This window comes from Mycobacterium sp. NGS27, assembly GCF_059813005.1.
The window spans coordinates 276,877-332,199 of sequence record NZ_JCALDT010000005.1 but is presented as its reverse complement, the minus strand read 5'-3'; the positions used below and the strand labels follow the sequence as shown (position 1 = coordinate 332,199).

At 68.4% G+C, this 55,323-nt stretch carries 59 protein-coding genes and 1 pseudogene (2 of these 60 cut by a window edge); 22 read left to right on the top strand and 38 right to left on the bottom strand.

Annotated features, from left to right (window positions below; genetic code table 11):
* A protein-coding gene (locus AC5Y30_RS16125; protein WP_499919614.1) for an MmcQ/YjbR family DNA-binding protein crosses the window boundary here: on the top strand, window positions 1-355 show its 3' portion. Its footprint begins 35 nt before the window's first position; only the last 355 of its 390 coding nucleotides appear in the window; its start codon lies off the left edge, out of view; the stop codon is at window positions 353-355.
* Between the two features lie 5 nt (window positions 356-360).
* Here the strand turns inward: AC5Y30_RS16125 and AC5Y30_RS16120 are convergent, their stop codons facing one another.
* Both AC5Y30_RS16120 and AC5Y30_RS16115 read right to left on the bottom strand, forming a co-directional pair.
* The gene (locus AC5Y30_RS16120) at window positions 361-1,413 is read right to left on the bottom strand and encodes an FUSC family protein (RefSeq protein ID WP_499919613.1); all 1,053 of its coding nucleotides are present in this window, start codon (window positions 1,411-1,413) and stop codon (window positions 361-363) included.
* A 24-nt stretch (window positions 1,414-1,437) separates the two neighbouring features.
* Window positions 1,438-1,869 (bottom strand): nitroreductase family deazaflavin-dependent oxidoreductase, encoded by a 432-nt coding sequence (locus tag AC5Y30_RS16115; RefSeq protein WP_499919611.1) that lies wholly within the window; start codon window positions 1,867-1,869, stop codon window positions 1,438-1,440.
* Window positions 1,870-2,076: 207 nt separating this feature from the next.
* Between AC5Y30_RS16115 and AC5Y30_RS16110 the strand changes: the two genes are divergently transcribed.
* Window positions 2,077-2,214, top strand: a complete 138-nt coding sequence (locus tag AC5Y30_RS16110; protein ID WP_499919610.1) for a hypothetical protein — start codon at window positions 2,077-2,079, stop codon at window positions 2,212-2,214.
* A 21-nt stretch (window positions 2,215-2,235) separates the two neighbouring features.
* Here AC5Y30_RS16110 and aspS read toward each other — a convergent pair whose 3' ends face one another.
* Window positions 2,236-4,008: an aspartate--tRNA ligase gene (aspS, locus tag AC5Y30_RS16105; protein ID WP_499919609.1), complete on the bottom strand. Its 1,773-nt coding sequence runs from the start codon at window positions 4,006-4,008 to the stop codon at window positions 2,236-2,238.
* Between the two features lie 62 nt (window positions 4,009-4,070).
* On the opposite strand from aspS, the gene AC5Y30_RS16100 reads away from it, so the two are divergent.
* The 3 genes from AC5Y30_RS16100 to ypfJ are packed head-to-tail and all read left to right on the top strand — an operon-like array spanning window position 4,071 to window position 6,377.
* Window positions 4,071-4,970: an oxidoreductase gene (locus AC5Y30_RS16100; protein WP_499919836.1), complete on the top strand. Its 900-nt coding sequence runs from the start codon at window positions 4,071-4,073 to the stop codon at window positions 4,968-4,970.
* Window positions 4,971-4,979: 9 nt separating this feature from the next.
* A complete protein-coding gene (locus AC5Y30_RS16095) occupies window positions 4,980-5,489 on the top strand; it encodes an SRPBCC family protein (RefSeq protein WP_499919608.1) in 510 nt (169 codons plus the stop codon).
* Between the two features lie 9 nt (window positions 5,490-5,498).
* Entirely contained in the window at window positions 5,499-6,377 is an 879-nt protein-coding gene (gene ypfJ, locus AC5Y30_RS16090; protein WP_499919607.1) for a KPN_02809 family neutral zinc metallopeptidase, read from the top strand.
* Here ypfJ and AC5Y30_RS16085 read toward each other — a convergent pair.
* Entirely contained in the window at window positions 6,374-7,252 is an 879-nt protein-coding gene (locus AC5Y30_RS16085) for a dihydrodipicolinate synthase family protein (protein WP_499919606.1), read from the bottom strand. The genes ypfJ and AC5Y30_RS16085 overlap by 4 nt on opposite strands.
* A gap of 11 nt (window positions 7,253-7,263) precedes the next feature.
* On the bottom strand, window positions 7,264-8,049 hold the full coding sequence (locus AC5Y30_RS16080; RefSeq protein ID WP_499919605.1) for an aldolase: 786 nt from the start codon (window positions 8,047-8,049) through the stop codon (window positions 7,264-7,266).
* 70 nt (window positions 8,050-8,119) lie between these two features.
* Between AC5Y30_RS16080 and AC5Y30_RS16075 the strand changes: the two genes are divergently transcribed.
* The gene (locus AC5Y30_RS16075) at window positions 8,120-8,653 is read left to right on the top strand and encodes a helix-turn-helix domain-containing protein (protein ID WP_499919604.1); all 534 of its coding nucleotides are present in this window, start codon (window positions 8,120-8,122) and stop codon (window positions 8,651-8,653) included.
* A 75-nt stretch (window positions 8,654-8,728) separates the two neighbouring features.
* On the opposite strand, the gene AC5Y30_RS16070 is transcribed toward AC5Y30_RS16075, so the two are convergent.
* Window positions 8,729-9,154, bottom strand: a complete 426-nt coding sequence (locus AC5Y30_RS16070) for an Rv2576c family protein (RefSeq protein ID WP_499919603.1) — start codon at window positions 9,152-9,154, stop codon at window positions 8,729-8,731.
* Between the two features lie 88 nt (window positions 9,155-9,242).
* On the opposite strand from AC5Y30_RS16070, the gene AC5Y30_RS16065 reads away from it, so the two are divergent.
* A complete protein-coding gene (locus AC5Y30_RS16065; protein WP_499919602.1) occupies window positions 9,243-10,844 on the top strand; it encodes a purple acid phosphatase family protein in 1,602 nt (533 codons plus the stop codon).
* 11 nt (window positions 10,845-10,855) lie between these two features.
* Here the strand turns inward: AC5Y30_RS16065 and AC5Y30_RS16060 are convergent, their stop codons facing one another.
* Window positions 10,856-11,884: an Rv2578c family radical SAM protein gene (locus AC5Y30_RS16060; RefSeq protein WP_499919601.1), complete on the bottom strand. Its 1,029-nt coding sequence runs from the start codon at window positions 11,882-11,884 to the stop codon at window positions 10,856-10,858.
* Between the two features lie 68 nt (window positions 11,885-11,952).
* Window positions 11,953-13,449 (bottom strand): HNH endonuclease signature motif containing protein, encoded by a 1,497-nt coding sequence (locus tag AC5Y30_RS16055; protein ID WP_499919600.1) that lies wholly within the window; start codon window positions 13,447-13,449, stop codon window positions 11,953-11,955.
* A gap of 309 nt (window positions 13,450-13,758) precedes the next feature.
* Here AC5Y30_RS16055 and AC5Y30_RS16050 point away from each other — a divergent pair, with 309 nt between their 5' ends.
* From AC5Y30_RS16050 to AC5Y30_RS16040, 3 genes are all read left to right on the top strand, one after another.
* Window positions 13,759-14,244 carry an SRPBCC family protein gene (locus AC5Y30_RS16050; RefSeq protein ID WP_499919599.1) on the top strand — a complete coding sequence of 162 codons (486 nt, stop codon included), beginning with the start codon at window positions 13,759-13,761 and terminating at the stop codon, window positions 14,242-14,244.
* Window positions 14,245-14,372: 128 nt separating this feature from the next.
* Window positions 14,373-14,600: a deoxyribodipyrimidine photolyase gene (locus AC5Y30_RS16045; protein WP_499919598.1), complete on the top strand. Its 228-nt coding sequence runs from the start codon at window positions 14,373-14,375 to the stop codon at window positions 14,598-14,600.
* A 93-nt stretch (window positions 14,601-14,693) separates the two neighbouring features.
* The gene (locus AC5Y30_RS16040) at window positions 14,694-14,993 is read left to right on the top strand and encodes a hypothetical protein (RefSeq protein WP_499919597.1); all 300 of its coding nucleotides are present in this window, start codon (window positions 14,694-14,696) and stop codon (window positions 14,991-14,993) included.
* A gap of 9 nt (window positions 14,994-15,002) precedes the next feature.
* On the opposite strand, the gene hisS is transcribed toward AC5Y30_RS16040, so the two are convergent.
* Together hisS and AC5Y30_RS16030 are read right to left on the bottom strand one after the other, a co-directional pair.
* On the bottom strand, window positions 15,003-16,274 hold the full coding sequence (gene hisS, locus AC5Y30_RS16035; RefSeq protein ID WP_499919596.1) for a histidine--tRNA ligase: 1,272 nt from the start codon (window positions 16,272-16,274) through the stop codon (window positions 15,003-15,005).
* Window positions 16,275-16,278: 4 nt separating this feature from the next.
* The gene (locus AC5Y30_RS16030; RefSeq protein ID WP_499919595.1) at window positions 16,279-16,947 is read right to left on the bottom strand and encodes an MBL fold metallo-hydrolase; all 669 of its coding nucleotides are present in this window, start codon (window positions 16,945-16,947) and stop codon (window positions 16,279-16,281) included.
* 117 nt (window positions 16,948-17,064) lie between these two features.
* On the opposite strand from AC5Y30_RS16030, the gene AC5Y30_RS16025 reads away from it, so the two are divergent.
* Together AC5Y30_RS16025 and AC5Y30_RS16020 are read left to right on the top strand one after the other, a co-directional pair.
* Window positions 17,065-17,961 (top strand): peptidylprolyl isomerase, encoded by an 897-nt coding sequence (locus AC5Y30_RS16025; RefSeq protein ID WP_499919594.1) that lies wholly within the window; start codon window positions 17,065-17,067, stop codon window positions 17,959-17,961.
* Window positions 17,962-18,094: 133 nt separating this feature from the next.
* Window positions 18,095-18,742: pseudogene (locus AC5Y30_RS16020) on the top strand (serine/threonine-protein kinase); the annotation flags it as partial.
* A gap of 59 nt (window positions 18,743-18,801) precedes the next feature.
* On the opposite strand, the gene AC5Y30_RS16015 reads toward AC5Y30_RS16020, so the two are convergent.
* Together AC5Y30_RS16015 and AC5Y30_RS16010 are read right to left on the bottom strand one after the other, a co-directional pair.
* Window positions 18,802-19,101, bottom strand: coding sequence for a hypothetical protein (locus AC5Y30_RS16015; RefSeq protein WP_499919854.1), 300 nt, complete (start codon window positions 19,099-19,101; stop codon window positions 18,802-18,804).
* A complete protein-coding gene (locus AC5Y30_RS16010) occupies window positions 19,102-19,332 on the bottom strand; it encodes a hypothetical protein (RefSeq protein WP_499919853.1) in 231 nt (76 codons plus the stop codon). It abuts the gene before it with no gap.
* Window positions 19,333-19,349: 17 nt separating this feature from the next.
* Here AC5Y30_RS16010 and AC5Y30_RS16005 point away from each other — a divergent pair, with 17 nt between their 5' ends.
* Entirely contained in the window at window positions 19,350-19,802 is a 453-nt protein-coding gene (locus AC5Y30_RS16005; RefSeq protein ID WP_499919835.1) for a peptidylprolyl isomerase, read from the top strand.
* A gap of 13 nt (window positions 19,803-19,815) precedes the next feature.
* Here the strand turns inward: AC5Y30_RS16005 and AC5Y30_RS16000 are convergent, their stop codons facing one another.
* The 6 genes from AC5Y30_RS16000 to yajC all read right to left on the bottom strand — a co-directional run bounded on the left by AC5Y30_RS16000 (window position 19,816) and on the right by yajC (window position 27,998).
* Entirely contained in the window at window positions 19,816-22,194 is a 2,379-nt protein-coding gene (locus tag AC5Y30_RS16000) for a RelA/SpoT family protein (protein ID WP_499919592.1), read from the bottom strand.
* 43 nt (window positions 22,195-22,237) lie between these two features.
* Complete coding sequence (locus tag AC5Y30_RS15995; protein ID WP_499919591.1) at window positions 22,238-22,771, bottom strand: adenine phosphoribosyltransferase; 534 nt, start codon at window positions 22,769-22,771, stop codon at window positions 22,238-22,240.
* 7 nt (window positions 22,772-22,778) lie between these two features.
* Window positions 22,779-24,473: an ABC transporter substrate-binding protein gene (locus AC5Y30_RS15990; RefSeq protein ID WP_499919590.1), complete on the bottom strand. Its 1,695-nt coding sequence runs from the start codon at window positions 24,471-24,473 to the stop codon at window positions 22,779-22,781.
* A 4-nt stretch (window positions 24,474-24,477) separates the two neighbouring features.
* Window positions 24,478-25,755, bottom strand: coding sequence for a protein translocase subunit SecF (gene secF, locus AC5Y30_RS15985; RefSeq protein ID WP_499919589.1), 1,278 nt, complete (start codon window positions 25,753-25,755; stop codon window positions 24,478-24,480).
* 3 nt (window positions 25,756-25,758) lie between these two features.
* Window positions 25,759-27,555: a protein translocase subunit SecD gene (secD, locus tag AC5Y30_RS15980; RefSeq protein ID WP_499919587.1), complete on the bottom strand. Its 1,797-nt coding sequence runs from the start codon at window positions 27,553-27,555 to the stop codon at window positions 25,759-25,761.
* A gap of 116 nt (window positions 27,556-27,671) precedes the next feature.
* On the bottom strand, window positions 27,672-27,998 hold the full coding sequence (gene yajC, locus AC5Y30_RS15975; protein WP_499919585.1) for a preprotein translocase subunit YajC: 327 nt from the start codon (window positions 27,996-27,998) through the stop codon (window positions 27,672-27,674).
* Between the two features lie 201 nt (window positions 27,999-28,199).
* Here yajC and gabT point away from each other — a divergent pair, with 201 nt between their 5' ends.
* Both gabT and car read left to right on the top strand, forming a co-directional pair.
* Entirely contained in the window at window positions 28,200-29,540 is a 1,341-nt protein-coding gene (gene gabT, locus AC5Y30_RS15970; protein ID WP_499919834.1) for a 4-aminobutyrate--2-oxoglutarate transaminase, read from the top strand.
* 145 nt (window positions 29,541-29,685) lie between these two features.
* Window positions 29,686-33,198 carry a carboxylic acid reductase gene (car, locus tag AC5Y30_RS15965; RefSeq protein WP_499919584.1) on the top strand — a complete coding sequence of 1,171 codons (3,513 nt, stop codon included), beginning with the start codon at window positions 29,686-29,688 and terminating at the stop codon, window positions 33,196-33,198.
* Window positions 33,199-33,261: 63 nt separating this feature from the next.
* Here car and AC5Y30_RS15960 read toward each other — a convergent pair whose 3' ends face one another.
* The 6 genes from AC5Y30_RS15960 to ruvC form a co-directional block, all read right to left on the bottom strand.
* Window positions 33,262-33,954 (bottom strand): hypothetical protein, encoded by a 693-nt coding sequence (locus tag AC5Y30_RS15960; RefSeq protein ID WP_499919582.1) that lies wholly within the window; start codon window positions 33,952-33,954, stop codon window positions 33,262-33,264.
* Between the two features lie 131 nt (window positions 33,955-34,085).
* On the bottom strand, window positions 34,086-34,469 hold the full coding sequence (locus AC5Y30_RS15955) for a DUF1304 domain-containing protein (protein WP_499919580.1): 384 nt from the start codon (window positions 34,467-34,469) through the stop codon (window positions 34,086-34,088).
* Between the two features lie 153 nt (window positions 34,470-34,622).
* Window positions 34,623-35,345: a hypothetical protein gene (locus tag AC5Y30_RS15950; protein ID WP_499919579.1), complete on the bottom strand. Its 723-nt coding sequence runs from the start codon at window positions 35,343-35,345 to the stop codon at window positions 34,623-34,625.
* A 242-nt stretch (window positions 35,346-35,587) separates the two neighbouring features.
* Window positions 35,588-36,634 carry a Holliday junction branch migration DNA helicase RuvB gene (gene ruvB, locus AC5Y30_RS15945; protein WP_499919578.1) on the bottom strand — a complete coding sequence of 349 codons (1,047 nt, stop codon included), beginning with the start codon at window positions 36,632-36,634 and terminating at the stop codon, window positions 35,588-35,590.
* Entirely contained in the window at window positions 36,631-37,233 is a 603-nt protein-coding gene (ruvA, locus tag AC5Y30_RS15940) for a Holliday junction branch migration protein RuvA (RefSeq protein ID WP_499919577.1), read from the bottom strand. The genes ruvB and ruvA overlap by 4 nt, the downstream gene beginning before the upstream one ends.
* Window positions 37,230-37,796, bottom strand: a complete 567-nt coding sequence (gene ruvC, locus AC5Y30_RS15935; protein WP_499919576.1) for a crossover junction endodeoxyribonuclease RuvC — start codon at window positions 37,794-37,796, stop codon at window positions 37,230-37,232. The genes ruvA and ruvC overlap by 4 nt, the downstream gene beginning before the upstream one ends.
* A gap of 168 nt (window positions 37,797-37,964) precedes the next feature.
* On the opposite strand from ruvC, the gene AC5Y30_RS15930 reads away from it, so the two are divergent.
* From AC5Y30_RS15930 to AC5Y30_RS15910, 5 genes are read left to right on the top strand one after another with little or no spacing between them, the layout of a single operon-like run.
* Window positions 37,965-38,576, top strand: coding sequence for a DUF4178 domain-containing protein (locus tag AC5Y30_RS15930; RefSeq protein ID WP_499919575.1), 612 nt, complete (start codon window positions 37,965-37,967; stop codon window positions 38,574-38,576).
* A 17-nt stretch (window positions 38,577-38,593) separates the two neighbouring features.
* Entirely contained in the window at window positions 38,594-39,100 is a 507-nt protein-coding gene (locus AC5Y30_RS15925) for a DUF2617 family protein (protein WP_499919574.1), read from the top strand.
* Window positions 39,097-39,528, top strand: a complete 432-nt coding sequence (locus AC5Y30_RS15920) for a DUF4247 domain-containing protein (protein WP_499919573.1) — start codon at window positions 39,097-39,099, stop codon at window positions 39,526-39,528. Before AC5Y30_RS15925 ends, AC5Y30_RS15920 begins: the two co-directional genes overlap by 4 nt.
* A gap of 17 nt (window positions 39,529-39,545) precedes the next feature.
* On the top strand, window positions 39,546-40,001 hold the full coding sequence (locus AC5Y30_RS15915) for a DUF350 domain-containing protein (protein ID WP_499919572.1): 456 nt from the start codon (window positions 39,546-39,548) through the stop codon (window positions 39,999-40,001).
* Complete coding sequence (locus AC5Y30_RS15910; protein ID WP_499919571.1) at window positions 39,998-41,575, top strand: polyamine aminopropyltransferase; 1,578 nt, start codon at window positions 39,998-40,000, stop codon at window positions 41,573-41,575. The genes AC5Y30_RS15915 and AC5Y30_RS15910 overlap by 4 nt, the downstream gene beginning before the upstream one ends.
* A gap of 93 nt (window positions 41,576-41,668) precedes the next feature.
* On the opposite strand, the gene AC5Y30_RS15905 is transcribed toward AC5Y30_RS15910, so the two are convergent.
* The 12 genes from AC5Y30_RS15905 to AC5Y30_RS15850 all read right to left on the bottom strand — a co-directional run bounded on the left by AC5Y30_RS15905 (window position 41,669) and on the right by AC5Y30_RS15850 (window position 53,132).
* Entirely contained in the window at window positions 41,669-42,424 is a 756-nt protein-coding gene (locus tag AC5Y30_RS15905) for a YebC/PmpR family DNA-binding transcriptional regulator (RefSeq protein WP_463833598.1), read from the bottom strand.
* 103 nt (window positions 42,425-42,527) lie between these two features.
* Window positions 42,528-43,145 carry a pyridoxal 5'-phosphate synthase glutaminase subunit PdxT gene (gene pdxT / locus AC5Y30_RS15900; protein ID WP_499919570.1) on the bottom strand — a complete coding sequence of 206 codons (618 nt, stop codon included), beginning with the start codon at window positions 43,143-43,145 and terminating at the stop codon, window positions 42,528-42,530.
* A complete protein-coding gene (tesB, locus tag AC5Y30_RS15895; protein WP_499919569.1) occupies window positions 43,142-43,987 on the bottom strand; it encodes an acyl-CoA thioesterase II in 846 nt (281 codons plus the stop codon). Before tesB ends, pdxT begins: the two co-directional genes overlap by 4 nt.
* A 10-nt stretch (window positions 43,988-43,997) precedes the next feature.
* Window positions 43,998-44,903 (bottom strand): pyridoxal 5'-phosphate synthase lyase subunit PdxS, encoded by a 906-nt coding sequence (pdxS, locus tag AC5Y30_RS15890; RefSeq protein ID WP_499919568.1) that lies wholly within the window; start codon window positions 44,901-44,903, stop codon window positions 43,998-44,000.
* 71 nt (window positions 44,904-44,974) lie between these two features.
* Window positions 44,975-46,000, bottom strand: a complete 1,026-nt coding sequence (locus tag AC5Y30_RS15885; protein ID WP_499919567.1) for an NUDIX hydrolase — start codon at window positions 45,998-46,000, stop codon at window positions 44,975-44,977.
* Window positions 46,000-47,124, bottom strand: a complete 1,125-nt coding sequence (locus AC5Y30_RS15880) for a glycosyltransferase family 4 protein (RefSeq protein ID WP_499919566.1) — start codon at window positions 47,122-47,124, stop codon at window positions 46,000-46,002. Before AC5Y30_RS15880 ends, AC5Y30_RS15885 begins: the two co-directional genes overlap by 1 nt.
* Complete coding sequence (locus tag AC5Y30_RS15875; RefSeq protein WP_499919565.1) at window positions 47,124-48,098, bottom strand: phosphatidylinositol mannoside acyltransferase; 975 nt, start codon at window positions 48,096-48,098, stop codon at window positions 47,124-47,126. The genes AC5Y30_RS15880 and AC5Y30_RS15875 overlap by 1 nt, the downstream gene beginning before the upstream one ends.
* Entirely contained in the window at window positions 48,095-48,736 is a 642-nt protein-coding gene (gene pgsA, locus AC5Y30_RS15870) for a phosphatidylinositol phosphate synthase (RefSeq protein WP_499919564.1), read from the bottom strand. Before pgsA ends, AC5Y30_RS15875 begins: the two co-directional genes overlap by 4 nt.
* A complete protein-coding gene (locus tag AC5Y30_RS15865; RefSeq protein ID WP_499919563.1) occupies window positions 48,733-49,308 on the bottom strand; it encodes an ATP adenylyltransferase in 576 nt (191 codons plus the stop codon). The genes pgsA and AC5Y30_RS15865 overlap by 4 nt, the downstream gene beginning before the upstream one ends.
* Window positions 49,301-51,364, bottom strand: coding sequence for a threonine--tRNA ligase (gene thrS, locus AC5Y30_RS15860; RefSeq protein ID WP_499919562.1), 2,064 nt, complete (start codon window positions 51,362-51,364; stop codon window positions 49,301-49,303). The genes AC5Y30_RS15865 and thrS overlap by 8 nt, the downstream gene beginning before the upstream one ends.
* Window positions 51,365-51,548: 184 nt before the next feature.
* A complete protein-coding gene (locus tag AC5Y30_RS15855; RefSeq protein WP_499919561.1) occupies window positions 51,549-52,175 on the bottom strand; it encodes a PaaI family thioesterase in 627 nt (208 codons plus the stop codon).
* Between the two features lie 36 nt (window positions 52,176-52,211).
* Window positions 52,212-53,132 (bottom strand): aldo/keto reductase, encoded by a 921-nt coding sequence (locus tag AC5Y30_RS15850; RefSeq protein ID WP_499919560.1) that lies wholly within the window; start codon window positions 53,130-53,132, stop codon window positions 52,212-52,214.
* 22 nt (window positions 53,133-53,154) lie between these two features.
* Here AC5Y30_RS15850 and AC5Y30_RS15845 point away from each other — a divergent pair, with 22 nt between their 5' ends.
* Window positions 53,155-53,655 (top strand): DUF1990 domain-containing protein, encoded by a 501-nt coding sequence (locus AC5Y30_RS15845; protein ID WP_499919559.1) that lies wholly within the window; start codon window positions 53,155-53,157, stop codon window positions 53,653-53,655.
* Between the two features lie 3 nt (window positions 53,656-53,658).
* Here AC5Y30_RS15845 and AC5Y30_RS15840 read toward each other — a convergent pair whose 3' ends face one another.
* On the bottom strand, window positions 53,659-54,108 hold the full coding sequence (locus tag AC5Y30_RS15840) for an Rv2617c family stress response/phage resistance protein (protein ID WP_499919558.1): 450 nt from the start codon (window positions 54,106-54,108) through the stop codon (window positions 53,659-53,661).
* Window positions 54,109-54,204: 96 nt separating this feature from the next.
* Between AC5Y30_RS15840 and AC5Y30_RS15835 the strand changes: the two genes are divergently transcribed.
* Window positions 54,205-54,909, top strand: coding sequence for a helix-turn-helix transcriptional regulator (locus AC5Y30_RS15835; protein WP_499919833.1), 705 nt, complete (start codon window positions 54,205-54,207; stop codon window positions 54,907-54,909).
* Here the strand turns inward: AC5Y30_RS15835 and AC5Y30_RS15830 are convergent.
* A protein-coding gene (locus tag AC5Y30_RS15830; protein WP_499919557.1) for an NAD(P)H-dependent flavin oxidoreductase crosses the window boundary here: on the bottom strand, window positions 54,890-55,323 show its 3' portion. Its footprint extends 523 nt past the window's final position; only the last 434 of its 957 coding nucleotides appear in the window; the start codon falls outside the window, past its right edge; the stop codon is at window positions 54,890-54,892. The genes AC5Y30_RS15835 and AC5Y30_RS15830 overlap by 20 nt on opposite strands.

Here is a 55,323-nt window from a genome sequence, read left to right as displayed (position 1 = left end):
TGAGCTGGCACTCACCTCCGAGCCGTCGCCGCACGACTGGCGGGTCGGCAAGAAACTGCTGGCCTGGGAGCGGCCGCTGCGGCCCTCCGAGCGCGAGGCGCTGGAACGCACCGGGCCCCAGCCGCCGCGGGGCGACATCCTCGGGGTCCGGGTGTCGGACGAGGGCGTCAAGTTCGCGTTGATCGACGACGAGCCGAGGGTCTACTTCACCACCCCGCATTTCGATGGCTATCCCGCGGTGTTGGTCAACCTCGCCGAGATCTCGGTGCGCGACCTCGAGGACCTGATCACCGAGGCGTGGCTGACCCAGGCGCCGCGGAAACTGGTTCAGGAGTTCCTGGCCGACTCGCGCTGAAACGCTCAGACGTGCCGAAGGTCGATGACGCGCTGCAAATCGTCGATGCAGGCGCTGACGACGTCGGCGAGCAGCAGGTGCGTCTTCTGATGCGCCCCGGCCTGTAATTCCGCGGCGTGATGACGCGCCGACGCCGTGTAGGCGCAGGCGCCGGCGGGATCGGAGTCGGCCAGCGCGGTCGCGGCCGCCAGCACGACCAGCACGGTGGGCACCGGCTGCGGAAGGCGTTCGCCGGCCGGGATGGGATCGGGGCCGGGCGAGACGGCGCGGGCCAGTTGCAGCACCGAGCCGGCCAGCAGGGCCACGTGCACCGCCTGGTGATCGGCGGCTTCGATCGTGGTGCGCAGTACCCAGCGTCGCGGCGCGATGGCGACGACGTGGCGGGCCGTGGTGCGCGCCTCGAGCAGCCCGCTGAGCTGTTCGTGCACTCGATCCACCGCCGTCAGCGGCCAGTCCGGCGGCGGGTCTTTGCGTCCGGCCGCGACGTCCGCGGCGCGCGCCAATACGTCGTGCAGCGTCCCGAGCACGCCCACCCGGGCATTGCGCAGCACCGTCAGCGGGTCGGCGGGAAACAGCAAGACGGCGAACACGATGGCCACCGCACCGCCGACCAGCGCGTCGAAGATGCGCTCAAGTCCGACGCCGCCGTGGTACAGGGCCAGCACCAGGATCGCCGACACCACGGTCTGATTGGCGAACATCATCCCGTGTCCGATGAAGCCGCCCCCGATGAACACCGCGGCGGCCAGCGCCACCAGCGCGGCGACCGCGATGGGTAGTTCGCCCGGCCCGAGCAGGCCCTGCACCAGCGAGCCCACTCCGATTCCCAGCGTCACCCCGATCATCATCTGGACGGCGCGTTGCGCGCGCAGCACGTTGCTGGTCGACAACGACACCGCGGCGGCGATCGGCGCGAAGAACGGCTGCGGGTGCTCCAGGACGTCGTGGGCCAGGTACCAGGACAGGCCCGCGGCCAGCGCGGTCTGGAGCAGGTTGAACCACACCACCCGCAGCCGCTTGCCGCCCGCGCGCGCGGCGGCGAGAACCAGAGATGGCATCGCTCGCCGCGTACCGCCCACCGGCTAGGTCCGGTTTAACTCGAACAGCGGAATCACCCGGGTGGTCTTGGCCTGGTATTCCGCGAAGCCCGGCGCGACGGCGGTGATCTTGTCGAAGAGCGCTGCCCGCTCGTCGGCGGGAAGCTCGCGGGCGGCGACGTCGAACGCGTCCGTGCCGATCTCCACGCGCGCCTGCGGATTGGCCCGCAGGTTGTGCACCCAGGCGGGGCTGACCGGGGCGCCGGCGAAGGAGCCGATGATGATGAGCTTGCCGTCGACGCGGAAGTAGGCCAGCGGCGACACCCGCGGCTGACCGGACTTGGCGCCGGTCGTGTGGAGCAACAGCAGGTTGGCGCCCTCGAACTGGCCACCGACCACGCCGTCGTTGGCGCGGAATTCGTCGATGATGCTCTTGTTGAACGCGTTGACGGTCTCGGCGTCAGGGGTTTCGGTCATTTCCTGTGAACCTTGTCGGGCTTGGCGTCTATTCCGGACTTCGTCTCTCAGCAGCGCCGTCAACGCTAGCCGCTCGACGATTCGCGTAGTCCGCGACGCCCGGCAGTTCCCGAAATATTGCACATGTGTCTAAAGACACGCGGTAGCATCAGCTAGCCCGCGGTAGTTGACCTACGCGGCCACCTCACCAGCAGAAAGGTGTGACTCATGAAGACGAAGATCACCAAGAGAACGCTGCGCGCCGCTGCCCTGGCCGTGATGCTGATCGGTGTGATGCTGGGATCGTCGAGCTGCATCATGATCGAAGGCGGTACGGTCTGCGCCGCACTTCGCGCCGGCTGCTAGTGGGCCTGGCCACTAGCTAGGTCAAGACGTCTTAAGCTGCGGCTTGGCGTCTATTCCGGACTCCTTGCGCTGCTGGGCGGTGATCGGCGCCGGTGCTTCGGTGAGCGGGTCCACGCCGCCGCCGGTCTTCGGGAAGGCGATGACCTCGCGGATGGAGTCGACCCGGGACAGCAGCGCGTTGATCCGGTCCCAACCGAACGCGATGCCGCCGTGCGGCGGTGCGCCAAAGGTGAAGGCCTCCAGCAGGAATCCGAACTTCTCCTGGGCCTCGGCCGCATCCAGCCCCATCACCGCGAACACCCGCTCCTGGATGTCGCGGCGGTGGATACGGATCGATCCGCCGCCGATCTCGTTGCCGTTGCAGACGATGTCGTAGGCGTCGGCGAGCACCGCGCCGGTATCGGTCTCGATGGCGTCCTCATGCCCGGGCTTGGGTGAGGTGAACGCGTGGTGCACGGCGGTCCACGCCCCCGACCCGACGGCGACGTCGCCGGCGGCGGTCGCGTCATCGGCGGGCTCGAACAGCGGCGGGTCCACCACCCAGACGAACGCCCAGGCGTCCGGATCGATCAGGTCCAGCCGGTGGGCGATCTCGCCGCGGGCGGCGCCCAGCAGCGCACGCGAGGGCTTGGCCGGGCCCGCGGAGAAGAAGACGCAGTCGCCCGGCTTCGCCCCGACGTGCGCGGCCAGGCCGTCACGTTCGGCGTCGGACAGGTTCTTGGCGACCGGCCCCCCCAGCGTGCCGTCGTCGGCGATCAGGACGTAGGCCAGCCCGCGGTGGCCCCGCTGTTTGGCCCACTCCTGCCAGCCGTCCAGCGTGCGCCGCGGCTGTGACGCCCCGCCCGGCATCACCACGGCACCGACGTAAGGCGCCTGGAAGACGCGAAATGTGGTGTCCTTGAAGAACTCTGTGCAGTCGACCAGCTCGAGCCCGAAGCGCATGTCCGGCTTGTCGGAACCGAATCGCCGCATCGCGTCGGCGTAGCTGATCCGCGGGATCGGCGTCGGAATCTGGTAGCCGATCAACGCCCACAACGCGACCAGGATCTCTTCGGAGATGGCGATGATGTCCTCGGCGTCGACGAAGCTCATCTCCATGTCCAGCTGGGTGAACTCCGGCTGACGGTCGGCGCGGAAATCCTCGTCGCGATAGCAGCGGGCGATCTGGTAGTAGCGCTCCATGCCGGCCACCATGAGCAGCTGCTTGAACAGCTGCGGGCTCTGCGGCAGGGCGTAGAACGAGCCGGGGTGCAGCCGGGCCGGCACCAGGAAGTCGCGGGCCCCTTCCGGGGTCGAGCGGGTGATGGTCGGGGTTTCGATCTCGACGAAGTCATGCTGGGAAAGCACCGACCGCGCCGCGGCATTCACCTTGGAGCGCAACCGGATTGCCTCGGCCGGCCCGTCGCGGCGCAGGTCCAGGTAACGGTACTTCAGCCGCAGCTCCTCGCCGGCGGGCTCGTCGAGCTGGAACGGCAGCGGGGCGCTCTCCCCTAGCACCGTCAGCGACGTGGCGTTGACCTCGATGTCGCCGGTGGCGATCTCCGGGTTGGCGTTGCCCTCGGGGCGGATCTCGACGACACCGGTGACGGCGACACAGAATTCGGCGCGCAGCCGGTGCGCCTGCGCCAGCACGTCCTCGGCGCGGAACACCACCTGGGCGATGCCCGAGACGTCGCGCAGGTCGATGAAGATGACGCCGCCGTGGTCGCGGCGGCGGGCCACCCAGCCCGTCAGCGTCACCTGCTGCCCGGCGTCGCCACTGTCCAGCGAACCCGCGGCATGACTGCGCAGCACAAAACACTCCTCTTCACCTGGCCAGAACGAGTGCCCAGTCTAAAGGAGGTAATTTCGATGCCATCGCCACAGACGCTGCTACCAACATCGCCCTGGTCGGTCCCGGCGCCGTCGGCACGACGGCCGCCGCCCTGCTGTACCGGGCGGGCCATTCGGTCATGGTGTGCGGTCGCACCCCGCGCGACGCCATCGAGCTGCGGCCCGACGGATCGGATCCGATCGTCGTTCCCGGGCCGGTGCGCACCGACCCCGCCGAGGTGACCGAGCCGGTGGACGTCGTGCTGCTGGCCGTCAAGGCCACCCAGAACGACGCCGCGGCCGACTGGCTGGCCAGGCTGTGCGATGTCCACACCATCGTCGTGGTGCTGCAAAACGGCGTGGAGCAGGTCGAGCAGGTGCAGCCGCACTGCCCGTCCTCGCCCGTCATTCCCGGGATCGTGTGGTACTCGGCCGAGACCCAGCCCGACGGCTGGGTGCGATTGCGCACCGAGGCGGCCCTGGTCCTGCCCAGCGGCCCGTCCGGGGAGACCGTCGCCGAACTGCTGCGCGGCGCCGGTTGCCGGGCGGACTGCGACCCCGACATCATCACCGCGGCCTGGCACAAGCTGCTGACCAACGCACTGGCCGGGTTCATGGCGCTGGCGCGGAGGCGGTCGGGCATGTTCCGCCGCGACGACGTCGCCGCGCTGTCGCGGCGGTATGTGACCGAGTGCCTGGCCGTCGCGCGGGCCGAGGGCGCCCGGCTGGCCGACGGGGTGGTCGACGAGTTGGTCGACATGTTCCGCAACGTGGCCGAAGACCTGAGCACGTCGATCCTCACCGACGCCGAACATCAACGGCGGATGGAATGGGATGTCCGCAACGGCGTGATCATTCGCAAAGGCCGGGCCCACGGGCTGGCCACGCCGATCAGCGACGTCGTAGTGCCCTTACTGGCCGCGGCCAGCGACGGCCCCGGCTAAGTTGTTGTCATGTTCCCCTGCGAACGCGTCGATACGAGCTTCACCGACGCTGATTCCGTTGAGGCCCGTTTCCGGTTCCGCAACAGCGTCGACCTGGCCATCACGCCCGAGCAGCTGTTCGAGGTGCTTTCCGATGCCGAGTCGTGGCCGCGGTGGGCGAAGGTGATCACCAAGGTGACCTGGACCAGCCCCGAGCCGCGCGGCATCGGGACCACCCGCGTCGTCGAGATGCGCGGCGGCCTCGTCGGCAACGAAGAATTCCTCGCCTGGGAGCCGTTCACACACATGGCATTTCGGTTCAACGAATGCTCGACCCGATCCGTGGCGGCGTTCGCCGAGGATTACCGGGTCGAGGCCATCCCGGGTGGCTGCCGGCTGACGTGGACGATGGCCCAGAAACCGGCCGGCCCGGCGAAGCTGGCGATGGCCGTGGTGGGCCCACTGCTGAACCTGGCCCTGCGCCGCTATCTGCGCAACCTGCGCAGCTATACCGACTCCCTTGCGACCCGGCAACGTTAGGAGCGTGTCATGACCTTCAACGAGGGCATGCAGATCGACACCAGCACTGCGTCCTCGTCCGGTGGGGGCGGGATGGGAATGGCCGTCGGGGGTGGTGGCCTCGGCCTGCTGATCCTCATCGGCGCGCTGTTCTTCGGCGTCGACCCCGGTCGCGTCATGAACTCGCAGCAGACCAACACCGGCGGGTACTCGGCGCCCGGCTTCGACCTGAGCCAGTGCAAGACCGGCGCAGACGCCAACAAGTACGTGCAATGCCGCGTGGTCGCCACCGGCAACTCGGTGGATGCGGTGTGGCATCAGCTGTTGCCGGGTTACACCCGGCCCCACGTCCGGCTCTTCACCGGTCGGGTGAACACCGGCTGCGGGGCGGCCACCACAGCGGTCGGGCCGTTCTACTGCCCGGTCGATCAGACGGCGTACTTCGACACCGACTTCTTCCAGGAGCTGGTCGATCGATTCGGTTCCAGCGGTGGGCCGTTCGCGCAAGAATATGTGGTCGCCCACGAATACGGTCACCACGTGCAGAACTTGCAGGGTCTGCTGGGCCGCTCGCAGCAGGGTGCCCAGGGCGCCGGCGGCAACGGCGTGCGCACCGAACTCCAGGCCGACTGCTACGCCGGGATCTGGGCGCACTACGCCTCCACGGTCAAGCAGGAGAGCACGGGCGTGCCCTACCTGGAACCGTTGAGCGACAAGGACATTTCCGATGCCCTCTCCGCCGCGGCGTCGGTGGGCGATGACCGCATCCAGAAGGAATCCACCGGGCGGGTCAATCCCGAGTCCTGGACGCACGGTTCGTCCGAACAGCGGCAGAAGTGGTTCACCACCGGCTACCAGACCGGTGACCCGAAGAAGTGTGACACCTTCTCCGCGCCCGACTTGGGTTAGGCGTTAGTCAGCAAGCCCCGCAACTCGCCGCGGCCCCGCTCGTCCAGTGGCAACAGCGGCGCGCGCGGGTCGCCGACCGGGAAATCGAGCAGCTCCAGGCCGGCCTTGACCGTGGTCGCCAGCCCGCCGGCGACGATGAAGGTGAGCAACGGCTTGAGGTCGTCGTAGAGCTTCTGCGCGGTGTCGAGGTCTTGCGCGCGCACCGCCTCGTACAGGTCGATGCAGGGCTGTGGCCGCAAATTGGGTGCGGCCGTGCACCATCCGGACGCCCCGGCCTTCAGCGCGTCGAGTACCAGCGGGTTACTGCCGTTGTAGAAGGGCAGCCGGTTGCCGGATAGTTCGGCGATGCGCTGCATGCGGGCCAGGTCGCCGGTGGATTCCTTGACCATGGTGACGTTGTCGATGTTTTCGAACATGCGCACCAGCAATTCCGGAGGCATGTCGACACCACTGGTGGCCGGGTTGTTGTAGGCCATGATCGGGATCGAGATGGCGTCACCGATGCTGCGGTAATGCTGGAAGATCTCGCGCTCGGTGAGTTTCCAGTAGGACACCGGCAGGATCATCACCGCGTCGGCCCCGGCCTGCTGCGCGTACTGGGCGCGCCGAATGGTCTTGGCGGTGGTCACATCCGACACCCCGACGATCACCGGGACGCGGCCGGCGACCGTGGCGATGGTGGTGTCGACGACGGTGTCGAATTCGGGTTCCTCGAGGTACGCCAGTTCACCCGTGCTGCCCAGCGGCGCGATCGCGTGAACGTCGGCGGACACCAACCGCTCCACCAGCGCGGCCAGCCGTTCGGTGTCAATCCCGTTATCGGAGAACGGGGTCACCGGGTAAGCGATGATGCCGTGGATCTTGGGCTCGGTCACTGCTCGGCTCCTCAGCTGGTCAACACGTCGGGATGCCGGGCCAGCGCCCGGCGGGCGTAGTAGGCGAAGTTGGCGCGGCTGCGTTGCGGTGACAACGTCCAGTCATGGGCTTCGCGGGCAAGTTCTTCGGGCAGTTCCTTGACGGTGCCGGCGGCCATGGCGGCCAGCTGCAGCTTGGCGGCGCGCTCGATGAGGATTCCCAACGAGCACGCCTCCTCGACGCTGGCGCCGGCGATGACGTGGCCGTGATGCGCCAGCAGCACAGCCTTCTTGTCGCCGAGCGCGGCGGTGATGATCTCGCCCTCTTCGTTGCCGACGGGCACGCCCGGCCATTTCGGCAAGAATGCGCAGTCGCCGTAGAGCGGCGTGGTGTCCATGTGGGAGACGATCAACGGGACTTCCAGCATCGATAGCGCCGCCACGTGAAACGCGTGGGTGTGCACGATGCACTGGACGTCGGGCCGGGCGCGATAGATCCAGCTGTGAAACCGGTTGGCGGGGTTGGCAATTCCGTCCCCGTCGAGGACGTTGAGGTCCTCGTCGACCAAAAGCAGGTTGTCGTCGGTGATCTCGTCGAACCCCAGGCCCAGCCGCTGGGTGTAGTAGGTGCCGTCGGCCTCGGCGCGAGCGGTGATCTGGCCGGCCAGCCCCGAGTCATGCCCGGCGTCGAACAACGCCCGGCAGGTCAAGGCCAGCTTCTGGCGCGTGGTGAATTGCGCGTCGGCGACGTTCGCGGTCAACTGCTCCGCTGCCCGGCGCATCAAATCGGACTTCGAATCGGTGAACGTGCTGGCCATATCGGCTCCCTCGGCGGTATGACACGATAGTATCACTGTAGGAAACCTTGTGTCATGAGAGGGGTCGCCCATGACCGCACTGTTGCGCGCGGTCCGCAGGCAACGCGGCCTCACGCTCGAGGCGCTGGCCCAGCAGACCGGACTGACCAAGAGCTATCTGTCCAAGATCGAACGCCGACGCAGTACACCGTCGATCGCGGTGGCCCTCAAGGTGGCCAAGGCCCTCGAGGTCGACGTCGGGCGGCTGTTCGCCGAGGACGCGGCGCAGGAGAAGATCACCGTCGAACGTGCCACCGGCAGCGCCGACGGTGAGCGCTATCGGGTGCTCGCCTCGTCACTGCTGGGAAAGACGATGTCGCCGTTCGTGGTTCGCCCGACGGAGCAGCTGGCCGACGATCCTCATCCCACGCATGCCGGGCAGGAATTCATGTTCGTGCACGCCGGAACCATCGAATTCGACTATGGCGACCAGACATTCACACTCGAGGCCGGCGACAGCGCGTATTTCGACGCCTCGGTCAGCCATAAGATACGGGCCGTCGGCGTCGCACACGCCGAAGTCGTCGTCGTCGCGCATGCCGAACCCGGGAGCAGACCGGCGTGAGCATCGTCCATGTGGACGACGACGGTGTTCGCCATCAGCGAACGCGCGTCGATTACCCGGACTAGGTGTTCTTCCCTAGGCCGCGCAGGTGACGGTGGTGGTGGCGTCCTGCTGCGCGATCACCTGGCCGTCCACGGCGATCTCGCAGTGGAACGAGGCCGGACCGTTGCCCGAATCCGGCCAGTGCAGCATGCCGCTGGCGCTGATCCTCGCCGACTGGTTCGGGTTGGCCAAGGTGGCGGTGTAGGTGACCGGGGTTCCCGCGCTGAGCGGGGCCTGGACGCTGGTCATGAACTTCGACGGGTCCGCGTTGTAGGCCGCCTGGCTGGGGGGATCGGCATTCACGTAGTTGACGGTGGCGGTCACATTGTTGGGGCTCGTCACCGTGTAGGTCACCTGGTGGCCTTCCGCATGGGCCGTCCCCGCCGTCAGCACCGCCCCCGTGGCCGCTGCCAGCATCACCGCTGAGATCGCGCTCGCTGTCTTATGCACGTTCGTCATATCGAAAACGCTACCGGATTCGTTAGCGGCGGTTCGCTGTTTACCGGCAGCCGTGCCCGTGGTCGCGCGGCTGCGGTATGAAGCAAGCATGAGCGATGAGCCGCAGGCGGCACCGACACCGGCCGCTATCGCCGCAGCGCCGGTGACCCGCCGCCGGTTGCTGACGACCGGGGCGGTGTCGGCAGCCCTCGGGGTGAGCCTCGGGGGCGGCGTCGTGCTGCTGGGGTCCCGCCCGAGGAGCCCGATGGCCTGGCTGCAGCCCGATCGCCACGGCGCGCCACCGGTCGGCGGGCTGCACCTACAGTTCGGGAGGAACGCCGGCACCGAGGTGGTGGTCTCCTGGCACACCACCGACGCGGTCCGCAATCCGCGGGTCATGGTCGGGACGCCGACATCCGGCTTCGGCCGCACCGTTGCCGCGGAAACCCGCACCTACCGGGACGCGAAGTCGGGCACCGAGGTTCGCGTCAACCATGCACGGCTGACCAACCTGACCCCGGACACCGACTACGTGTATGCGGCGGTGCACGACGGCGCACAACCCGAGCCGGGCACGGTGCGCACCGCCCCGGTCGGCCGAAAGCGACTGCTGTTCACCAGCTTCGGCGACCAGTCCACACCGGCGCTGGCCAGGATGCCCGACGGCAGGTACGCCACCGACAACATCGGCTCGCCGGCCGCCGCCGACACCACGATGGCGATCGAACGGATGGGGCCGCTGTTCAACCTGATCAATGGCGACCTGTGCTACGCCAACCTGGCCCAAGACCGGGTGCGCACCTGGTCGAACTGGTTCGAGAACAACACCCGCTCGGCGCGACACCGGCCCTGGATGCCGGCCGCGGGCAATCACGAGAACGAGTTGGGTAACGGGCCAATCGGTTTCGGCGCTTACCAGGCCTTCTTCGCGGTTCCCGATTCCGGGTCGAGCCCGGAGACCCGCGGCATGTGGTACTCGTTCACGGCCGGCTCGGTGCGGGTGATCAGCCTGAGCAACGACGACGTCGCCTTCCAGGATGGCGGCAACTTCTATGTGCACGGCTACTCCGGCGGTGAGCAAAAGCGCTGGCTTGCAAAGGAACTCGCTGCGGCCCGGCGAGACCCTGACATCGACTGGGTCGTGGTGTGCATGCACCAGACGGCGATCTCCACCGCCGACAAGACCAACGGGGCCGACCTGGGCATCCGCGAGGAATGGCTGCCGCTGTTCGACCAATACCAGGTCGATCTGGTGGTGTGCGGCCACGAACACCACTACGAACGATCGCATCCGCTGCGCGGCACGCTGGGGACCGACACCCGCACGCCGATACCGGTCGACACGCGCAGCGATCTCATCGACGCCACGCGGGGAACGGTGCACCTCGTCATCGGCGGTGGTGGCACGTCGGCGCCGAGCAACGCGATGTTCTTCCCCGAGCCACGGTGCCGGGTGGTGACCGGTGTGGGTGCTTTCGATCCAGGGCTCAGACGCAAGGCCCCGCGATACGTCCTCGAGGACGCACCATGGTCGGCATTCCGCGACCGCGAAAACCCGTACGGCTTCGCGGCTTTCGACGTCGACCCGGGCCAGTCCGGCGGTAGCACCACGATCAAGGCGACGCACTACACGCTGCGTGGTCCGTTCGGTGAAGTCGCCGTCATCGACGAGTTCACGCTCACCAAGCCGCGCGCGGACGGGGCCGGCTAGCGCGGTTCAGGTCAAAACAACGTCGGCTGAACGGGTTCCGGCGCCGGCGCGACCGAGGCCGCCTGCGAGAACGGGCGGTGGTCGCCCGCCAGTCGATGCTTGGCGATCAGCGGTGCGGCCCGCTCCCGCAACGCGGCCCGATAATCCGGCGGCAAGTAGGCCCCGCGGCGGTACAGCTCGCGATAGCGGCCGACCAGCTCGGGATGCGAGCGCGCCAGCCATCCCATGAACCAGCCGCGGGTCGAACCGCGCAGATGCAGGCCGAAAACCGTGACGCCGCTGGCGCCGGCCGCCGCGATCTGGCCGAGCAGCCCGTCGAGGTGCTCCACGGAATCGGTGAGATGCGGCAGCACCGGCGCGACCATCACGTGACAGTCCAGCCCCGCGGCCCGGATGGCGCTGATCAGATTCAACCGGGCCTGCGGTGTGGGCGTGCCCGGCTCGACGTCCTGGTGCAGCTCTGGATCGCCGACGGCGAGTGACACCGCGACCGAGACCGCAACCTGCGCCGCGGCACTCGTGAGCAGCGGCAAATCGCGACGCAGCAACGTGCCCTTGGTCAGGATCGACAGTGGCGTGCCCGATTCGGCCAGGGCGCCGATGATGCCGGGCATCAGCGCGTAGCGTCCCTCCGCCCGCTGGTACGGGTCGGTGTTGGTGCCCAGCGCGACGGTCTCGCGCTGCCAGGAGGGCCGCCGCAGCTCGCGGCGCAGCACCTCGGCGACGTTGGTCTTGACGACAACCTGAGTGTCAAAGTCGTTGCCGCAGTTCAACTCCAGGTATTCGTGGGTGGGCCGCGCGAAGCAGTATCGGCACGCGTGCGAGCAGCCGCGGTAGCCGTTGACGGTGTAGCGGAACGGCAGCGCCGACGCGTTCGGCACCTTGTTCAGCGCGGACTTGCACACCACCTCGTGGAAGGTGATTCCGTCGAACTGCGGCGAGCGCACGCTGCGCAGGAAACCGATGCGTTGCAGCCCCGGCAACGACCCGTCCTCGACGGGCTTCCCGTTGACCGCGACGGCCTGGTTTGCCCACCGCATGCCCGCTATTCGAACATTAGTTCGAGTCTGAGTCAAGCACCGCGGCCGGTCAAACCATTGGCCGCCGATCAGAATGGCGGTGGATCGTCGTCGCCGTCGGCCGGTGGCGCGGGACCAACGTAGGCGGCCTCGCGTTCTCGGCGTTTCGCTTGCCGCGCTTGGTGGTTCTGCCTGCGTTCGGTGGCGATGCGTGCGGCGCGGTTTTGCGCGCGGGTGGTGCGACGTTTGGGCATCATCGCGGTGCGGTCGGCGCAGTAATCGGGTGGTGGCGCTACCGTCGTCGGTAGCTCGCCGGTGGGGGCGCACAAATTGGGAAACAGCAACGCGCTGCCGGGGGTGGTGATATAGATCTGCCCTGCCGGCGAGGTGAGGATCAGCGACCCGTCAGGAAGTTGCTTCTCGCGCCAGCCCCAAAAAGTTTTGACCAAATGATGAATGCGGCAGTAGCACTTGAGGTTTGACGCATGCGTGGGCCCGCCCTCGCTGTAGGGAATCGTATGGTCCACATCGCATTCGGTGGCCGGACAGTCGCACCCGGGCCAGCGGCAGGTCAAATCCCGGCACCGCACGAAATCGGCCAACGCCTTCGACGGCGCATAGCGCGACTCGGGCATCGAGTCGACCGGATGAATTAGCGGCACCAGCTTGGCCGAGGCGGCCAGTTCGGCTATCAGCTCCGGCGCGATCAACCCTTCGGCACCCATCTCGACGCCCGGCGCCTGGCCGCCATTCAACGTGGAATGCTCTGCGATGACATGGATTACCACCGGCCCGGTGGCGCGCCGTGTTGCCGCGGTGCAACCCGGGGACCCGCAGCGACAGCCCAACCGATCCGCCCCGGCAGCCAACGCGCCCACCGCATCGGCGCGGCGCTGCTCGCGGGTACGCGGATCATGCTCACACACCGTGCTTGCCAACGCATCCAACCGCTTGTCCAGCGCGTGCGCGTCCGGGCCGAGCAAGGTGCCCTCCAGATGCGCCAACCCCTCCCCCATGTCGGCGACCCACACCTCGCGCCCGGCCGCACGTTCCTTGCGGCGCCGCACCGCATCCGCATCGGCGCGAGCGACCACTTTATCCACCTGCGCGGCCAGCCAGCCCCGGGTCATCGATGGCCACCGCGCCACGTTGACCGCCAACTCGGCGTCCACCGCCGCCAACACGTCGGGCTCGGTGATCAAATCGGTGCGGAACACGATCGTTTGGAATGTCAGGTAGCCGATATCCCCGGCCGCGAACACCGCGCCCACTTTCGGTAACCGTTCGCGCATCGCGCGGGCGTACCGCACGCGGCTGGCGGCCAGGCCCTGACTGATCCGCAACGCCGCGGCCACTGCAGCGCTCACCGCCGCCTCGGTGTCGACCGCCCAGTCCTCGCACTCCGAACAGCGCGAGAGCCGGTACGCGAACAACTCTCCGATCGCCGTCAACTGCTCGGCCGCCGCGCGGTTCTCGACCCGCGAAAACGCGCCGATCCGCTCCAGCAGCGCCGCGGACGCCGGCGTCGACGACCGATGGTGCCGCTCGACCAACTCATCGAACCGGGCGATCACATCTTCGAACATGTGTTCGATACTACTACCGTCTACTGACTCAAACTATTTGGCAGGGTCGCGGCTTGTGGATAAATGCCGCCAAGGCTGGAAGCAGCGGCGATCCGCTACCAGCAGGCCCGTCAGCGCGGAAAGAGCCGGTTCTCAACGAGTTGTGCGCAAACTGACATCGCAGCCGCGCCCGTAGGCGCTGAGCCGACGAACCATCGTTCACGCGCATCTTGATGTGAGGCCCTTCGGCGACAACGTTTCGGTCGCCGCGAACCGGCGCCAGAGGGCTAAGCTGCGGAACGTATCGCCCCCACCCGGCTACGAGGACATATGACCGACCGCATCGAGACTTCCCGCACCATCGCCGCCGCTGCGCCGGCCATCTTCGCCGTGCTGTGTGACCCCCAGGGCCACGTCGCAATCGACTCGTCGGGGATGCTGCAGGCGGCCGACGGTGATCCGGTGCGGGGCGTGGGTGATCAGTTCGTCGTTCACATGGACCGCGAATCTTTGAACGATTTCCCAGAATTGGGCAAATACGACGTCACCGTCGACATCAGGGAGTTCGAGCAGGATCGCCTGATCGCGTGGACGGTTCTGGGCCAGATCAAGCCGCCGCTCGGCCACGTCTACGGCTATGCGCTGGCGCCGTCCGAAGACGGTTCGGCCACCGTGGTCACGTCGTTCTACGACTGGTCGAACATCGACCCGCAGTGGCGGGAAGCCGGAATTTTCCCCATTTTGTCCGAGGGCGCCCTGCGGGCGACTCTGGGAATTCTGGACCGTACGGTGCGCCGCGGTTATCCCGCCGGATAAGTTCAACGCCACCATCCCCACACGCGGTGTCGTTCATTGAGTTTCGGGCGACCGGGTCTATAGGGGATGCGGTTTCACGCCGCATTTGTCCGGGTATAACGACCAGGCCCCTCACGAAAGGACTGGTCATGTTGCACTCGGTGATTTTGGCGAGTTCGGACCCCGTCGCCGCAGGCTTTATCCTGCGCGGCATCAAGGGAATTTTCGTCGCCATCGGCAGCATTATCGCGGCAATAATCTGCGGAGTGATCGCAATGATGAAGGGCCGCAACCCGCTGGGATGGGGAATTCTAGGGCTGTTTTTCTCAATCCTGACATTGATCGTCGTCATCATTATCCCCAGCAAGAAAAGCTGAAAGGCGCTTCCCGGGCGATGACGTAGGCGCGCGCACCGGGCATCGCCGAATTTCGAGCTTGGTCAAACAATGTGGACGCGGGATAATGCCCGCATGCGTTTCATCTGTGTCGCTGCGGCGGCGGCCATGCCCGTCGCCATGCTGATCGGGATCTCGTCAGCTCATGCCGAAACGGGCGTCCCTGGTTACGTTCAATGCCTAGGAGGCGACGCGAAGCCACCGCCGCCGGGGGTGAGCGCGGAAAATTGGTTTCCCAGCCTGCATGTGATCGATACCGACATCGGTTCTGGTGTACCCGCGGACCAGGTGGTTCAGAGATTAGTGACCATGGGAGTCAGCCCGAGCGACGCCGCCACCCGAGTGCGGTGCTACCTGGCCAACCTGCCGCATTAGGGCGACAGGCTAGCGAGCTACGCGCGAAAGCACTTCGGCGACAACCGAGTCCAGCGCGACGGGGACCTGCTCCCCCGTCATCAGATCCTTCACACCGACCGTGCCGGACTCGATGTCGCGGTCGCCGAGGACCAGCGCAAGCCGGGCTCCGGAACGGTCGGCCGCGCGCATCGCACCCTTGAGACCACGGTCGCCGTAGGCCATGTCGACGCGAACACCGCCGGCCCGCAGCTGTGCGGACAGCACCGCCAGCCGCAATTTGGCCTGCTCGCTCAGCGGCACGCCGAACACCTCGCAGCGCGCCGTCTCCCCCACGCTCTTGCCCTCGGCGCGCAGCGCCAGCAGCGTGCGGTCCACGCCGAGCCCAAAACCGATGCCGGACAAGTCTTGTCCGCCGAGCTGGCGCATCAGGCCGTCGTAGCGGCCGCCGCCGCCGATGCCGGACTGCGCGCCCAGGCCGTCGTGCACGAATTCGAACGTGGTCTTGGTGTAGTAATCCAGCCCGCGCACCATGCGGGGGTTCAGCACGTAGGGCACTGCCATCGCATCCAGGTGGGCCAGCACGGTATCGAAGTGCTGCTTGGCCGCATCGGACAGATGATCGAGCAGCACCGGAGCGTCGGCCGTCATCGCACGCACCTCCGGCCGCTTGTCGTCGAGCACCCGCAGCGGATTGATCTGCGCCCGCCGTCGCGTTTCCTCGTCGAGGTCGAGCGCAAAAAGGAAGTCTTGCAACAGTTCCCGGTACTGCGGCCGGCAGCTGTCGTCACCGAGCGAGGTGATCTCCAGGCGAAAGCCGTCGAGCCCGAGCGAGCGAAAGCCGGCGTCGGCGATCGCGATCACCTCGGCGTCCAGCGCGGGGTCGTCGACGCCGATCGCCTCCACGCCGACCTGCTGCAGCTGGCGATAACGGCCGGCCTGCGGACGCTCGTAGCGGAAAAACGGCCCCGCGTAGCAGAGTTTGACCGGCAAGGCGCCGCGATCCAGGCCGTGTTCGATCACCGCGCGCACCACGCCGGCGGTCCCCTCGGGCCGCAGCGTCACCGAGCGATCGCCCCGGTCGGCGAACGTGTACATCTCCTTGGAGACCACGTCGGTGGATTCGCCGACGCCGCGGGCGAACAGGGCGGTGTCTTCGAAGATCGGCAGCTCGATATCGCCGTAGCCGGCCCGGCGGGCGGCCCCGAGCAGGCCGTCGCGCACCGCGACGAACTGTGCCGAGTCCGGCGGGACGTAGTCCGGCACGCCTTTGGGCGCCGAAAAAGCAGAAAATTCCGGCACGGGCTTACAGGCCTTCGAGGAACGGGTTGAGGCGCCGCTCGGCGCCGATGGTGGTGGCATTGCCGTGCCCGGGCAGCACCACGGTCGCGTCGTCGAGGACCAAGAGTTTGTCCACGATCGAGGTCAGCAGGTCGCGGCCGCTGCCACCGAACAGGTCCGTGCGGCCGATGGAGCGTTCGAACAGCGTGTCGCCGGTGAACACCACGTCCGTTCCCTCCTTGCTTGCCGCGAGGACCCGGAACAGCACCGACCCCCGAGTGTGCCCGGGGCTGTGATCGACGTTCACGGTCACGCTGCCCAGGTCCAGCTTGTCGCCGTCGCGGTCCAGCTCGACGACCTGCTTGGGCTCCCGCCAGAATGCGCCCGCGACCATTTGCGCCAGGCGCGGGCCCAAGCCGTAGATCGGGTCCGTGAGCATGAACCTGTCCTCGGGGTGGATGTAGGTCGGGCAGCCGTAGGCGTCGGAGACCTTCTGCGCCGACCACATGTGGTCGATGTGCCCGTGGGTCAGCAGCACCGCAGCCGGCGTCAGCCTGTGCTTGTCCAGGAGGTTTCGCAACGGACCCATCGCCCGCTGCCCCGGATCCACGATGACGGCGTCCGTTCCCGGCCGCTGCGCCAGCACGTAGCAGTTGCACTGCAACAAGCCGGCGGGAAATCCGGTGATCAACACGATGCCCAGTTTCCCACGGCCCCACTTGACACGAGTCGCGGCGCCCACATTAGCCTGAGCTGGCAGCTCACCGGTTCAGCGAGATTCCGACTCACCAGCCATGGAGGCATAGCGGCCGTGCCGACCAACGAACAGCGACGTGCCAGCGCCAAGCGCAAGCTCGAACGGCAGCTGGAGCGGCGCGCGAAGCAGGCCAAGACGCGCCGGATCGTGCTGATCGCGGCCGGCTCGATCGTGGCCGTGGCCGTGGTCGTGGCGGTGGTGATCGCGATCGTCAACACCAAGCACGACCACAAGGGCAACACCGCGGCGTCGACGACCACCAGCAGCAGCTCATCTGTAGAGTCCAGCACTCCCGCCGGACCGCCGCCGTCCGCCGCGCCGCTGCCGCCGTTCAAGCCCTCGGCCGACGTGGGCGCCAACTGTCAGTACCCGGCCTCGCCGGAGCCGGCGGCCAAGCAGGTCAAGCCGCCGCGAACCGGCAAGGTGCCCACCGACCCCGCCCAGGTGAGCGCCAGCATGGTGACCAACCAGGGTCACATCGGCCTGATGCTGGCGAACAACGAATCACCTTGCACCGTCAATAGTTTCGCAAGTCTCGCCAGCCAAAAATACTTCGACAACACCAAGTGCCACCGGCTGACCACCTCGCCGAGCCTGGGTGTCTTGCAGTGCGGCGACCCGAAGGGCGACGGTACCGGCGGGCCCGGCTACCAATTCGCCAACGAGTACCCGACCGATCAGTATCCGCCGAACGACCCCAAAGCGCAGGAGCCAGTGCTCTATCCGCGCGGCACCCTGGCCATGGCCAATGCCGGCCCCGGCACCAACGGCAGCCAATTCTTCATGGTGTACAAGGACTCCCAGCTGCCGCCGCAATACACCGTGTTCGGCACCATCCAGCCCGACGGACTGGCCACCCTGGACAAGATCGCCAAGGCCGGCGTCGCAGGTGGCGGTGAGGACGGGGCGCCCGCCACCGAGGTCACCATCACCTCGGTCCTGCTCGACTGAATCCACAGCGGCGCAACGCAGACCGGGATTCGCGAGAATCACGCGACGGCCGCGACCGACGGCTTATTGTCGTTGCGTGGCGGGAGAGTCATTCGGGCAATATCAATTGCTCGAAGTCTTGGGGCGCGGTGGCATGGGACAGGTCTACCGCGCTTTTGACGCCACCACCGATCGGGTCGTCGCGCTGAAGGTCCTGCCCGCAAACCTGGCCGAGGACCACGAGTTTCAGCAGCGGTTCCGGCGCGAGGCACGCATTGCCGCCAGGCTGAACGACCCGCACGTGGTGCCCATCCACAGTTACGGCGAAATCGACGGCCGGCTCTACGTCGACATGCGGCTGATCGAGGGCCGCGATCTGGTCGACTACATCACCGAGAACGGCGGCCGGCTGAACCCCGAGCGCGCGGTCGCGGTGGTCGAACAGGTTGCCGCGGCGCTGGATAGCGCGCACGCGGCGGGATTGATCCACCGCGACATCAAGCCGAAGAACATCTTGGTCACCATTGCACGGGATTTCGTCTACCTGATCGACTTCGGCATCGCCCGCAGCACCGCCGACACGGCCCTGACGCAAACCGGACACACGATGGGGACCGTCGCGTACATGGCACCCGAACGTTTCAGGGGCACAACGGATCACCGCGCCGATATCTACTCGCTGGCCTGCGTCCTGCAGGAATGCCTGACCGGCAAGCGCCCCTTCCCGGGTGAGAGCCTCGAAGAACAGCTCAACGCGCACTTGACCATTGCGCCGCCCCGACCGTCGGCCAGCGTTCCCGGGCTGCCTCCGGGGCTGGACGCGGTGGTCGCGCGCGGCATGGCCAAGGACCTCGAACACCGCTACCAGTCGGCGATGGAGCTCGTCGAGGCCGCCCGCGCCGCGTTGGGCAGTCCTGCAGCCGGGCCTTTCGGGTCCGCGTCGTCGACGCCGCCACCGCCCGGTTCGTCGCCACCGGGGCCCGCGCCTCGCCCGCCGGACAGCAAACCCGATGCGCGGTTACGGCACGGCCGCCCAACGCATTCGCGGCGTTTGCTGGTCGGCATCGTCGGCGCATCGGCGCTGGCGCTGACCGCGGTGGCGGCGTTGGTCATCGCGCTGGTGAGCCAGAGCCACGGTTCCGCCGACAGCGCGGGCGCCAATCAGACCCCGGCCGGGGTTCCCGGCCGGACCGCATCCGGCCCCGGCACGACCAACCCGGCGGCGGTGCCGCCGCTGCCCGCGTTCGCGCCGCCGCCCGATCTGGGCGCCAACTGCCAATATCGATCGGTGCCGGACCCGGTCACCCGGCCGGTGAACCCGCCGCCGCCGGGCCGGGTGTCCACCACTCCCCCGCAGATCGGCGCCGTCATCTCCACCAACGTCGGAGACATCGCCATCCGGTTGGCGAATTCGGAGTCCCCGTGCGCGGTGTTGCTTCGTCAGCCTGGTCAAGCAGCAGTTCTTCGACGGCACCCAATGCGCCCGATTGATCAGCTCCCAAGACGGCGGATCACTGTTGTGCGGCGGCCCCGAGGTGGACGGATCCGGTGGCCCCGGTTACGAATTCGCCGACGAGTACCCCACCGACCAATACAAGTCCGACGACCCCGCGTTGCGCGCGACGGTGGTATACCCGCGCGGCACCATCGTCATGGCCACCGAGGGACCCAACACCAACGGCAGCCAATTCGCATTGATCTTCAAGGATTCCGAGATGGAACCGCAGAGCACCGTGCTCGGGACCATCGACCGGGCCGGCCTCGAGACCCTGGACAAGATCGCGCGGGCCGGCATCGCCGGCAATCGTCAGAGCGGTGCGCCCACCAACCCGGTGAAGATCACCTCGGTGCGACTGAGTTAGGGCCGGACTCGGATCACGCCGCGGAGGTCACGCGGTAGACGTCGTAGACGCCTTCGACGTTGCGCACGACGTTGAGCAGGTGGCCCAGATGCTTGGGGTCACCCATCTCAAAGGTGAAGCGGCTGATCGCAACCCGGTCACCGGAGGTGGTGACCGACGCGGACAGGATGTTGACCTTCTCGTCGGCCAGCACGCGGGTGACGTCCGAGAGCAGCCGGTGCCGGTCGAGCGCCTCGACCTGGATGGCCACCAGAAACACCGACGACGGCGACGGCGCCCAATGCACCTCGATGATGCGCTCGGCCTGCTGCTGCAGCGAGGCCGCATTGGTGCAGTCGGTGCGGTGCACGCTCACTCCGCCGCCGCGGGTGACGAATCCCATGATCTGGTCGCCGGGGACCGGGGTGCAGCATTTCGCCAGCTTGGTAAGCACGCCGGGGGCGCCGGGAACCGAGACGCCGACGTCGTCGCTGCTGCGCGGTCGGCGCAACATCGTTGTCGGCGTGGACCGTTCGGCGAGGTCTTCCTCGGCCTGGTCGATGCCGCCGAGTTCGGCCAGCAGCCGCTGCACGACGTGCCGGGCCGACACGTGGCCCTCACCGATCGCGGTGTAGAGCGCGGAGACGTCGGTGTAGTGCAGCTCGCGGGCCACCGCCGCAAGCGTTTCGCCATTGACCAAGCGCTGCAACGGAAGTCCACCGCGACGCACCTCGCGGGCCATGGCGTCCTTGCCGGATTCGAGCGCCTCCTCGCGACGCTCCTTGGCGAACCACTGGCGGATCTTGGCCTTGGCGCGCGGCGAGACCACGAATTGCTGCCAGTCTCGCGACGGCCCGGCGTTGGCCGCTTTGGAGGTGAAAACCTCGACGACTTCCCCGTTTTCCAGCTTGCGCTCCAGCGCGACCAGCCGCCCGTTGACCCGTGCGCCGATGCAGCGGTGGCCGACCTCGGTGTGCACCGCGTAGGCGAAGTCCACCGGCGTGGAACCGTTGGGCAGGGTGATCACATCACCCTTTGGGGTGAACACGAAGATCTCCTGCACCGCAAGGTCATAGCGCAGGGACTCGAGGAACTCGCCCGGGTCCGCGGCCTCACGCTGCCAGTCGAGCAGCTGGCGCATCCAGGCCATGTCGTCGATCTCGGCCGCGGCGTGCGGATGCGGAACGCCGTTGCGCCCCTTGGCTTCCTTGTAGCGCCAGTGCGCTGCGATGCCGTATTCGGCGGTGCGGTGCATGTCGCGGGTGCGGATCTGCACCTCCAGCGGCTTGCCTTCCGGGCCCACGACGGTGGTGTGCAGCGACTGGTACACGCCGTAGCGCGGCTGGGCGATGTAATCCTTGAACCGCCCCGCCATCGGCTGCCACAGCGAATGCACTACGCCGACAGCGGCATAGCAGTCCCGGATCTCGTCGCACAGGATGCGGATGCCGACCAGGTCGTGGATGTCGTCGAAGTCGCGGCCCTTGACGATCATCTTCTGGTAGATCGACCAATAGTGCTTGGGCCGGCCCTCCACCGTCGCCTTGATCTTCGACGCGCCAAGGGTATTCACGATCTCCGCGCGGACCTTGGCCAGGTAGGTGTCCCGCGACGGCGCGCGTCCAGCGACCAGCCGGACGATCTCCTCGTACTTCTTGGGATGCAGGATCGCGAACGACAGGTCTTCCAACTCCCATTTGACGCTGGCCATGCCCAGCCGATGAGCAAGGGGCGCAATGACTTCCAGCGTCTCGCGGGCCTTGCGCGCCTGCTTCTCCGGCGGCAGGAACCGCATGGTACGCATGTTGTGCAGCCGGTCGGCGACCTTGATCACCAGCACGCGCGGATCGCGCGCCATAGCGGTGATCATCTTGCGGATGGTCTCGCCCTCAGCGGCGCTGCCCAGCACCACCCGGTCGAGTTTGGTGACGCCATCGACCAGATGGCCCACCTCTTCGCCGAATTCCTCGCTCAAGGCGTCCAGGGTGTACCCGGTGTCCTCGACGGTGTCGTGCAACAGCGCGGCCACCAAAGTGGTGGTGTCCATGCCCAATTCGGCCAGGATGGTCGCCACGGCCAGCGGGTGCGTGATGTAGGGGTCGCCGGAATGGCGCAACTGGCTGGCGTGCCGCTGGTCGGCGACCTCGAAGGCGCGCTGCAGCAGCGACACGTTCGCCTTCGGGTAGATCTCCCGGTGCACGGCCACCAGCGGTTCCAGCACCGGGTTGAGCGTGCTGCGCTGGGCGGTCATCCGGCGCGCCAGCCTGGCCCGGACCCGCCGCGACGCGCTGCTGGACGTTTTCAGGGATTCGGCCGGCGGCTCCGGAATCTCCATCGGCTGGGTGATGGCCGGCGACTCCGGGGCGTTGGTGGGCACGTCAAGCGCTTGCGCCGCGCTGTTTTCCTCCGCCACGTTGGTTACCTCCGAAATCGAGGATATCTCCAATGCAAAAGCGCTACTCGCAAGTCAGGCTGTGCACCGCCAACGGCGCGACCGCTTCCCGGCCGCCCAGCGCGCCGAGTTCGAACACCACCGCGGCCGCCGTCACATTCGCGCCGGCGCGCTCGAGCAGCCTGGCCGCCGCGGCCAGGGTCCCGCCGCTGGCCAGCACGTCATCGATGATCGCGATGTTGCGTCCGCGCAGGTCCAGGCCGTCCGCGGGGATTTCCAGCGTCGCGCTGCCATATTCCAGGTCGTAGCGCTCGGCGCGGACGGGCGGGGGCAATTTCCCGGCCTTGCGAATGGCCAGCACGCCGGTCTGCAACCGCTCGGCGACGGCCGCGGCCAGCAGGAAACCCCGGGCCTCGATGCCGGCCACCAGATCCGCGCCGGACGCGATCTCGGCCAACGCGCCGGTGATCGCCGTCATCGCCGTCGCGTCCGCGAACACCGGGGTGAGGTCCTTGAACTGGACCCCCGGCTTGGGAAAGTCGGCCACCTTGCGCGTCAGCGACGCGATCAGCTCGACCACCGGCGCGGGGCCGCTCATCGGGGCCTCACTGGATGAGGGCCCATCGGTCCATGTTCCAGCCCGCGCCCCACCGCGTCGGGTTCTTGCTCACCGCGTACATCTTCTTGGAGCTCAGCAACGTGCGCTGCTGCCGGTACAGCGGCAGGGTGGGCATGTCGCCCCACAGTACCGGGGCGGTTTCGGTCAGCAGCCGGGCTCGTTCGGCGGCGTCGGCCGAAACGGCCAGCGCGCCGATCGCGTTGTCGACCTGGGGATTCGAGTACCCGGACAGGTTGTTGCCGTTGCCCGTGTGCAGGGCGTAGGCGTCGAGCGCCGACGACCCCGACGACCCGCTGCCGGTGGCCCCACCGGTGCTGGCCAGCAACGCGTCGATCTTGCCGTCCCGCAGCGCCTGTGGACCCGGGCCGTCCAGAATGACGGCGGAGACGGTGATGCCGGCCGCGCCGCACGCCTTGGCGATGACGCCGACGTTGACCGCCAGCCGCGCGTTGGGTCCCTGGTATCCGATCCGGACCGTCAGCGGCGCACCGCCCAGCGCCTTGCGCGCGCCGGCCGGATCGGACTTGCTGAACGGGCCGGCCTCGGCAGCCCCGTCGCCGGCCGACACCGCATCATCGGTGGCCGGGTCCAGGCGCGAGTTGGCGATCGGTGTCCCCGCGTCTTTGGCCAGCGAATCGCGCGGCGTGCACAGCGCGACCGCGCGGCGGGCATTGGGCGCCGCCAGCGGCCCCCGCGGGGCGAAGATCAGCTGCTCGATGCCGTTCGACGGCCCGTCGGAGCGCTCGTAGTTGTCCGGCGTGGTCAGCGCCCCCGAGGAGCCCGAGGCGACGTCGACCACGTCGACGCTGCGGTTGTTGACCCGGTCCTGAATGTCGGGTCCCTGCGACCACACGGTCACCCGCTTGGTGATGGCCTTGGGCCCCCACCACCGGTCGTTGGCGACGAGCACCACCGCGCCGCGGTCCAGGACGGATTCGATCTTGTACGGACCCGACGACGGGAAGCGCTTGAGGTCGACCCCGGGCTTGAGGTCCCAGATGGTGTTCCACAACTTGGCGATCTGGGCCACCAGGGGGCCGTTGTTGCTGAGCAGGGCCGCGGTGACGTCGACGTTGAGCTGGTCGGCGATGACGTGCGACGGCATCAGCGAGGTCGCGGTGAACAGCTGGTTGTAGTCGACGACGCCACGGTCCGGGATGAAGGACACCCGCGCCTTCTTCTGCCCCGGCATGCATTCGACGTTGGCGATGTCCAGGTACCCGGCCTGGCTGGCGGCGTGGAAGTCGGGGAACCTGCCGGACTGAGCCGCCCAGGCGAGCACGATGTCGTCGCAGGTCACCGGCTTGCCGTCGGAGTAGACGGCGTTGTCGGCGATCTGGTAGTCGAGCACCAGCGGCGTGCCGCCGACCACCGACACGGTGCCGAAGTCGCGGTCGGCGACGATCTGCCCGTCGGGGCCGTGATAGCTGAAGCCGGTGAGCGTGCGGGCGAACGCCTGCGCTCCGGCCGACGCGGCGCCGGCGACGGTGTTCGTGTTGTAGGTGGACAGCGGGCCGTCGACCACATAGTCGACCTGGGACGCGGCGCTACCCGCGCAGCCGGTCAGCGTGAAGCCCGCCGCCAGCACCAGCGCCAATCCGGCGGCGATCCACCCGGCTACCCCGCGGCGGCCGACGAACCCGCCACGATCGGCCCCAGTCCCGTGGTACCTGGTGGCCATAGGCCTACCGCCGGCCGACGTTCCGCTTGCCGGTGGGACGCCGCGTCCCGGTCGGCCGCACCGGGCGGGCGCCCGGCGCCGGCTTGCTGGGTGCGGGCTTGGGCGGCTCGGCCGCGGCCGCCGTTCCTTCCGCTTCGTCGGCGGTTTCGGTGTCGCCGCCGTCGGTGTCGGCCGTCGCGCCCGAGCCGGGGCCGCGGCGCCGCATCACGCGTCGGGTGTGGGTGCGCACCAGCTCGGTGCGCTCGCGCAGGGTGACCAGCAGCGGCGTGGCGAAGAAGATCGACGAGTAGGTGCCGACCAGGATGCCGACCAGCTGCACCAGCGCCAGGTCCTTCAGGGTGCCGACGCCCAGCAGCCACACCGCCACGACCATCAGCGCCAGCACCGGCAGCACGCTGATCAGGCTGGTGTTGATGGAGCGCATGAACGTCTGGTTGATCGCCAGGTTGGCCTGCTCGGCGAACGTGCGCCGGGTGGTGTGCTGGAAGCCGTGGGTGTTCTCCTCGACCTTGTCGAACACGATGACGGTGTCGTACAGGGAGAAACCCAGAATCGTCAGCAGGCCGATGACGGTGGCCGGCGTGACCTCGAAACCGACCAGCGAGTACACCCCGGCGGTGACGCTCAGGTCGAAGACCATGGTGGTCAGCGCGGAGACGGCCATGTAGCGCTCGTAGCGGACCATGATGTAGACGCCGACCAGCACCAGGAAGACGGCGAGCGCGATCAGCGCCTTATCGGTGATCTGGTCACCCCAGGTCTCGGAGACCGCGGCGTCGCTGATGGCCTGCTTGCTGGGCTTGCCGTCGGCGCCTTTGGGGTGAAAGGCGTCGAACAGGGCGTTGCGCAGCTTGGTCGTCTGGTCGTTGGTCAGCGTTTCCGAACGGATCTGCACGGTCGCGCCCGCGCCGTTGCCGACGACGACCACCGACTCCGGATCGTTGCCGATGGCCTTGTGGAACACCTCGGAGACCTGCGAGGTCTGCACAGTGCCCGCGGCCCCGGCGGCGGGCATCGACACCGTCGTGCCGCCGTTGAAGTCGATGCCGAAGGTGAAGCCCCGCAACAGGATGCTCAGGACGGCGACGGCGACGATGGCACCGCTGATGCCGAACCACAACCTGCGCCGCCCGACCACCTCGAACGCGCCGGTGCCGGTGTAGAGCCGCGACAGGAAGCCGTGATGCGGCACGCCCGCGGCGCTGCTGCCGGTCAACTCGGTCGCGCCCTCGGAGGCTTCGGTGATCTCGGTAGCGTCTTTGGAGGCTTTGGAGGAAGTCATGCGCTATCCCCGTCCCGTCTTCACCTGCGCCGAAGCCCGCCGTTCGCGGGCGACCCGCTGAACGGCGCCCAGGCCGTTGTAGGCCGGCTTTGCCAGCGTCGGGGACTTGGACGCCAGGTACACCAGCGGCCAGGTCACCAGGAACACCACCACGATGTCGAGGACCGTGGTGAGGCCCAACGTGAAGGCGAATCCCCGCACCTGGCCGATGGCCAGGGCGTAGAGCACCGCGGCGGCCAGGAAGGTGACGGCGTTACCCGACACGATCGTCTTGCGGGCACGCACCCAGCCTCGTGGCACCGCCGATCGGAACGAACGGCCCTCGCGGATCTCGTCTTTGATGCGCTCGAAGAAGACGACGAACGAGTCGGCGGTGGTGCCGATACCGATGATCAGACCCGCGATGCCCGCCAGATCCAGGGTGTAGTTGATCTGCCGGCCCAGGATCACCAGGATCGCGAAAATCATTGCCCCGGAAGCGGCTAGCGACAGCGCGGTGAGCAATCCCAGCACCCGGTAGTAGAGCAGCGAATACAGCAACACCAGGATCAAGCCGATGGTGCCGGCGACGAGCCCCGCTCGCAGCGAGGTCAATCCCAGTGTCGCCGAGACGGTTTGGGCCTCCGAAGCCTCGAAGGACAGCGGCAGCGAGCCGTATTTGAGGACGTTGGCCAGCTGCTTGGCCGTCGCGGCGGTGAACGGCGGATCGCCACCGCTGATCTGAGTCCGGCCGCCGGGAATGGCTTCCTGGATCATGGGCGCGCTGACCACCTGCGAGTCCAGGGTGAACGCGGTCTGGGTGCCGATATGCGCGGCGGTGAAGTCGGCCCAGGTGTTGGCCGCGGCCGACTTGAACTGGAGGTCGACGACGTAGCCGATCCCGCGCTGGTTCTGGCTGGAGGTGGCGTCCTGAATCTGATCACCGCTGATGATCGACGGGCCCAGCAGGTAGGCGACTTTGTGGTCGGTCGAGCAGGTGACCAGCGGCTGGGCCGGATCGTCGTTGCCGGCCAGGATGTCGTCTTTGTCGCAGCGGGTGGCCTGGAACTGCAGGGCGAGGAACTGAATGCCCTGGCGTGCGCTCTGGCGCCACTTCTTCTCGTCGGCGATCCGGTCGGCGAGTTCCTTGCGCGGATCGGGCGGCGCGGGCGCTTCGCCGGGCGGCGCCTCCGCCGCGGGCCCTCCCGGAGCGGGAGCCGGGGACGCCGGAGGCGCTGGGCTGGGCGGCGGCGGGTCTTGGGGATACGGCCGGGGCTGGGCACCCGGGTGAGCGGGCGCCGGCTGCCCCGGAGCCGGCTGGACGGGAGCGGGCTGGCCCGGAGCGGGCTGGGCGGGCGCGGGCTGGCCCGGAGCGGGCTGACCAGGCGCCGGCTGACCGCCCGCTGGCTGGCGCGCCGGCGGCTTGGGCTCGGCGCTCTGGGCCGGCATCGAGTTGAGCACGGGCCGGATGTAGAGGCGGGCGGTCTGACCCAGGTTGCGGGCTTCGTTGCCGTCGTTCCCGGGAACCGTGATGATCAGGTTGTCGCCGTCGACGACGACCTCTGAGCCGGAGACGCCGAGCCCGTTGACCCGGGCGCCGATGATCTGCTGGGCCTGCGCCAGCGCCTCACGGCTGGGCTTAGAGCCGTCCGGGGTGCGCGCGGTCAATGTGACGCGGGTGCCGCCCTGGAGGTCGATGCCGAGCTTGGGAGCGGCCCGCTTGTCCCCGGTGAGAAGCACCAGCAGGTAGACGCCGACGAGCAATAACAAGAAGACCGACAGGTAGCGGGCAGGGTGCACCGGCGCCGAAGACGATGCCACGTTCCTTCTATCTCCTTGAAAATCGGTTACTTACCCCGGACAGAGCCTACGTGGCCCCCACTTGCCCGTCGTGCAAGCGGTCCGCCGGTGGGCGGCGATCGGGTGGCGAATCCCCGTCAGGAATCCTTGGTGATCGAGCCCTCGTCGGCGGAGCCCTCGCCGTCGGCCAGGTCTTCGTCGTCGTCGGGCAGGATCCGGTCGCGGATCGCCAGCTTCATCCAGGTGGTCACCACGCCGGGTGCGATCTCGAGGTCGACGGTGTCATCGGTGATCTCGACGACGGTGGCCTGAAGGCCCGACGTGGTGTGCACCCGGTCGCCGGGACGCAACGACTCGTGCAGGTCGATGGTGGCCTGCATCGCACGCTTCTGGCGGCGCGATGCCAAGTACATGAACCCGCCCATGATGAGCAGGAACGGCAGGAACAGGATCAAGCTCTGCATGGACGCGCCTGTCTTTCGTCGTGAATATCGGGACCGACGGTGCCGCGAGCATCGCGCACCTCGAAGGGTCCAGTGTGCCCGTTCAGTCTGGCAGGCCACCTGCGGCGACCGTCCGCCACGGTGCACCGAGTGCCCGCCGGCGTCAAGCTCGATAGGCTTTTGATGCGACGTGACGCGCGCGCCGCGGAGGGGAGTTGTGTGGTGGCCAGCCTCGAGCAGACTCGCCAGCTGGTCACCGAGATCCCCGGTCCGGCATCGCTGGAACTGACCAAGCGCCGGGCGGCGGCGGTGTCGCACGCTGTCAACGTGTCGGTGCCGGTATTCGTGGCACGCGCGGGCGGCGGCATCATCGAGGACGTCGACGGCAATCGGCTGATCGACTTGGGATCCGGCATCGCGGTGACCACGATCGGCAACTCGTCGCCCCGCGTCGTCGAAGCGGTCCGCGCGCAGGTGGCCGAGTTCACCCACACCTGCTTCATGGTGACGCCGTACGAGTCCTACATCGCCGTCGCGGAGACGCTGAACCGCATCACCCCGGGCTCCGGTGAGAAGCGCTCGGTGCTGTTCAACTCCGGCGCCGAGGCGGTCGAGAACGCCGTCAAGGTCGCACGCGCCTACACCCGCAAGCCCGCCGTCGTGGCGTTCAACCACGCCTACCATGGCCGCACCAACCTGACCATGGCGCTGACCGCGAAGTCGATGCCCTACAAGGGCGGCTTCGGCCCGTTCGCGCCCGAGGTATACCGCGCGCCGCTGTCCTACCCCTACCGCGACGGCCTGGTCGACAAGGAACTGGCCACCGACGGGGAGAAGGCCGCCGCGCGCGCCATCAAGGTCATCGACAGCCAGATCGGCGCCGACAACCTGGCCGCCCTCATCATCGAGCCCATCCAGGGCGAGGGCGGGTTCATAGTTCCGGCCGAGGGCTTTCTGCCCGCCCTGCTGGACTGGTGCCGCGACAACGACGTGGTGTTCATCGCCGACGAGGTGCAGACGGGTTTCGCGCGCTCCGGCGCGATGTTCGCGTGCGAACACGAGGGCATCGAGCCCGACCTGATCTGCACCGCGAAGGCGATCGCCGACGGTCTGCCGCTGTCGGCGGTCACCGGCCGGGCACAGATCATGGACGCGCCGCATGTCGGCGGTCTGGGTGGCACGTTCGGCGGAAACCCGCTGGCCTGCGCGGCCGCGTTGGCCACCATCGAGACGATCGAGAACGACGGATTGATCGATCGGGCCCGGCAATTGGAACGGCTGATCACCGAGCCACTGCTGCGCCTGCAGGCCGGCGACGACCGCATCGGCGACGTGCGTGGCCGGGGCGCCATGATCGCCATCGAGCTGGTGAAGTCGGGAACCGCCGAGCCCGACAAGGAACTGGCCCAGAAGCTGTCCGTCGCGGCGGCCGCCGCCGGAGTGATCGTCCTGACCTGCGGCATGTACGGCAACATCATCCGGCTGCTGCCCCCACTGACCATCAGCGACGAGCTGCTGGCCGAGGGCATCGACATCCTCGGCGAACTGCTCGGCGACCTGTAACACCTGGGAGGCCCCGCGTGGGCAATCTCACAAACACCACGAACGTCGGATCATGGTGGAATACCTTTACTTTAGCTAACGTTCTATACGTCAGCGCGGACAGCGCATATTGACTCGCTAACTTTCATTTGCAAGGGATCTGTCTATGTCGACTGCAATTCATGACGAACAACTCGACCGTCGCGTCGAAGAACTCATTGCCAACGACCCGCAGTTCGCTGCCGCCCGACCGGATCCGGCGATCACCGCCGCCCTCGAAAAGCCCGGGCTGCGGCTGCCCCAGATCATTCGGACCGTGCTGGACGGCTACGCCGACCGGCCGGCGCTGGCGCAGCGTGCCGTCGAGTTCGTCAAGGACGCCACGACCGGACGCACGTCGGCCGAGCTGCTCCCCCGCTTCGAGACCGTCACGTATGGCGAACTCGGCCAACGGGTTTCGGCCCTCGGCCGCGCCTGGCTCAGTGACTCGGTCAACCCCGGTGACCGCGTCTGCGTGCTGGGCTTCAACAGCGTTGACTACGCCACCATCGACATCGCGCTGGGCACCATCGGCGCCGTGTCGGTGCCGCTGCAGACCAGCGCGGCGATCACGTCGCTGCAGCCGATCGTGACCGAGACCGAGCCCAGCCTGATCGCGTCGAGCGTCAACCAGCTGACCGACGCCGTGGAGCTGATCCTGTCCGGCGACCACGTGCCCGGCAAGCTCGTCGTGTTCGACTACCAGCCCGAGGTCGACGACCAGCGCGAGGCCGTGAAAAACGCCGTGGCGCGGCTGGCCGGCGCCGGCGTCGCCGTCGAGCAGCTCGCCGACGCGTTGCGGCGCGGCGAGGACCTGCCGGCTGTTGCCGAGCCGGAGACCGACGAGGACTCGCTGGCCCTGCTGATCTACACCTCCGGAAGCACCGGCGCCCCCAAGGGCGCGATGTACCCGCAGATCAACGTCGGCAAGATGTGGCGGCGCGGCAGCAAGAACTGGTTCGGCGAAAGCGCCGCGTCGATCACCCTCAACTTCATGCCGATGAGTCACGTCATGGGACGCGGAATCCTCTACGGCACCCTGGGCAATGGCGGCACCGCCTACTTCGCGGCCCGCAGCGACCTGTCCACCCTGCTCGAGGACCTCGAGTTGGCGCGCCCCACCGAGCTGAACTTCGTTCCGCGCATCTGGGAGACGCTGTTCGGCGAATTCCAGCGCCAGGTCGAGCGTCGCCTGGCCGACGGCGGGGACCGCGAGGCGGTCGAGGCCGCGGTCCTGGACGAACAGCGCCAGTACCTGCTGGGCGGGCGGTTCATCTTCGCGATGACGGGCTCCGCACCCATCTCACCGGAACTGAAGAAGTGGGCCGAGTCGCTGCTGCAGATGCACCTGATGGACGGCTACGGCTCGACCGAGGCCGGAATGGTGTTGTTCGACGGGGAGATTCAGCGCCCGCCGGTGATCGACTACAAGCTGGTCGACGTTCCGGATCTCGGTTACTTCAGCACCGACCGGCCGCATCCGCGCGGTGAGCTGTTGCTGAGCACCGAGAACATGTTCCCCGGTTACTACAAGCGGGCCGAGACCACCGCCAACGTGTTCAGCGAGGACGGCTACTACCGGACCGGTGACGTGTTCGCCGAGGTCGCCCCGGACCGGCTGGTGTACGTCGACCGCCGCAACAACGTGCTGAAGCTCGCGCAGGGCGAGTTCGTGACGCTGGCCAAACTGGAGGCGGTGTTCGGCAACAGCCCGCTGATCCGTCAGATCTACGTCTACGGCAACAGCTCTCAGCCCTACCTGCTGGCCGTCGTGGTGCCGACCGAAGAGGCGTTGGCGTCGGGCGACATCGAGTCGCTCAAGCCGAAGATCGCCGACTCGCTGCAGAAGGTCGCCAAAGAGGCCGACCTGCAGTCCTACGAGGTGCCGCGCGACTTCATCGTCGAGACCACTCCGTTCACGCTGGAAAACGGTCTGCTGACCGGGATCCGGAAGCTGGCGTGGCCGAAGCTGAAACAGCACTACGGCGAACGGCTTGAGCAGATCTATGCCGACCTGGCCGCGGGACAGGCCAACGAGTTGGCCGAACTGCGCCGCAGCGGCGCCGACGCGCCCGTGCTGCAGACGGTGAGCCGGGCCGCGGCCGCCATGCTGGGTGCCGCGGCCGGCGACATCGCCCCCGACGCTCACTTCACCGATCTGGGTGGAGACTCGTTGTCCGCGTTGACATTCGGCAACCTGTTGCGCGAGATCTTCGACGTCGACGTGCCGGTGGGTGTGATCGTCAGCCCGGCCAACGACCTGGCAGCCGTCGCCGCCTACATCGAGGGCGAGCGCCAGGGCTCCAAGCGACCGACGTTCGCCGCCGTGCACGGGCGCGGCGCCACCACGGTGCACGCCAGCGACCTCACGCTGGACAAGTTCATCGACGAGGCGACCCTGGCCGGTGCGCCGAGCCTGCCGAAGCCGGCGACCGAGGTGCGCACCGTGCTGCTGACCGGTGCGACCGGATTCCTGGGCCGCTACCTGGCACTGGACTGGCTCGAGCGGATGGACATGGTCGACGGCAAGGTGATCGCCTTGGTGCGGGCCAAGTCTGACGAGGAGGCGCGGGCCCGGCTGGACAAGACCTTCGACAGCGGCGAGCCGAAACTGTTGGCGCACTACCAGCAGTTGGCCGCCGACCACCTCGAGGTGATCGCGGGAGACAAGGGCGAGGCCAACCTCGGCCTGGACCAGCAGACCTGGCAGCGCCTGGCCGAGGAGGTCGACGTGATCGTCGACCCGGCGGCACTGGTCAACCACGTGTTGCCGTACAGCGAGCTGTTCGGGCCCAACGCCTTGGGTACCGCGGAGCTGATCCGGATTGCGTTGACGTCCAAGCAAAAGCCGTACACGTACGTGTCGACGATCGGCGTCGGCGACCAGATCCGGCCCGGCACGTTCGTCGAGAACGCCGATATCCGGCAGATCAGCGCCACCCGCGAGATCAACGACAACTACGCCAACGGCTACGGCAACAGCAAGTGGGCGGGCGAGGTGCTACTGCGTGAGGCACACGACCTGTGCGGCCTGCCGGTCGCGGTGTTCCGCTGCGACATGATCCTGGCCGACACCACCTATGCCGGACAGCTCAACCTGCCGGACATGTTCACCCGGCTGATGCTGAGCCTGGTCGCCACGGGTATCGCGCCCGGTTCGTTCTACGAGCTCGACGCCGAGGGCAACCGGCAGCGGGCACACTACGACGGTCTGCCGGTCGAGTTCATCGCCGCGGCGATCTCGACGCTGGGAACGCAGATCACCGAGAGCGACACCGGCTTCCAGACGTACCACGTGATGAACCCGTACGACGACGGCATCGGGCTCGACGAGTACATCGACTGGCTGGTCGAGGCCGGCTATTCGATCGAGCGCATCGCCGATTACTCCGAATGGCTGCGGCGGTTCGAGACCTCGCTGCGGGCCCTGCCGGATCGGCAGCGCCAGTACTCGCTGCTGCCGCTGTTGCACAACTACCAGGAGCCGGAAAAGCCGATCAACGGCTCGATGGCGCCCACCGATGTGTTCCGTGCGGCCGTGCAGGAAGCGAAAATCGGTCCCGACAAAGACATTCCGCACGTGTCGGCGCCGGTGATCGTCAAGTACATCACCAACCTGCAGTTGCTCGGACTGCTCTGAGGTAGGCCAAACAGTAAGCCGCCCAGCCTTTTCGGGGCTGGGCGGCTTACTTGTTGTGCAAGGCTACTGCTGCGGGTGCGGCCAGCGCAGATACGCGGCGTTGGTACCGGACCCCGTACCGGAGCGGTTACGGCGCCATCCCCGCTTGGGTTCGGCGTCGGCCGCGGATCGCGGCTTGGTCAGCGCGCCCGAGGAGACCTCGGCGGGCTCGTCGTAAGTCGAATCCCGGTAGGGCTCGACGGCCGGCGTCGCGGCGCGTTCGGCGGCCACCGGATGGACGTCGCGCGCCAGGCGCGCGGCGGTGCGGGCGAGCGCGACCCCGCCCAGGAACACGATCAGCACGCCCAGGCCCGAGAAGTACGTGACCTCGAGCACCGCGCGCTTGCGATCGGTAGCGGCAATCGGGTCACCGGCGGAGCCGATTCCCAACAGAGGGGCGACCTGGCCGCCCACGACAAACCAGGCGCCGGCCAGCACGGCCAGCCAACCGCCCAGCATGGCGGCGACACGGTTCCCGGCGACGATCAGCAGCAGGCCGCCCAGTACGGCCGCCGCGCCTGGGGCGACCTCGAGCCAGCCCCGGGCCGTGCTCCATGCCCAGTCCCGGTCCGGTGTGTAGGCGAAGTTGAAGTGCGGACCGACAAACGGTATTAACGCCCCCCACGCTCCCAAGATGACCAGGAGCAATCCGCTGACCGCGCCGCGCGAGCGCGGGATACCCAGCCCGCGGGTGTGGCCGTCTTCTGCGTATTTCATGACATCCCCTCGTTGAATACCGGGTCGTTTTCCGGCCTGGGGTGGTTACCCAGCGCCTTCCACTACTAACCCATGGGGCGACCGAAAGCGACCGCTCGCCGTGACCATTGAGGCTGATGAGACTGGTGTTACTACTGCAGGCCGAGCAGCAGGAGCACGATTGCGATCGCCGGGAGTGTGCCCTGCGTCGCGGCGGCGCGCGCCTTGTCGCGGTCGGACGCGATCAGAACCAGCGCGGCGGCGGCCATCGATCCGACCCCGGCGAAGACGAGCGACGCTCCAATACCTGTGTGGCCCAGGGCAACTGCGATGATGCCCACACCGGTGACGACGGCCAGGAAAAGGTTGTAGAACCCTTGGTTGAAGGCGAGCAGCTTGGTGGTTTCGGCTTCGGCTTCGGTGGTTCCGAAGGTCGCGCGGGTGCGCGGCGAGGTCCACGTCAACGATTCCATTACAAAGATGTAGACGTGCAGCAACGCCGCCAGTGCGGCGAACACCAGGGCGGTGGCGATCATTGCTCCTCCTCGCCGATTCGGGCCCGCTACGCGGTCCGGTTCCGCACGGCGGGGCGCCGGTGAACTTTACCGACCGGCGCTCACCGGGACCAGGCTGACGCGCGAACAGGCACCGGTAGCCGGCGCTACCGGTGCCTTCCGCCCTACCTCCGACTAGGCGCCCGCGTGGTGGTGCCGGTGGAATAAGCCGCCACCTTCGGTGCGCCGGCGGAACAGGCCGCCCTCGCCGGACCGCCGACGTAACAGGCCACCACCGGTGCGCCCGCGGGGCGCCGGCTCACCGGCCATGGCGTCCGAAGGTGCTCCCGCCGGCACGCGACCCTCGTCGTACATCGCCGGTTCAGCGGCCGGCACGGTTTGGCCTGCCACCGGGGCCGGCTCTGCAACGACGACGTCTCGTGCGTGGCGCACGGCCAGCCGCGCAACCGCGGCCCCGCCCAGGAACACGATCAGGGCGCCCAGGCCGGAGAAGTAGGTGACCTCGAGCAGGGCCCGTTTGAGGTCCGTCGAGGCCATCGGTTGACCGAGGTCACCGATTCCGAGCGTCGACGCGAACGCGCGGCCGACGACGAACCAGGCGCCGCCCGCGACCGCGAGCCAGCCGCCGAACACGGCGCTGGCCCGGTTCCCGGACATGAGCACCAGCAAACCGCCGAGCGCGGCCGCTGCCCCGGGGAGCACCTCCAGCCAGCCTTTGGCCGTGGTCCACGTCCATGCCGGATCCGCCATGTACGCCCAGTCGATGTTGGGCCCGAAGAAGGGCACCAATGCGCCCCACGCACCCAGAAGAATGAGAAGTAACCCGGTTAGCGCGCCGCGGGTCCGTGGCATGTACAACGCGCGAGGGCGGTCGTAGTCGTGGCTTCTGGTCCTCATCGGAACCTCCTTCAGACAGGTATGACTGCTGTGAGGCTGGTTACCCGAGGGTCCTGGGGTGTAACCGCTCACGCGGTGCCCATGTGTTTGCTGAGGCCGCTTGGGGCGAGGCTCCCCCGGCGTGGCCGAGGCCGCGCGATGGACGATGCGGGCGGGTCTGAGCAGGCCGGAGGCACCATCGGACGGTCACCCGGGACAGGCTGGGCGCAAAGGTCACGATTTGGCCGCGATTGGGCGGCCCGCTAATCGAACAGACCGGCCTGTCCGAAGCCGGTGACGCCGGCCGGAGGGGTCATGCCGAGGTGCGTCCAGGCCTGGGCGGTCGCCACCCGGCCTCGCGGCGTCCGCGCGACCATGCCGGCACGCACCAGGAACGGCTCGCACACCTCCTCCACGGTGGCGGCCTCCTCTCCCACCGCCACCGCCAGGGTCGACACCCCGACCGGTCCGCCGCCGAAGCTGCGGGTCAGCGCCGAAAGCACGGCCCGGTCCAGCCGGTCCAGGCCCAGCTCGTCGACGTCGTAGACCGCCAGCGCGGCCTTGGCGACGTCGCGGGTGATCACGCCGTCGGCGCGCACCTCGGCGAAGTCGCGGACCCGGCGCAACAACCGGTTGGCGATCCGCGGTGTCCCCCGCGAGCGCCGGGCGATCTCCTCGGCCGCGTCGCCCCCGAGTTCGATGCCCAGGATCCCGGCGGAGCGGGCCAGCACCCGCTCCAGCTCGGAGGGCTCGTAGAAGTCCATATGCGCGGTGAAACCGAACCGATCCCGCAGCGGGCCGGTCAGCGCGCCCGACCGGGTGGTCGCGCCGACCAGGGTGAACGGCGCCAGCTCCAGCGGAATCGACGTCGCCCCGGGACCCTTGCCGACCACCACATCGACCCGGAAGTCCTCCATGGCCAGGTAGAGCATCTCCTCCGCGGGCCGGGCGATGCGGTGGATCTCGTCGATGAACAGCACGTCGTGCTCGACCAGGTTGGACAGCATCGCCGCCAGGTCACCGGCGCGTTCCAGCGCGGGCCCCGACGTCATCCGCAGCGAGGACCCGAGCTCGGCCGCGATGATCATCGCCAGTGACGTCTTGCCCAGCCCCGGCGGACCGGACAACAGGATGTGGTCGGGTGTGCCGCCGCGGTTTTTGGCGCCCTCAAGGACGAGCTGCAGCTGCTCGCGCACCCGCGGCTGGCCGATGAACTCGCGCAGCGAGCGCGGACGCAGGCTGACGTCGATGTCGCCCTCGCCCACGGTCAGCGCCGGGGAGACCTCTCGTTCCTCGTAGTCGTCGGTCATCGGGACTTGCCCAGCATCGACAGGGCGGCGCGCAGCGCGGCCGTCGTGGTGGCGCCGTGGTCGGCGGCCAGCACCTTGTCGGTGGCTTCCTCGGCCTGCTTGACGGCGAAACCGAGCCCGACCAGGGCCTCCACCACCGGCCCGCGGATCGCGTGGCCGTTGAGGCCCGCCGCCGGGGACGCCCCGCCGGCCGCGAAGCCGGCGCCGACCTTGTCGCGCAATTCCAGAACCATCCGTTCGGCGCTGCGCTTGCCTATCCCGGGCACCCGGGTCAGCGCGTTGACGTCGCCGTCGTGCAGCGCCTGTCGCAGCGCCCCGGCGTCGTGTACGGCCAGGGTCGCCATCGCCAGCCGCGGCCCGACCCCCGACACCGACAGCAGCGTCAGGAACAGGTCGCGGGCGTCGGCGTCGGCGAAGCCGTAGAGCGTCATCGAGTCCTCGCGGACGATCATCGCGGTGATCAGCCGCGCCTCGGTCCCGGCCCGCAGCGTAGACAGCGTCGACGGCGTCGCGTTCACCCGATAGCCGACGCCGGCGGCCTCGATCACCACGTGATCGAGCGCCACCTCGAGGACCTCGCCGCGCACCGAGGCGATCATCGCGCCGCCTTCAGCTTGGCGTCCAGCGTGGCCTTGTATTTTCGCCGCTGCTCGGCGGCCATCGCCTCCGCCGCGGCCATCCGGGCGATCATCGGCGCCCGCCAGCAATGGCAAATCGCCAGCGCCAGCGCGTCCGCGGCGTCCGCCGGTGTCGGTTTGGCTTGCAGCGCAAGGATTCTGGTGACCATGGCGGTGACTTGGGCCTTATCGGCGGCGCCGTTTCCGGTGACCGCGGCCTTGACCTCGCTGGGGGTGTGGAAGTGCACGTCGACGCCGCGTTTGGCCGCGGCCAGCGCGACGACGCCGCCGGCCTGGGCGGTCCCCATCACGGTCGACACGTTGAGTTGGGAGAACACCCGCTCGACCGCCACGACGTCCGGCTGGTGGGTCGCCAGCCAATGCTCGACGGCATCGCTGATCGTCAGGAGCCGCTCGGCGAGCGGCGCGTCCGAGGGCGTGCGCACCACGTCGACATCGAGCGCGACCACCGCGCGCCCCCGCCCGGTTTCGACGACCGACAGACCGCATCGGGTCAGGCCGGGATCGACGCCCATCACCCGCATTCCCGCTCCCATCTAGTAGAACAGCTGTTCGATACCTTACGGCCACCGGCGACAGGTCCGGGTAGGACACGCGGCGCTTCCCGGGGCAACGTTGGGACGCCGACGCATGAAAAAGCTGTTAGCTTTAGCCCACGTTCGCTCGAGCAATGTGGCAACGGAGGGATTGGCGTGGGATCTCTGCTGGTCATGATCGCCGTGGCGCTCTTCATCGCGTCCATCGTGGTGCTGGTGGTGGCTTTGCGACGGCCCAAGCAGCCGGCCCAGCGGGGCGGCCGCCAGGACCCGCTCTCCGCCGACGCGATGCCGCAGTTCGGGCCGCGCCAACTCGGGCCCGGCGCCATCGTCAGCTACGGCGGCATCGACTACATCGTGCGCGGATCGGTCACCTACCGCGAAGGGCCCTTCGTGTGGTGGGAGCACCTGCTGGAGGGCGGCGACCAACCACTCTGGTTCAGCGTCGAGGAGGACGAGGGACGCCTGGAACTGGCGATGTGGGTCAAACGCAAGGATGTGTCCCTGAGGCCCGGCGACCAATACGTCGTCGACGGGGTCACGTTCCATGAGTCCGAACGCGGCCGCGCCTCCTACACGACCGAAGGCGCCACCGGCCTGCCGGCCGGCGGAGACATGGAGTTCGTCGACTGCGCCAACGCCGACGAGTCGGCGCTGCTCTCGTTCGAGCGCTGGGCCCCGGACATGCCCTGGGAGGTGTCGACGGGCAAGTCCGTCTCGCCCGGCGAAATCACCGTGTATTCGGCACCCCCACCCAGCTCGGCGTAGGGCTAGAGGTCACGCCGGTGCCCCTTCATCAGCTCGCCGTGACTCCGGCGGACGTATCCGGGGAAAGGCTGGGACTCGCGCTCAACGCGCCCGTGCCCGCTCCCCTGGCCAGCTGCCGCCTGGACCACCCGGCCGGCGGCGCCACACTCTTGCTGGGTGTGCTCGGCGCGTCACATGTCGTCGCGGTCGGGCACGCGTTCTCCGAGGAAATCTCCTGCACGGCACGCAATCTCGGGGCCGACCTGCCCGAGCGCACCGACGCGCCCGGTTACCGCCTTCACTCGCGTACGGACACCCACGACGAGGCGAGCTTTCGCCGGCTCGCGCAGGACCTGCGCGACCGTTGCGCGCGGCTGGACGGCTGGCTCGGCGGCACCTTCCCCGGCGATGACGCCGCGCTGACCGTGCTGGCCGCCGAGCCCGACGGCACCGGCTGGCGCTGGCAGACCTGGCACCTCTACCCGGCTCGCATCGCGGGCGGCGGCGGAACGGTGGTTCACACGGCCAGCCGGTGGCGCCCGTGAGCCGCAACCGCCTTTTCGTGATCGCCGGAGTGCTGGGCGCGGCCGCCGTGGCGTGCCTGATCTTCGGAATCATCTTGCTGCAGAAGAACATTGGCTCGTACGTGGCCAGTCATTATCACGAATACGCCCGCGACGCGAACGGGACCCGCTACCAGTGCACCGGTTCGCCCGAACAGGTCGCCGACGCCCTGGCCGACTACGCCCAACCCGACGCGCGGGCGGACAACGGCAAGACCGAGTACCTGCGTTACAGCAACAACATCGTGATCGTCGGCCCCGACGGCGGTTATCAGTGCAGCATCCGCGTCGAACCGCTGAGCGCCGGATACAGCCACGGCGCCTTCATCTTCCTGGGCCCCGGATTTTCCCCTGGATCCCCCTCGGGCGGCGCCGGAGGCACCCCCGGCGGCCCCGGCGGAATCAAGTGAACGCAAAGGAGAGCACCATGTACCTCGCCGTCGAGATCGGCACCGTCGACATCAATCCCGTGCTGAAGGGCGCGGTCGCGACGATCCTGTACTTCGTCGTCGGCATGGCCGTGCTTCTCATCGGGTTCTACGCGGTCGACCTGCTGACCCCGGGGAAGTTGCGCCAGCTGGTGTTCATCGACCGCCGCCCCAACGCCGTGGTGGTCGCGGGCGCGATGTACATCGCCCTGACCGTCGTCATCATCACCGCCATCGCCAACAGCTACAGCCAGCTGGGCCAGGGACTCCTTGGCGTGGCGGTGTACGGGCTGATGGGCGTGATCCTCCTGGGGATAGCGCTGCTGGCGATGCACCTGCTGATACCGGGCAGCTTCCACGAGCACATCGACGAGCCGGAGCTGCATCCGGGATCGTTCGCCGTGGCGCTGATACTGCTAGCCGTGGGAGGGGTGACCGCCGCGGCGGTGTCATGAGCGCTGTCGATGTGCGGCCGCCCGGGGCGGCGCCGTCCGCGGGGCCGTCGGGTCGATGGCGGGCGCTGCTGCTGGCCGCGGTGGCGGCGTGCGCGGCCTGTGGCATCGTGTACGAACTCGCGCTGCTGACGCTGTCGGCCAGCCTCGACGGCGGCGGGATCGTCGCCACCTCCCTGATCGTCGCGGGCTACATCGCCGCGCTGGGCGTGGGCGCCCTGCTGGTCAAACCCCTGCTGGCGCACGCCGCGATCACCTTCATCGCCGTCGAGGCGCTGCTGGGCATCATCGGTGGCCTGTCGGCGGCGGCGCTGTACGTGGTGTTCGCGTTCGTGGACGGGTCGACGTGGGTGCTCGCGTTGAGCACGGCGCTCATCGGTGGCTTGGTGGGCGCCGAGGTGCCGCTGCTGATGACGCTGCTGCAAGGTGGCCGGACAGCCGGTGCCGCCGATGCCGGGCGGACGCTGGCCAACCTCAACGCCGCCGACTACCTGGGCGCGCTGCTGGGCGGGCTGGTCTGGCCGTTCCTGTTGCTGCCGCCGTTGGGGATGATCCGCGGTGCGGCCGCCACCGGAATGATCAACCTGGCCGCCGCCGCCGTGGTAGCGATTTTCCTGTTGCGGCAAGTGGTTTCGACGCGGAAGCTGGCGCTGGCGATGTGCGCGCTGGCCGCCGCCGCTGGGCTGCTCGCCACCCTGCTGCTGCGTTCGGCCGACATCGAAACAACAAGCAGGCAAAGGCTTTACGCCGACCCGATCATCGCCTACCGGCACACGGCTTATCAGGAGATCGTGGTGACGCGCCGCGGCAACGACACCCGGCTGTATCTCAATGGGGGGCTGCAGTTCTCCACCCGCGACGAGTACCGCTACACCGAGAGCCTCGTCTACCCCGCCCTCGGCGGGGTTTCCCAAGGCGCCCATTCGGTGCTGGTGCTGGGCGGCGGAGACGGCCTGGCGGCGCGCGAATTGCTGCGCCAGCCAGGCGTTTCCAAGATCGTGCAGGTCGAGCTCGACCCCGCGGTGATCGACGTCGCCCGCACCACACTGCGCGGGGCCAATGGCGGCTCGCTGGACAACCCCCGGGTGTCCGTGCTGATCGAGGACGCGATGAACTGGTTGCGCGGGCCGCACGTGGACCGCTTCGACGCGGTGATCGTCGACCTTCCCGACCCCGACACACCCGTGCTGGGCCGGCTGTACTCCACGGAGTTCTACGCGCTGGCCGCCCGCGCGCTCGCGCCCGGTGGGCTGATGGTGGTGCAGGCGGGCAGCCCGTTCTCCACTCCGACGGCGTATTGGCGCACGGTATCGACGATCCGGGCGGCCGGCTACGCGGTCACGCCGTATCACGTGCACGTGCCCACGTTCGGTGACTGGGGATTCGCCCTGGCGCAGCGCGCCGACGCCGCACCCGTGCCGAAGGTGCCCACCAATGCGCCGCCGCTGCGCTACCTCAACCAGCAGGTGCTCGACGCCGCGGGCGTCTTCTCCGGCGACATCGGGCCGCGGCCGGTGGAGCCGTCGACCCTGGACAACCCGCGCATCGTCGAGGACATGCGGCACGGATACGACTAGCCATTGCTGGCGGCCTTGGTCCCGCCGAGCGTGCACTGATGGCGACAAATCGGGCTGAATCTCGCCCTTAAGGCACGCTCGGCGAACGCCGAACTAGTCCTCGTCGAGGGCGGCGAGCACCTCGTCGGACAGGTCGACGTTGGTCCAGACGTTCTGCACGTCGTCGCTGTCCTCCAGCGCGTCTACCAGCTTGAACACCTTGCGCGCGCCCTCGACGTCGACCGGCACGCTGACCGACGGCTGGAAGCTGGCCTCGGCCGATTCGTAGTCGATGCCGGCGTCCTGCAGCGCGGTGCGCACCGCGACGAGATCGGTCGGCTCGGAGATGACCTCGAAGCTCTCGCCGAGGTCGTTGACGTCCTCGGCACCGGCGTCCAGCACGGCGGTCAGCACATCGTCTTCGGTGAGCCCGTTCTTCTCGAGCGTGACGACGCCCTTGCGGGTGAACAGGTAGGACACCGATCCGGGGTCGGCCATGTTGCCGCCGTTGCGGGTCACCGCCACCCGAACCTCGCCGGCCGCGCGGTTGCGGTTGTCGGTGAGGCACTCGATCAGCACCGCCACGCCGTTGGGGCCGTAACCCTCGTACATGATGGTCTGGTAGTCGGCGCCGCCGGCTTCCTCGCCCGCGCCGCGCTTGCGGGCGCGTTCGATGTTGTCGTTGGGCACCGAGGTCTTCTTCGCCTTCTGAATGGCGTCGTACAGCGTCGGGTTGCCGGCCGGGTCACCACCGCCGGTACGGGCGGCGACCTCAATGTTCTTGATCAGCCGGGCGAATTCCTTGCCGCGGCGCGCGTCTTTGACGGCCTTCTGGTGCTTGGTGGTCGCCCACTTGGAATGGCCGCTCATCGGTGTCTCGTACCTCTTCTATCTCTGGAAAGTTCGCCAGACGAGTCTACGTGGACGGTCGATGCACCGAACGTCACGCCAGCGCGGCAGTCGCCGCCGAGCGTCACTCCTGCGTGACGTTCGGCGTGCCGGCACCGGTCACCAGGTCGACGAACAGGTGGTGGATGCGGCGGTCGCCGGTCATCTCGGGGTGAAACGCCGTCGCCAGCACCAAGCCCTGCTTCACTGCGACGACGTGGCCGGCCGCGCTGGCCAGCACCTCGACGTCGTCGCCGGCTCGCTCGACCCAGGGGGCCCGGATGAATACCGCGCGCACCGGATCGCTCAGCCCCGCGAACGGGATGTCCCCCTCGAAAGAATCGACCTGTCGTCCAAAGGCGTTGCGCCGCACCGTCATATCGATTGCACGCAGCGGCAGCGCCTCGCGCCCGCCCGCGCCGGCGTCCAGGATCTCGCTGGCCAGCAGGATCATCCCGGCGCACGCGCCGTAGGCGGGCAGCCCGTCGGCCAGCAAGCCCCGCAACGGCTCGAGCAGCCCGAGATCGAGCAGCAGGTGGCTCATGGTGGTCGATTCCCCGCCGGGGATGACCAGCCCGTCCACCGCCTCCAGCTCGCTGCGCCGGCGCACCGGCATCGACTCGGCTCCCGCCTCCCGCAGGGCCGCCAGGTGCTCGCGGGTGTCGCCCTGCAGTGCCAGGACCCCGATCCGCGGGGCGCTCACTGGTTGGTCGGCTGGTACCCACGCTTGAAGCGGGTCAGCCCCTCCTGCATGACCGCCGCAACCATCTCACCGGACTGGGTGAAGATCTTGCCCTGGCACAGCGAGCGGCCGCCGCTGGCCGACGGCGAGCTCTGGTCGTAGAGCAGCCACTCGTCGGCCCGGAACGCCCGCATGAACCACATGGCGTGGTCCAGCGACGCCACCTGCAGGTGCTCGCGCACATCGAGGTGGTTGACCTGCGCCGATCCCAGCAGCGTCAGGTCGCTCATGTAGGCCAGCGCGCAGATGTGCAGCACCGGGTCGTCGGGCAGCGGATCACGGTGGCGGAACCACACCTGCTGTTGGGAGGCCTTGACCGGCGAGAGGTGCAGCTTCTCTCGGGGCACGATGCAGACGTCCCACTCCTCGAACTGTTTGAACCCGGCGTCGTCGAACACCTTGATCGAGTCCAGACCGGGCAGGCCGTCCGGCGGCGCGGCGGCGGGCATGACGTCCTGGTGGTGGATGCCCTCCTGGTCGGTCTGGAACGACGCCCCCATGGAAAAGATGATTTCGCCGTGCTGGATGGCATTGACGCGCCGGGTAGCGAATGACCCGCCGTCGCGGGTGCGCTCGACGATGAACACCGTGGGCTCGTTGGCGTCGCCGGGCCGCAGGAAGTAACCGTGCAGCGAGTGGACCTGGTAGTGCGGGTCCACGGTGCGAACCGCCGAGACGAGCGACTGCCCCGCCACGTGACCGCCGAACGTGCGCTGGAAATATCCCGACTCCGGGCTGAAAACCCGACCACGGTAGATGTTGACCTCGAGTTGCTCGAGATCGAGGATCTCTTCGATCGCCACGGAGAAGTTCTTACCAGCCGCGTTCGGCCAGCCGGTGGGGCTCCGCGATCTGCTCGACGTTGATGCCGACCATCGCGTCGCCCAGCCCGCGCGACACCTTGGCGAGCACGTCGGGATCGTCGTAGAAGGTGGTCGCCTTGACGATCGCGGCCGCGCGCGCGGCGGGATCGCCGGACTTGAAGATCCCCGAACCGACGAATACGCCCTCGGCGCCGAGCTGCATCATCATCGCCGCATCCGCCGGGGTGGCGATGCCGCCCGCGGTGAACAGCGTCACCGGCAGCTTGCCCGCCCTGGCCACCTCGACAACCAGGTCGTAGGGCGCCCGCAATTCCTTTGCGGCGACGTACAATTCGTCCTCCGACAACGACGTCAGGCGGCGGATCTCGCCGCCGATCGCCCGCATGTGCGTGGTCGCGTTGGAGACGTCACCGGTGCCGGCTTCGCCCTTGGAGCGGATCATCGCCGCGCCCTCGCTGATGCGGCGCAGCGCCTCACCGAGGTTGGTCGCCCCGCACACGAACGGCACGGTGAACTTCCACTTGTCGATGTGGTGGGTGTAGTCCGCCGGGGTGAGCACCTCAGACTCGTCGACGTAGTCCACGCCGAGGCTCTGCAGGATCTGAGCCTCGACGAAGTGGCCGATGCGGGCCTTGGCCATCACCGGGATGGTCACGGCGGCGATGATGCCCTCGATCATGTCGGGGTCGCTCATCCGCGACACACCACCTTGCGCGCGGATGTCGGCGGGCACCCGTTCCAGCGCCATGACGGCGACGGCGCCGGCGGCCTCGGCGATCTTGGCCTGCTCGGGGGTGACGACGTCCATGATGACGCCGCCCTTGAGCATCTCGGCCATGCCGCGTTTGACGCGCGCCGTTCCGGTTCGCCCGTTCGGTGGGTGGGCCGTACTCACTGCATGATCTCCTTCAAACGTTGTCGACCCAGTCTAATGAGGCGTTTTGGCCCGCGTTGACACCGGCGGAGTCAGCGGATGGACAACAGCGGCCCGGGGGTGCGGCCGCCGGCGAGCGCCGCCGCGTCGGTGAGCAGTCCGGACAGTTGCATGGGGTACACGGTCTCCCCCGCTGCGACCAGCGCGGCGATGTCGGCAGCGTCACACCACCGGTGGCCGTGGATGTAGCTGCGTTCCAGCTCGGTGCGGCCCGCGCGCGACGGCTCGAACCGCCGGGTGCGGTAGACGAAGTAGAACTCCTCGCTGTCGATCAGCGAGCCGTTGAACTCGAAGACCTCGTCACGCCGCCAGACCGGCCCGACCATCTCCGCCGGCGCGACCCGCAGACCGGTTTCCTCGGCCAGTTCCCGCGCGGCGGCTTCGGCCAGCCGCTCCCCTTGCTGCACCTCGCCACCCACGGTGAACCACCACTTCGGGGCATGCCGGTCGGCGAGCGCGGGGTCCGACCCGCACAGCAGCAGCACCGCGCCGGTGTCGTCGAGCAGCACGATGCGCGCCGAGGTGCGGTGGTTGAGGACGCCGTGATCGCCGTGGGCCAGCGCGTGCGGACGTTCGACGATCTCGAAATAGCTGGGCACAGCGGCCTTTCCGCCGAGGTGGAACAGCCGCACCAGGGGCCGCTCGGCCAGGGCCAGGGTGTCGCGGACCGCGTCGTTGTGGAAACGACGGGCCAGCACCACCCGGGCCTCGGCGTCGGCCAGCTCGGCGATCAGACCGGCCGGCAGCGACGCAGGATCGACGACGGCCAGCGCGGCCGACAACGCGTTCTCGGCGTTTTCCCGCGCGGGCCGGGGCGCCCCTTCCGCGGCGTCGGCCAGCGCCGCCAGCCGCCGCCCTTCGGACGCACCGCCGTAGGCGTCGATGGCGACGGCGCGCGACACCACCGCGCGCCGTGCCAGCGCCCCGTCGAGCGCCTGCCACGACAGGTCGTAGCGGACGTGCAGGCGGTCCAGCCTGTTCGCCGTCCGGTACGCCCAGACCCCGAAGACCGCCAGCACCGCGACGAACACCGCGATGGCGACAATCAGCCACGTCATCAACTGGCCACCTCAACCTTGGCGCCTGACGCGGCGACCGTCTCGTACACCCGCATGATCTGGCTGGCCACCACCGACCAGTCGTAGCGCTGGACGGCTGCCGAACCCGCCGTCACATAACGTTCCCGCAGCACATCATCCTCCAGCACCGCGATCAGCGCATCGGCAAGCGCGTCACCGTCGCCGACGGGTACCAGGCATCCGACGTCACCGTTGCCCAGCACGCGGCGGAAGGCGTCCAGATCGCTCGCCACCACCGGGGTGCCGGCGGCCAGCGCCTCGACCAGGACGATGCCGAAACTCTCCCCGCCGAGGTTGGGCGCGCAGTACACGTCGGCGCTGCGCATGGCCGACGCCTTGCCGGCGTCGTCGACCTGCCCGAGAAAACGGAGGTGATCCACCAATTCCCCTGCCTGGGAGCGCAATTGGTCTTCATCGCCGCGCCCGACGACCAGGAGTTGCACGTCGGGAAAACGCGCGACCAGCGCCGGCAGCGCGTCGAGCAGCACCGAGATGCCCTTGCGCGGCTCGTCGTAGCGGCCCAGGAACAGCACCGTCTTGCCGGGGCGCGGGTAGCCGTCCAGGTGCGGGGCCGAGGCGAACGATGCGACGTCGACGCCGTTGGGGATCTCCACCGCGTCGGTGCCCAGCGCCTCCATCTGCCAGCGCCGGGCCAGATCGGAGACCGCGATCCGGCCGACGATCTTCTCGTGCATCGGGCGCAGGATGCCCTGAAACACCGTCAGCGTCAGCGATTTGGTGGTGGAGGTGTGAAACGTGGCGACGATCGGGCCCTCGGCGATGTTGAGGGCCAACATGGACAGACTCGGCGCGTTGGGCTCGTGCAGGTGCAGCACGTCGAAATCGCCTTCGGCGAGCCACTTTTTCACCTTGCGGTGGGTGGCCGGCCCGAACCGCAGCCGGGCCACCGAACCGTTGTAGGGAATCGGGACGGCCTTGCCCGCCGAGACGACGTAATCGGGCAGCTCGGCGTGCGGCGAGGCCGGCGCGAGGACGCTGACGTCATGACCCCGGGCGCGCATCACCTCGGCCAGCTGCAGGACGTGCGACTGCACCCCGCCCGGAACGTCGAACGAGTAGGGACAGATCATCCCGATCCGCATCAGGTTTCCTTCAGCCGGGCCTGCTTGGCATCGGGAAGGTCGGACAGCCACTGCGGCTGCATCATGTGCCAGTCCTCGGGGTGGGCGGCGATGTTCTTCTCGAATTGATCGGCCATCGCCTGGGTGATGGCGCCGACGTCGCCGCTGGTGCAATCGAGTGGCGGGCCGATGTCCACGCCCCAGCCCCGGCCCTCGAACCAGCAGTGCGCGGGCAGCAGGGCCGCCCCGGTCGCGATGGCGAGCTTCGCCGGGCCGGCGGGCAGCCGGGTGGGCTCGGCGAAGAAGTCGACCTGCACGCCGGTGCGGGTGAGGTCGCGTTCGGCCATCAGGCACACCACCCGGTTGGCCCGCAGCCGATCGCACAACACGTCGAACGGCGACCGTTCTCCCCCGGACAGGGGCAGCACCTCGAAGCCGAGGCGCTCGCGGTAGGCGATGAAGCGCCGGTACAGCGATTCGGGTTTGAGGCGCTCGGCGACGGTGGTGAACGTGCCGTGCGTCTGCGCCAGCCATACCCCGGCCATGTCCCAGTTGCCGCTGTGCGGCAAGGCGATCACCGCGCCGCGGCCGCTGGACAGCGCCGCCTCGATGTGATCTTGCCCCAGGACCGAGTCGTGCAGCTCGCGGCCCAGCGCGCCCAGGTCCATGCCCGGCAGGCGGAACGCCTCGCGCCAGTAGCGGGCATAGGAGGCCAGCGAGGCCCGCATCAGCGAGTCGGGCACGTCCTCGGGTGGCACGCGCAGGACGCGGGCCAGGTTCTTGCGCAGCTGGTCGGGGCCGCCGCCGCGGGCCGCGTACCGGGCCCCGGCCTCAAAGGCGTTGCGCGCGGCGAACTCCGGCATCGCCCGCACCGCCATCCAGCCCGACGCGTACGCCCAGTCGGTGCCCACACCGCCGGTCAGGCGGCCCAGTGTCCGGCGGGCCAGCCGCCGTTGCGCCCCAATCATTTTCATGCCCGGCGGAGTGGGAATCACGGCTCGCTCACCATTCGATCGGTCGCGCCCGGGGAGGTGCGCACCGCGCGCAACCGCTGCGCGCAGGTGACGAGGCTGGCCACCGCCAGCAGCCACATCGCCACGGGCAGCGCCCACGGCAGCGGATACACCGGAAGGTCTGACAGGCCGGCGCCGACGAGCACGATGATCAGCCGTTCCGGCCGTTCGATCAGCCCGCCGTCGCCGCGCAGTCCGCTGGCCTCGGCGCGGGCCTTGATGTAGGAGATCACCTGCGAGGTGACCAGGCAGATCAGCGTGGCGACCGCCAGCAGCTTGTCGTGCAGGCCGAAGACGATCCACCACAGCAGCCCGCAGAACACCGCGCCGTCGCTGACCCGGTCACAGGTGGCGTCCAGCACGGCGCCGAACCGGGTGCCGCCGCCGCGTTCCCGGGCCATCGCCCCATCGAGCATGTCGAAGAGGACGAAAAACCAGACCACCAGCGTGCCGGCGAACAACTTGCCCATCGGGAACAGGGTCAGCGCTCCGGCGACCGCGACGATGGTGCCCAGGATCGTGACGACGTCGGGGGTCAATCCCAGCCGCAGGCACGCCCTCGCGGTCGGAGTGGTCAGCCGCGCGAACGCCGCCCGCGACAGGAACGGCACTCTGCTCATGGTTGTTTCGTCCACTCCGTGGCGAGCAGCTGGCGCGTCTCGCGCAGCAACTGCGGGATCACCTTCGACCCGCCGATGATGGTGATGAAGTTCGCATCGCCGCCCCAGCGCGGCACCACGTGCACGTGCAGATGTTCGGCCAGCGACCCGCCGGCCGATGTCCCCAGGTTCAGGCCGACGTTGAAACCGTGCGGCCGCGAGACGTTCTTGATGACACGAATTGCCTTCTGGACGAAGGACATCAGCTCGGCGCTTTCCGGGTCGGTCAGGTCCTCGAGCTCGGAGACCCGCCGGTACGGGACCACCATCAGGTGTCCGGGGTTGTAGGGGTAGAGGTTGAGCACGGCGTAGACGAGCTCGCCACGGGCGACCACCAAGCCGTCTTCGTCGGTGAGGTGCGGAATGTCGGTGAACGGCTGCTCGGTTTTGCCGTTGTCGCGCTTCGTCGGCGCTTCGGCCAGGTAGGTCATCCGGTACGGCGTCCACAACCGCTGCAGGTGGTCTTGCTCGCCGACCCCCCTGTCCAGGATGGTGTCGTCGGCAGCCTGCTCGGCCGGTTCGCGGTCAGTCACGGTCACTCACCACTGACGCTTTCACGAGTTCGGCTGTGGGAACCGAGTTTTCGCGGTCGGCGACCCAGTTCACGATCGCATCGACCGCGCGGTCGACCGGAACGCCGTTGATCTGGCTGCGGTCACCGAAGCGGAAGCTGACCGCGCCGGCCTGCACATCGCGGTCACCGGCCAGCAGCATGAACGGCACCCGCTGGGCGGTGTGATGAACGATCTTCTTGGCCATCCGGTCATCGCTGGCGTCGACCTCGACCCGAACTCCGTGTGGCTTCAGCTGTGCCGCAATGTTTTCCAGGTATCCGACGTGTTCGTCGGCGACCGGAATGCCCACCGCCTGCACCGGCGCCAGCCACGCCGGAAAGGCCCCGGCGTAGTGCTCGGTGAGGATGCCGAAGAACCGCTCGATGGACCCGAACAGCGCCCGGTGGATCAGCACCGGCCGCTGCCGCGAGCCGTCGGACGCGGTGTATTCCAGCTCGAAGCGGTCCGGCATGTTGAAGTCGAGCTGGATAGTCGACATCTGCCAGCTGCGGCCCAGCGCGTCCTTGACCTGTACCGAGATCTTCGGGCCATAGAACGCCGCGCCACCCGGGTCAGGCATCAATTCCAGGCCGGACGCTTCGCCGACCTCCCGCAGGACCTCGGTGGCCTCGTCCCACATCTCGTCGGAGCCGGAGTACTTCTCCGGGTCCTTGGTCGACAGCTCCAGGTAGAAGTCGTTGAGTCCGTAGTCGGCCAGCAACTTGAGCACGAAGTGCAACACGCGACTCAGCTCGTCGCGCATCTGCTCTCGCGTGCAGTAGATGTGGGCGTCGTCCTGAGTCATGCCGCGCACGCGGGTCAGCCCGTGCACCACGCCCGACTTCTCGTAGCGGTAGACGCTGCCGAACTCGAAGAGCCGCAACGGAAGTTCGCGATACGAGCGCCCTCGCGACCGGTAGATCAGGTGGTGCATCGGGCAGTTCATCGGCTTGAGGTAGTAGTCCTGCCCGGGCTTGCGCACCGTCCCGTCCGCGTTGAACTCCGCGTCGAGGTGCATCGGCGGGTACATGCCGTCGGCGTACCACTCGAGGTGCCCCGACGTGATGTAGAGCTGCTCCTTGGTGATGTGCGGGGTGTTGACGAACTCGTAGCCCGCCAGCTCGTGCTGAAGTCGCGAGTACTCCTCGAGCTCGCGACGGATGATGCCGCCCTTGGGATGGAAAACCGCCAGGCCGGAACCGATCTCGTCCGGGAAGCTGAACAGGTCGAGCTCGCTGCCCAGCCTGCGATGGTCGCGGCGCTGCGCCTCCTCGATCAGCTCGAGGTAGGCATCCAGCGCCTCCTGCGACTCCCAGGCGGTGCCGTAGATGCGTTGCAGGCTGGCGTTGCTCTGGTCGCCGCGCCAGTAGGCCGCCGAGCTACGGGTGAGCTTGAACGCCGGGATGTGCTTGGTGGTCGGGATGTGCGGCCCGCGGCACAGATCACCCCAAACCCGTTGCCGCGTACGGGGATTGAGGTTGTCGTAAGCGGTGAGCTCGTCGCCGCCGACCTCCATGATGTCCGGGTCGCCGGACTTGTCGTCGACGAGTTCGAGCTTGTAGGGCTCGCCAGCCAGTTCGGTGCGCGCCTGCTCTATGGACTCGTACACGCGCCGCTCGAACAGCTGGCCCTCTTTGACGATCTGGCGCATCCGCTTTTCCAGCGCCGTCAGGTCTTCGGGCGTGAACGGCTCCTTCACGTCGAAGTCGTAGTAGAAGCCGTCGGCGATCGGCGGGCCGATGCCCAGTTTGGCTTGTGGGAACAGCTCCTGGACGGCCTGGGCCAACACGTGTGCGGCCGAATGCCGGATCACGCTGCGGCCCTCGTCGGTGTTGGCGGCCACGGGGACGACGTCGGCGTCGGCGTCGGGCGTCCAACTCAGGTCGCGCAGCTTGCCGTCAGCGTCGCGCACCACCACGATCGCGTCCGGCGTGCCCCGGCGCGGCAGACCGGCCTCGCCCACCGCGGCGGCCGCGGTGGTCCCGGCAGGCACCCTGATCGGGGCTGCCGGGGCGGGCTGTGCGGCGACGCTCATCTGGCTGGGTCTCCAAGGGTCGAGTTCTCGATGATCGTTGCCATGCTATCGGGGCGGACCTCGAAAGAACCCAAGGCATTAGGGCCGCAGGGCGCCGCCGCTATCGCGACACATAAACCACGAACACGACACGCCGCTGCCGGTGTGCATGGTTTATGTCTGGGCGCGTCCTGAAAGACCGCGCTTACGGCTGCCCGGGTTTGAGCCGTACGAACAGTGCGTCGGCCTCGGTCAGCAACTGATCGCCGTCGGTCAACCGGCCCGACACGAAGATCTTGCGTCCGTCCACCCGGTCGATGCCCGCGTCGAACTGCAGTTCCTTTTCCACCGGAACGATGTGGCGGTAGTCGATCTTGAGGTATGCGGTGCGCTGCCGCGGGTTGCCGGTGAGAACCGAGGCGGACAACCCGAGGATGGAGTCGAACAGCATGCCCAGCGCGCCGCCGTGCACGGCGCCGTTGCGGCCCAGGTGGAACCGGGCGAAGCGGGCCTGGCCGTGGATTCGGCCGTCCTCACCCTTGCGCGCCGACATCGGGATCGTCAGGATGTTGCCGCGCATCGGCAGGTCCATCCGCCGGCCCGACGGCGACGCCCATTCGTCGGCGTCGAACGGAGCCAGCAGCGCCGACACCTTCTCCACCAAGTCGGCGGCCTCGCTGATGACTTCGTCGGGCGCGTCGGCGGCCCGGGCGTGGTCCTGCAACGAGCGCACGGCGTCGATGAACCTGCCGTAGTCGGGCCCGCCCTTGGTCGTCGGGTCCGGCGGGTTGAATCCGCCGCCGGGGTGTCGCTGGTGTTCGGCCACCACCACACCGTATTGCCCGGCGGCCGCGCTTTCGCGCGGTGGTCAGGCCGGCTGCTGCGCCCCGGCGGCCGACAACGTTTCGAACTCGTCGTCGGACAGCTCGATCGCAGCGGCAGCGACGTTCTCCTCCAGGTGCGCAACCTTGGACGTACCCGGGATCGGCATCATCAACGGCGAGCGTTTCAGCAACCACGCCAGCGCCAACTGTGAGGGCGACGCGTCGTGGTCGGCGGCGATGCGCTGCAGCGGGCCGTCGGGAGCGGCCAGCGGCCCGGCGGCCAGCGGGAACCACGGGATGAACCCGATGCCCTGCTTGGTCGCGGCGTCCAGGAGCGGCTCGGCGCCACGGGCCGTCAGGTTGTACATGTTCTGCACCGACACGATGTCGGTGATACGCCGGGCCGCGTTCAGCTGCTCGACGTCGATCTCGGACAGGCCGATGTGGCGGATCTTGCCCTCGCTTTTCAGGGTGAGCAGCTCGCCCACCTGATCTTCCAGCGGGAAGTTCTTGTCGATGCGGTGCAGCTGGAACAGGTCGATGGTGTCCACGCCCAGCCGGCGCAGGCTCATCTCGCATTCCTGGCGCAGGTAGCTCGGGTTGCCCAACGGAATCCAGACGTCCGGGCCGGTGCGCAGCAGGCCCGCCTTGGTCGCGATCACCAGACCGTCGTAGGGGTGCAGCGCCTCGCGAATGATCTCCTCGGAGACGTAGGGGCCGTAGGAGTCGGCGGTGTCGATGAAGTTCACCCCGAGTTCGACGGCCCGGCGCAGCACCCGGACGCATTCGTCGCGGTCGTCGGGCGGGCCCCATACGCCCTTCGCCGTCAGGCGCATGGCGCCGAAGCCGAGTCGGTTGACGGTCAGGTCGCCGCCGATGGTGAATGTCCCGGATGCCCCTGCAACAGTTTTCGAGTTTTCTGCGGTCACATCTACCGACCGTACGCGCCGAATGCGGCGGCGCATCTCGGCGTGGCAAGCTGAGGACGTGGACCTGCGAACGCTCGAGGAACTCCCCCTGACCTACGCGGAAGTGGGTGCGACGGCTTCCGGCGATCTGCCCGCCGGATACGACCATCAGCACGCAGAGCGCCAAATCGGCACGGGCCGGCAGCGTTTCGAGCAAGCCGCGGCGGCCGTCATGCGCTGGGGCATGCAGCGCGGATCCGGGCTGCGGGTGCAGGCCAGCTCCGAGGTCGCCGTCGTCGACGCGGTCGTCGTGGTGAAGATGGGTTTTCTGCCGGCGCCGTGTCGCGTCGTCTACGTCGTCGACGAGCCCGACATCCGTGGCTTCGGCTACGGCACCCTGCCGGGCCATCCGGAGTCCGGCGAGGAACGCTTCGTGGTTCGTCGCGACCCGGTGTCCGACGCGGTCTACGCGGAGGTATCCGCCTTCTCCCGGCCCGCGACCTGGTGGAGCAAGGCCGGCGGGCCGGTGGTGAAGGTGGGTCAGCGCCTCATCGCCAGGCGCTACCTGCGCGCGGTCTGAGCGCTAGCGCGCCGCCACTCCCACGGTGCCGCTGTGCACACCCTGCGCCAGCCGGGCCAGCGCCACGGCGCCGACGAACAATCCGAAGTCGCGCAGGGCGACGTCGTAGAAGCCGGGACCGGTGACCAGGTCGATGATGATGCCGATCAGCCATGCCGCGACCACCCAGGCGCCCAACCGCGGGACCACCGCCACCAGCACCCCCGCGACGATCTCGATGATGCCCACCAGGTACATGCACTGATCGGCCGTCCCGGGTACCAGGCCATCGATCCAGCCGGCCAGGTACATGCTCCAGTGGTGTGGATGGGTGAGCAGGTTGAAGAACTTGTCGAGCCCCATCACGATCGGCGCGATCGTGAAGACCGTGCGAAGCGCGAGGTACGCCGAGTACGCGGGATCCCTCAATTGGTCGGCGAGGGCCGGTGCCGCGTTCACTTGCTTGATGCTCATAGCTGCCTCCATTTCTAACGGATAATAATTTGAACGTTAGATCCAGTAGACTGTAGCGTCAAGCATTTTGTCCGTTAGAAAATGGCGGTGGACGACGTGGACGACCAGGAGGCTTTGCTGCGGGACGCCGCGGGCATCGGCGCACTCGCCGATCCCGTGCGTCGACAGCTCTATCAGTTCGTGTGCGCGCAACCGGTGCCCGTCAGCCGGGACCAGGCGGGCGAGGCCGTCGGAATTCCGCACCACCAGGCCAAGTTTCACCTGGACCGGCTCACCGCCGAGGGCCTGCTCGAGTCCGATTACGCTCGCGTGACCGGCCGCTCCGGCCCCGGCGCCGGACGCACCTCCAAGCTGTATCGCCGGGCCCGCCGCGACATCGCGGTCAGCCTGCCCCAGCGGGAGTACGAGTTGGCCGGGCGTTTGATGGCGACGGCCATCGCGCGCTCGGCCGGGACGGGCGAGCCGGTCGCCGAGATCCTGAATCGTGTCGCCCGCGAGTACGGCCACGAGATCGGTACCACTGTGGGGTCCTCCCCCCCGAAAGACGCCGACGCCGCGCTGCAGCGCGCGGTCCGGGTGCTGCGCCGATACGGCTACGAGCCGCGGGTCTCCGAGCGCGAGGTCGAGCTCGCCAACTGCCCGTTCCACGCACTGGCACAAGAGCAGACGGAGCTGGCCTGCAACATGAACCACGCGCTGATCACCGGTGTGGCCGATGCGCTCGCACCGTACGGTCCCGACGCACGCCTGTGCCCCGGCCGGGACCGGTGTTGCGTCGTGCTCACGGCCGGTCGCCGGTAGTTCCCCAGCGGGACAGCAATTCCTCGGCGCCCGTGCACATCTCGTCGATGACGTCGGCCACCGATGCGTCGTTGTGGATCATCCCGACGCCCTGGCCGGCATCCACGGGCGCGATTCGGCAGTCCCCGGCGGCGATCGCGGCGGCCAGCTCGTCGCAGGCGCCCGCATCCAGTGCCTCCTCGTGACCCGTCCAGTGCTCGACGAAGTCGTTGGCCAACACCCGCGACGGGAACCGCGCCGGCCAGGGCAGCCCCTTGGCGACGTCGAAGACCCGGGTGACGGCGGTGTCGGTTTCGGTGGCGGTGACCAGGGCCCGACGGCCGGTGTCGCCGGTCAGCGCTTCCGGACACGCCGACAAGCGGGTGCCCACCCACGCCCCGCTGGCCCCGGCGGCCAGCACCGCGGCCAGGCTGC

Excerpts from the sequence above, each read along its gene's own strand:
- AC5Y30_RS16120 (WP_499919613.1), bottom strand. The coding sequence starts at position 1,413 with ATGCCATCTCTGGTTCTCGCCGCCGCGCGCGCGGGCGGCAAGCGGCTG.
- AC5Y30_RS16115 (WP_499919611.1), bottom strand. The coding sequence starts at position 1,869 with ATGACCGAAACCCCTGACGCCGAGACCGTCAACGCGTTCAACAAGAGC.
- AC5Y30_RS16110 (WP_499919610.1), top strand. The coding sequence starts at position 2,077 with ATGAAGACGAAGATCACCAAGAGAACGCTGCGCGCCGCTGCCCTGGCC.
- AC5Y30_RS16095 (WP_499919608.1), top strand. The coding sequence starts at position 4,980 with ATGTTCCCCTGCGAACGCGTCGATACGAGCTTCACCGACGCTGATTCC.
- ypfJ (WP_499919607.1), top strand. The coding sequence starts at position 5,499 with ATGACCTTCAACGAGGGCATGCAGATCGACACCAGCACTGCGTCCTCG.
- AC5Y30_RS16080 (WP_499919605.1), bottom strand. The coding sequence starts at position 8,049 with ATGGCCAGCACGTTCACCGATTCGAAGTCCGATTTGATGCGCCGGGCA.
- AC5Y30_RS16075 (WP_499919604.1), top strand. The coding sequence starts at position 8,120 with ATGACCGCACTGTTGCGCGCGGTCCGCAGGCAACGCGGCCTCACGCTC.
- AC5Y30_RS16070 (WP_499919603.1), bottom strand. The coding sequence starts at position 9,154 with ATGACGAACGTGCATAAGACAGCGAGCGCGATCTCAGCGGTGATGCTG.
- AC5Y30_RS16065 (WP_499919602.1), top strand. The coding sequence starts at position 9,243 with ATGAGCGATGAGCCGCAGGCGGCACCGACACCGGCCGCTATCGCCGCA.
- AC5Y30_RS16060 (WP_499919601.1), bottom strand. The coding sequence starts at position 11,884 with ATGCGGTGGGCAAACCAGGCCGTCGCGGTCAACGGGAAGCCCGTCGAG.
- AC5Y30_RS16055 (WP_499919600.1), bottom strand. The coding sequence starts at position 13,449 with ATGTTCGAAGATGTGATCGCCCGGTTCGATGAGTTGGTCGAGCGGCAC.
- AC5Y30_RS16050 (WP_499919599.1), top strand. The coding sequence starts at position 13,759 with ATGACCGACCGCATCGAGACTTCCCGCACCATCGCCGCCGCTGCGCCG.
- AC5Y30_RS16045 (WP_499919598.1), top strand. The coding sequence starts at position 14,373 with ATGTTGCACTCGGTGATTTTGGCGAGTTCGGACCCCGTCGCCGCAGGC.
- AC5Y30_RS16040 (WP_499919597.1), top strand. The coding sequence starts at position 14,694 with ATGCGTTTCATCTGTGTCGCTGCGGCGGCGGCCATGCCCGTCGCCATG.
- AC5Y30_RS16010 (WP_499919853.1), bottom strand. The coding sequence starts at position 19,332 with ATGTCTCCGACGTTGGTGGAGATGACGGCGCCGATCTGCGGGGGAGTG.
- AC5Y30_RS15995 (WP_499919591.1), bottom strand. The coding sequence starts at position 22,771 with ATGAGCGGCCCCGCGCCGGTGGTCGAGCTGATCGCGTCGCTGACGCGC.
- AC5Y30_RS15990 (WP_499919590.1), bottom strand. The coding sequence starts at position 24,473 with ATGGCCACCAGGTACCACGGGACTGGGGCCGATCGTGGCGGGTTCGTC.
- secF (WP_499919589.1), bottom strand. The coding sequence starts at position 25,755 with ATGACTTCCTCCAAAGCCTCCAAAGACGCTACCGAGATCACCGAAGCC.
- yajC (WP_499919585.1), bottom strand. The coding sequence starts at position 27,998 with ATGCAGAGCTTGATCCTGTTCCTGCCGTTCCTGCTCATCATGGGCGGG.
- car (WP_499919584.1), top strand. The coding sequence starts at position 29,686 with ATGTCGACTGCAATTCATGACGAACAACTCGACCGTCGCGTCGAAGAA.
- AC5Y30_RS15960 (WP_499919582.1), bottom strand. The coding sequence starts at position 33,954 with ATGAAATACGCAGAAGACGGCCACACCCGCGGGCTGGGTATCCCGCGC.
- AC5Y30_RS15955 (WP_499919580.1), bottom strand. The coding sequence starts at position 34,469 with ATGATCGCCACCGCCCTGGTGTTCGCCGCACTGGCGGCGTTGCTGCAC.
- AC5Y30_RS15950 (WP_499919579.1), bottom strand. The coding sequence starts at position 35,345 with ATGAGGACCAGAAGCCACGACTACGACCGCCCTCGCGCGTTGTACATG.
- ruvB (WP_499919578.1), bottom strand. The coding sequence starts at position 36,634 with ATGACCGACGACTACGAGGAACGAGAGGTCTCCCCGGCGCTGACCGTG.
- ruvA (WP_499919577.1), bottom strand. The coding sequence starts at position 37,233 with ATGATCGCCTCGGTGCGCGGCGAGGTCCTCGAGGTGGCGCTCGATCAC.
- ruvC (WP_499919576.1), bottom strand. The coding sequence starts at position 37,796 with ATGCGGGTGATGGGCGTCGATCCCGGCCTGACCCGATGCGGTCTGTCG.
- AC5Y30_RS15915 (WP_499919572.1), top strand. The coding sequence starts at position 39,546 with ATGTACCTCGCCGTCGAGATCGGCACCGTCGACATCAATCCCGTGCTG.
- AC5Y30_RS15910 (WP_499919571.1), top strand. The coding sequence starts at position 39,998 with ATGAGCGCTGTCGATGTGCGGCCGCCCGGGGCGGCGCCGTCCGCGGGG.
- AC5Y30_RS15905 (WP_463833598.1), bottom strand. The coding sequence starts at position 42,424 with ATGAGCGGCCATTCCAAGTGGGCGACCACCAAGCACCAGAAGGCCGTC.
- AC5Y30_RS15885 (WP_499919567.1), bottom strand. The coding sequence starts at position 46,000 with ATGACGTGGCTGATTGTCGCCATCGCGGTGTTCGTCGCGGTGCTGGCG.
- AC5Y30_RS15880 (WP_499919566.1), bottom strand. The coding sequence starts at position 47,124 with ATGCGGATCGGGATGATCTGTCCCTACTCGTTCGACGTTCCGGGCGGG.
- pgsA (WP_499919564.1), bottom strand. The coding sequence starts at position 48,736 with ATGAGCAGAGTGCCGTTCCTGTCGCGGGCGGCGTTCGCGCGGCTGACC.
- thrS (WP_499919562.1), bottom strand. The coding sequence starts at position 51,364 with ATGAGCGTCGCCGCACAGCCCGCCCCGGCAGCCCCGATCAGGGTGCCT.
- AC5Y30_RS15850 (WP_499919560.1), bottom strand. The coding sequence starts at position 53,132 with ATGCGCCGCCGCATTCGGCGCGTACGGTCGGTAGATGTGACCGCAGAA.
- AC5Y30_RS15840 (WP_499919558.1), bottom strand. The coding sequence starts at position 54,108 with ATGAGCATCAAGCAAGTGAACGCGGCACCGGCCCTCGCCGACCAATTG.